Source organism: Bacillus cereus group sp. BfR-BA-01355 (assembly GCF_022663675.1).
Classification (GTDB): Bacteria; Bacillota; Bacilli; order Bacillales; family Bacillaceae_G; genus Bacillus_A; species Bacillus_A thuringiensis_S.
The window spans coordinates 1-57671 of sequence record NZ_JAKUFY010000019.1 but is presented as its reverse complement, the minus strand read 5'-3'; the positions used below and the strand labels follow the sequence as shown (position 1 = coordinate 57671).

The following is a 57671-nucleotide window of genomic DNA, read 5'->3' as shown; positions in this document are numbered from 1 at the left end:
GTAGAACCTTTAGAAAGACAAGCTTCTATTGCGAAAGATTATCTTGAGAATAAAGAAGAATTAGAGAAAGTAGAAGCTGCGCTTATTGTACATGAAATTGAAGAATTGCATGAGAAATGGGAAGCGCTTCGAAATCAGTTTGGGCATAATAAAGACGAAGAAGCTAAAATGTCAACGGATTTACAAAAAAGTGAAGAAGAGCTTGAGGAATTACGAGGACAATTACAAGCGGTAGATGAGTCTGTAGATTCGTTGCAAGAAGTACTTCTTCTTTCTAGTAAAGAGCTAGAAAAACTAGAAGGACAGCGCGAGTTGTTAAAAGAGAGAAAGCAAAATGCTACGACGCATTGTGCGCAACTTGAGCAGTTAATTGTTGAATTAACAGAGAAAGCTAAAAGTTACGATGGTGAAATTGCGTCAAGTACAGAAGCTTTAATGCAATTTGTGAATGAAGTAAAAGAGTTAGAGCAAAAATTGCATGATAATGAGCAACTGCTTGCTACTTTTGCTGACAATTTAGAGGAACAGATTGAGAATTTAAAAGGTGACTATATTGAACTTTTAAATCAACAAGCTAGTCATCGCAATGAATTATCTATGATTGAAGAACAATCTAAACAGCAAACGTCTAAAAACGAGCGGCTGGATGAAGAGAATGCGAAATATGTAGAAATGCGTATGGAAATTACAGCGAAAAAGACGAAACTTGTAGAAAATTACGAACAAGTGAAAGAAAAAGTAGCTGGCATCCTCTCAAACATACAGAAGACAGAGGCGGCGCTCGGGAAATGTAAGACGCAGTATAGTGAAAATGAAACAAAACTGTATCAAGCATATCAATTTGTGCAACAGGCACGTTCTCGAAAAGAAATGCTTGAAGAGATGCAAGAAGATTATTCTGGCTTCTATCAAGGTGTACGTGAAGTATTGAAAGCTAGAGAAAATAGGTTGCAAGGTATCGAGGGTGCTGTTGCGGAACTGTTAACGGTACCTAAAGAATACGAAGTTGCAATGGAAATCGCTCTAGGTGCAGCGATGCAGCACATTGTTGTACAAACAGAGGAACATGCTCGTAATGCAATTGCATTTTTAAAGCAAAATAAACATGGGCGTGCAACGTTTTTACCGCAAGCTGTTATTAAAAGCAGGTCGTTATCATTTGAGCAATTACGCATTGTAAATCAACACCCATCGTTTGTAGGTGTGGCGGCAGAACTTGTGCAGTACAATAATAAATATGAAAATGTAGTTTCAAATTTATTAGGTACTGTTATTGTTGCGAAAGATTTACGCGGAGCAAATGAGTTGGCGAAACAACTGCAATACCGTTATCGCATTGTAACAATCGAAGGTGACGTAGTGAATCCTGGCGGTTCTATGACTGGTGGAGCGGTAAAACAAGCGAAATCTTCTTTATTAGGACGCCAACGTGAACTGGAAGAGTGGACTCGCAAGTTAACTGATATGGAAGAAAAAACAACGAAGTTAGAAAACTTTGTTAAAGCAGTAAAACAAGAGATTCAAGAAAAAGAAGTGAAAATACGCGAACTAAGGCAAACTGTAGAAGCAGAGCGTGTAGATGAGCAGAAATTAAGAGAAGAGATTAATCGTTTAGAATTAGAAGAACATCGTATTAATGACCGCTTGTCTATTTATGATTTAGAGATTGAAGTTTTTTTACAAGATCGAGTAAAAACACAAGGGCGTAAAGAGGCGTTAGAAGGGATTTTAACGAATCTTCAAGCTGATATCACAGAGTTAGATAGTAAAATTGTAGCTTTAACAAAACAAAAAAGTGAGCAACATTCTTCAAAAGAAAAAGTTCAAAAAGAAATGACTGAGTTAAAAGTGCTGGTAGCTGAAAAGCAACAACGCTTATCTAATCAAAAAGAAAAAGTTGAACGATTTACGAAGGAAAAAGAAGAAACGGATGCGACACTTGTAAAAACGAAAGAGGATTTAGCTTTCTTAAAACAAGAAATGACATCTAATTCAAGTGGTGAAGAGCAAATTACGAATATGATTGAGAAGAAAGCGTATGATCGTAATCAAACTTCAGAATTAATTCGCTCTCGTCGCGAACAACGTGTCTCGTTGCAAGAGAGAGTAGAACATTTAGAGCGTAATTTGAAAGAAACGACAGGTAAACATAAATATATTATTGAAATGTTGAAAGATCAAGAAGTGAAAATAAACCGACTTGATGTAGAGTTGGAAAATAGATTACAACATTTACGTGAAACATATACGATTTCATTTGAAGCGGCAAAACTAAAATATACAATGACAATGCCTGCAGAAGATGCGCGTAAGAAAGTAAAATTAATCAAATTATCCATAGAAGAGTTAGGTACAGTGAACCTAGGGGCAATTGATGAATATGAACGCGTAGCGGAGCGTCATACATTTTTACTAGAGCAGAGAGACGACCTAGAAGAAGCGAAAACGACATTGCACCAGCTTATTACCGAAATGGATGAAGAAATGAAAAAACGCTTTTTTACTACGTTTGAAGGCATTAGAATGGAGTTTCAATCGGTATTCTCTGAGTTATTTGGAGGCGGAAGAGCGGATTTGGTAATGACTAATCCAGAGGATTTACTAAATACGGGTATTGATATTGTAGCACAACCGCCAGGGAAGAAATTGCAGAACTTAGGTTTACTTTCAGGTGGAGAGCGTGCTTTAACGGCAATTGCGCTTTTATTTGGTATTTTAAAAGTGCGCCCAGTACCGTTCTGTGTACTAGATGAGGTAGAGGCCGCCCTTGATGAAGCGAATGTAGCTCGTTTTGCACAGTATTTAAAGAAATTTAGTGATGAGACGCAGTTTATTGTAATTACACATAGAAAAGGTACAATGGAAGAGTCTGATGTGTTGTACGGTGTAACAATGCAAGAATCAGGGGTATCTAAACTTGTTTCGGTTCGTTTAGATGCCGGAGAAGAACTTATTGCAAGTGAATAGGAAGGATGGGAAAGTATGAGTTTTTTTAAAAAACTAAAAGAAAAAATTTCAAAACAAACGGATACAGTTACAGAGAAATTTAAACACGGATTAGAAAAAACTAGAAATTCATTTGCGGATAAAGTGAATGATTTAGTGTATCGTTACCGTAAAGTGGACGAAGATTTCTTCGAAGAGTTAGAAGAAATCTTAATCGGTGCAGACGTTGGCGTTGCAACGGTAATGGAATTAATTGATCAATTGAAAGAAGAAGTACAACGTCGTAACATTCAAGATCCAAAAGAAGTACAAGCTGTTATTTCAGAAAAACTAGTAGGAATTTACAAAGGTGACAGCGATTTTAGTAACGAAATTAATATGCAAGAAGACCAATTAACGGTTGTTTTATTTGTTGGTGTTAACGGTGTAGGAAAAACGACGACAATTGGTAAACTGGCGCATAAGTTTAAATCAGAAGGTAAGTCAGTCTTATTGGCGGCAGGAGACACATTCCGTGCTGGGGCGATTGAACAATTAGAAGTATGGGGCGATCGCGTTGGTGTAGAAGTGATTAAACAAGGATCTGGATCTGATCCAGCGGCGGTTATGTATGACGCTGTACAAGCTGCAAAAGCACGTAAGGTAGATGTATTACTATGTGACACAGCAGGACGCTTGCAAAATAAAGTAAACTTAATGAAAGAGTTAGAGAAGGTGAAGCGTGTAATTGAGCGTGAAGTACCAGGTGCTCCTCATGAAGTATTGCTTGTTATTGATGCAACAACAGGACAAAACGGTTTAAGCCAAGCGAAAACATTCCGTGAAGCAACGAATGTAACAGGTATTGTTTTAACGAAGTTAGATGGAACTGCTAAAGGTGGTATTGTATTAGCGATTCGTAACGAAATTGATGTACCGGTGAAGTTTGTTGGATTAGGAGAGCAAATGGATGACTTGCAGCAGTTTGATCCAGAACAATATGTGTATGGTTTATTTGCGAACTTAGTAGAAACAGAAGAAGCGTAAGCGAAAGAAGCGGTATTTCCGCTTCTTTTTCTATAAAAATATATGATGTTAAGAAAAAAACTTGACACTCTTTTGGACTCCATGTAAACTAACTTATGTAAAGGGAAATCACTTAACAAAGGATGATCCAACATGCTCGAAAAAACAACGAGAATGAACTATTTGTTTGATTTTTATCAATCGTTGTTAACGCAAAAACAAAGAAGTTATATGTCGCTTTATTATCTAGATGATTTATCTCTTGGTGAAATTGCGGAAGAATTTGATGTAAGTCGCCAAGCCGTGTATGATAACATTAAACGGACTGAAGCGATGCTTGAAGAATATGAAGAAAAATTAGTATTACTTCAAAAGTTTCAAGAGCGACAGCGACTTGTTGCAAAGCTAAAACAGCTAATCAGCGAAGAAGAGCATGTGAATGAAGAAATGAAACAAGTTGTTGAAGCTATCGAAAAATTAGATTAGGAGGGCGGCAATATGGCATTTGAAGGATTAGCCGACCGACTTCAACAGACAATGCAAAAAATCCGCGGCAAAGGAAAAGTTTCTGAAGCCGATGTGAAAGAAATGATGAGAGAAGTTCGTCTAGCTCTTTTAGAAGCAGATGTTAACTTTAAAGTAGTAAAAGATTTTGTGAAGCGTGTGTCTGAACGTGCTGTCGGACAAGATGTAATGAAAAGTTTGACACCTGGACAACAAGTAATTAAAGTTGTACAGGAAGAACTTACAGAACTTATGGGCGGAGAGCAAAGCAAAATTGCTGTTGCTAATAAGCCACCGACTGTTATTATGATGGTTGGTCTGCAAGGTGCGGGTAAAACAACGACGACAGGTAAGCTTGCGAATTTGCTTCGTAAAAAGCATAATCGTAAACCGATGCTTGTTGCAGCGGATATTTACCGTCCAGCAGCGATTAAACAGCTTGAAACATTAGGGAAGCAATTGGACATGCCTGTATTTTCTTTAGGAGATCAAGTAAGTCCTGTTGAAATTGCGAAACAAGCGATTGCAAAAGCAAAAGAAGATCATCATGATTATGTTTTAATCGATACAGCGGGTCGCCTGCATATTGATGAAGAACTAATGGATGAATTAGCGAAAGTTAAAGAAGTTGCGAAACCGGATGAAATTTTCCTTGTTGTCGATGCGATGACGGGACAAGACGCGGTAAATGTTGCACAAAGTTTCCATGAACAGTTAGGTTTAACAGGTGTTGTATTAACGAAATTAGATGGTGATACCCGCGGTGGTGCTGCATTATCTATTAAGGCTGTAACAAACACACCGATTAAATTTGCTGGTATGGGTGAAAAACTAGATGCAATTGAAGCGTTCCATCCAGAGCGTATGGCATCCCGTATTTTAGGGATGGGCGATGTCTTAACATTGATTGAAAAAGCGCAAGCTACAGTTGATGAAGAGAAAGCAAAAGAACTTGAGCAAAAAATGCGTACGCTTTCGTTTACGCTTGACGATTTCCTAGAACAACTTGGACAAGTGCGTCAACTTGGACCGCTTGATGAATTGTTAGGAATGCTTCCTGGTGCAAATAAAATTAAAGGGCTGAAAAATGCGCAAGTTGATGAAAAACAAATTGGGCATATTGAGGCAATTATTCGTTCTATGACTAAATTAGAACGAGAACAACCGGAAATAATCAATGCTAGTCGCAAAAAGCGCATTGCCAAAGGTAGCGGTACAACTGTACAAGAAATCAATCGTCTAATTAAGCAATTCGATGACATGAAAAAAATGATGAAGACGATGACGGGAATGCAAAAAGGCAAGAAAAAAGGACTAGGTGGATTGAAGTTTCCATTCATGTAAGGAAAAAAGATGGCTCTGTTAAGAAAAAATACTTTACAAAGCAATAGTCTTTTTGCTAATATAATTATCTGTGTGAAATAAATTCGGAGGTGCTTTATAAATGGCAGTTAAAATTCGTTTAAAACGTATGGGAGCTAAAAAAACTCCTTTCTATCGTGTAGTTGTTGCAGATTCTCGTTCTCCTCGTGACGGACGTTTCATTGAGGAAATCGGAACTTACAATCCAGTTGCTCAACCAGCTGAAGTTAAGATCGACGAAGAAGCAGCATTAAAATGGTTAGGAAATGGTGCTAAACCATCTGATACAGTTCGTAACTTATTCTCTAACCAAGGTATCATGGAGAAATTCCACTTATCTAAACAAGGTAAGTAATTGAGGCAATGACTATGAAGAAGTTAGTCGAGACGATTGTCAAGCCTCTTGTCGATCATCCTGAAGATGTAAAAGTTACACAGGAACTTTGCAACGGAGAGATAAAGTATCGATTAACTGTACATCCTGAGGATGTTGGAAAAGTCATTGGAAAGCAAGGGAGAGTCGCGAAAGCGATTCGAATGCTCTTGTATTCAGTGGGACATCATAATGATGAAAAAGTAACACTGGAAATTCAATAAACGTAAAAAGGGCGAGGAGTTATTCCTCTCCCTTTTTTAACATTTAAATAGAGATTGCATGTTCCATCTATGAAATGGAGATGCTTAATTTATATAGAAACCAGGGGTGACATACTATTTATGACAAAGTGGTTTAACGTAGGGAAAATTGTAAATACTCATGGAGTAAGAGGAGAAATCCGTGTGATTTCTCGTACTGATTTTCCAGAAGAGCGATATAAAGTAGGAAACACGCTATACATATCGAATGAGAAAGACACAGACTATCTTCCAGTGAAGGTAACTTCTCATCGCCAACATAAGACATTCGATTTATTAACATTTGAAGGATATAACAATGTAGATGAAGTAGAGAAGTTTAAAGGTTCTTTAATAAAAGTACCGGAAGAGCAGTTAGGTGAACTTGCTGAAGGTGAATACTACTATCACGAAATTATTGGTTGCAGCGTTGTAACGGAAGAAGGAGAAGCGCTAGGGACAATCAAAGAGATTCTCTCTCCTGGTGCAAATGATGTTTGGGTGATTAAACGTCCGAAGGGTCAAGATCTCTTAATTCCTTATATTGATGACGTTGTACTTCAAGTTAATATTGAAAATAAATTAGTAACCATTCATGTAATGGAAGGATTGCTATAATGAAAATTGATATTTTAACGTTGTTCCCAGACATGTTTACCGGTGTATTTGGATCTTCTATATTAAAGAAGGCACAAGAAAAGGAAGCGGTAAACCTTCGTGTTGTTAACTTTCGTGATTATACAACAAGTAAGCATAATAGCGTAGACGATTATCCTTACGGCGGAGGAGCTGGTATGGTGCTTACTCCTCAGCCTATTTTTGACGCTGTAGAAGATTTGACGAAAGAGACAGAGCGTAAGCCGAGAGTTGTCTTAATGTGTCCGCAGGGCGAAAGATTTACGCAGAAGAAAGCGGAAGAGCTTGCAGGGGAAGAACATTTGATCTTTGTATGTGGGCATTATGAAGGGTATGACGAACGAATTCGTGAGCATCTCGTAACGGATGAGATTTCTATTGGTGACTATGTATTAACGGGCGGAGAATTAGCTTCTATGGTTATTACTGATAGTGTTGTACGTCTCTTGCCAGGCGTGTTAGGAAATCATGCTTCACAAGTAGAGGATTCGTTTAGTACAGGTTTATTAGAGCATCCTCATTATACACGTCCGGCTGATTTTCGTGGTATGAAGGTACCGGATGTATTAATGTCAGGGAATCATAAAAATATTGACGAATGGCGACATAAGGAATCTTTGCGCCGTACGTATACGCGTAGACCTGATTTGTTAGATGATAGAGATCTATCTAAACAAGAGAAAAAATGGCTTGAGGAAATAAAGCGAGAGCAGTAATAACTTCATATATTTGCTATTGCAACAGGCCTAGTAATATGCTATTATAACATTTGTGCTACTGAAATCAGTAGCCGTATTAACGATGTTCCGCTGTAATTTATTAAGACTTTATAAGAGCATCTGTTTAAAGGAGAGAATTTAATATGCAACAATTAATCGCAGAAATTACAAAAGGCCAATTAAAAACTGACCTTCCTTCATTCCGTCCTGGTGACACTTTACGTGTACACGTAAAAGTTGTTGAGGGAACTCGTGAAAGAATTCAGCTTTTCGAAGGTGTTGTAATTAAACGTCGTGGTGGCGGAATTAGTGAAACATTCACAGTTCGTAAGATTTCTTACGGTGTAGGTGTTGAGCGTACATTCCCAGTTCACACGCCAAGAATCGCGAAAATCGAAGTACTTCGCCGTGGTAAAGTACGTCGTGCTAAGTTATACTACTTACGTAACCTTCGCGGTAAAAAAGCACGTATTAAAGAAATTCGATAAGACATGTATGGGAGCTTGTAAATGCACAAGCTCCCTTTTTCCAATCTATATGAAATTTTGGTATAATACGAACAGCTTACATAACCGTGGAGGGGAAATGCATGAAAAAAGAGAAGAGTTCACTTTGGGAATGGATTAAAGCAATTTTGATTGCTGTTGTATTAGCTGGTGTTATTAGACAGTTTTTCTTTGCGCCAATTCTCGTAGACGGGGTATCGATGGCACCTACTTTACATGATCGTGATCGAATGATTGTAAATAAAATTGGTTATCACATTGGAGATCCAAAACGCTTTGATATTATTGTATTTCGAGCAACAGAAGATAAAGATTACATTAAGCGCATTATAGGCCTACCGGGCGATGAAATAGAGTATCGTAATGATAAGCTGTATGTTAACGGAAAGGCTTATGAGGAGCCGTATTTAGACAAGCAGAAAAAGCAAATTGCTGACGGACCGCTTACATATGATTTTAATCTTGAAGAAATGACAGGCAAGAAAACCGTTCCAAAAGATCAATTATTTGTTTTAGGTGATAATCGTCGTTTTAGTAAAGATAGCCGTTCAATCGGTACGATTTCAATGGATCAAGTAATTGGTAAAGCTAATATGTTATATTGGCCGTTAGAAGACGCACGTATTGTGAAATAAATGAAAAAGAAGGTGGCAACATGGTAATTCAATGGTTTCCAGGGCATATGGCGAAGGCTAGACGCCAAGTAACGGAGAAATTAAAATTAATTGATGTTGTAATTGAACTTGTAGATGCTCGATTACCATTATCATCTCGAAACCCAATGATTGATGAAATCATTACACATAAGCCAAGGCTTGTTGTTTTAAATAAAGCGGATATGGCAGATGACCGTTTAACAAAACAATGGATCGCATATTTTAAAGAAAAAGGTCATATGGCAATTTCGATTAACGCGCAAGCTGGACAAGGTATGAAAGAAATTGCAGCAGCTTGTAAAGTGCTTGTTAAAGAAAAATTTGATAAAATGGTTGCAAAAGGTATTAGACCGAGAGCGATTCGTGCATTAATTGTAGGTATACCAAATGTTGGTAAATCTACATTAATTAATAAATTGGCAAAGAAAAATATTGCTAAAACAGGAGATCGTCCAGGTGTGACAACAGCTCAACAATGGATTAAAGTTGGGAAGGAAATGGAATTGTTAGATACGCCAGGTATTCTGTGGCCTAAATTTGAAGATCAATTAGTGGGTCTTCGCTTAGCGACGACGGGTGCAATTAAAGATTCAATTTTAAATTTACAAGATGTAGCTGTTTACGCATTACGTTTTATGGAGAAACATTATCCAGAACGCTTGAAAGAACGCTATAATTTAAATGAGATTCCAGAAGATATTGTGGAATTATTCGATGCAATTGGAAAAAATAGAGGCTGCTTAATGGGCGGCGGAATGATTGATTATGATAAGACATCTGAGCTTGTACTTCGTGAGCTTCGTGGTGGCAAACTTGGAAAAATGACGTTTGAAACACCGGAAGAGTTTGCAGAGCAAGTAGAAGATGTGGAAAAAATAGAAGAAGTATAAGACGTGCGTTTGTGCGTCTTTTCTTTTTGGATACGTTTAAAAAGGAGTTTGTATAAATGCAAAAAATGACGATAAAAGAAGCGGAAAATGTATTGAAAGAAATTATGAATGAAGAAGATGATCGCTTTCAACTGTTAATGAAAGATGAGCGAAAAGGCGTTCAAAAGCTCGTTTTGAAGTGGTATAAACAAAAAGAGTTAGAACAGAAAGAAAAAGAGAATTTTTTTGAAATGTCCAAGTATGAAAATGCTTTGCGTGAAAAAGGGGTCACATATATCGCGGGTATTGATGAAGTAGGGCGTGGCCCGTTGGCTGGGCCTGTTGTGACGGCAGCTGTCGTCCTTCCAGAGGATTTTTATATTCCAGGGTTAAATGACTCAAAAAAGCTGAGTGAAGCGAAACGTGAGCGTTTTTATGATGAAATAAAAGTACAAGCAATTGCAATTGGAGTAGGAATTGTATCACCGCAAGTTATTGATGACATTAATATTTACCAAGCAACGAAACAAGCAATGTTAGATGCAGTTGCAAATTTATCTTGTACACCCCAACATTTATTAATTGATGCGATGAAGCTTCCTACACCAATTCCGCAAACCTCAATTATTAAAGGTGATGCGAAAAGTATTTCTATTTCAGCTGCATCTATTATTGCGAAAGTAACGAGAGATCGTATGATGAAAGAACTGGGAGAAAAGTATCCTGAATACGGATTTGAGCAACATATGGGATATGGCACAAAGCAACATTTAGAGGCAATTGAAGTGCATGGAGTATTAGATGAACACCGAAAGTCATTCGCGCCAATTAAAGATATGATTCAAAAATAAGCTGTAAATATACAGCTTATTTTTTATTTTGGCATATAAACATTACTATTTTCGAAAAAGAATAAAGCGATTTCAGTTTTCTGACACTTTATTGTAGACAGCGTGCCAATCATCTTATACAATGGCAATGTAATGTTTTTTAAACATTAAAAAACTTTTCGAGTAAAACAGGAAAACAGGGGAGGATGGGACCATGAATATCCATGAGTACCAAGGTAAGGCAGTCCTTAGAAGCTATGGGGTTAGCGTTCCGAACGGGAAGGTTGCATTTACAGTAGAAGAAGCTGTAGAAGCAGCGAAAGAACTAGGAACAGATGTATGTGTAGTGAAAGCACAAATTCACGCTGGTGGACGCGGCAAAGCTGGCGGAGTAAAAGTTGCAAAAAATTTAGATGAAGTTCGTACATATGCAGAAAGCATTTTAGGAACTACACTTGTGACACATCAAACAGGTCCTGAAGGTAAGGAAGTAAAACGCTTACTTATCGAAGAAGGTTGCGATATTAAAAAAGAATATTATGTAGGTCTAGTTTTAGATCGTGCAACTTCTCAAGTTGTTTTAATGGCGTCTGAAGAAGGCGGAACAGAAATTGAAGAAGTAGCAGAAAAAACACCTGAAAAAATCTTTAAAGAATATATTGATCCAGCAGTAGGCTTACAAGGTTTCCAAGCACGCCGAATTGCATTTAACATCAATATTCCAAAAGAGCTTGTAGGACAAGCTGTGAAGTTTATGATGGGCTTATACCGTGCGTTTATCGAAAAAGATTGCTCTATCGCTGAGATTAACCCACTTGTTACAACAGGTGAAGGTAAAGTTATGGCATTAGATGCAAAATTAAACTTTGATTCTAATGCGTTATATCGCCATAAAGACATTTTAGAGCTTCGTGATCTTGATGAAGAGGATTCAAAAGAAATTGAAGCTTCAAAATACGATTTAAACTACATTCCTTTAGATGGAAATATCGGTTGTATGGTTAATGGTGCAGGTTTAGCGATGGCTACAATGGATATCATTAAACATTACCACGGTGACCCAGCTAACTTCTTAGATGTTGGTGGCGGTGCAACTGCTGAAAAAGTTACAGAAGCATTCAAAATTATCCTTTCTGACAAAAATGTAAAAGGTATCTTCGTTAACATTTTTGGTGGTATTATGAAGTGTGATGTTATTGCAGAAGGTGTTATTGAAGCAACGAAACAAGTAGGTCTTGAGTTACCTTTAGTTGTACGTCTTGAAGGTACAAACGTAGAACTAGGTAAGAAAATTTTAAATGAGTCTGGCTTAAATATTGTTGCAGCAGAATCTATGGCAGACGGTGCACAAAAAATTGTTTCACTAGTGGGCTAATAGAAAGCGGGGGAGAAAAATGAGCGTATTAGTTAATAAAGATACAAAAGTTATTGTTCAAGGTATTACAGGTTCTCAAGGTTTATTCCATACAAAACAAATGATTGAATACGGTACGAAAATTGTCGGTGGTGTAACACCAGGTAAAGGCGGCACTGATATTGAAGGTGTACCAGTATTTGATACAGTAGAAGATGCAGTGAAAGCAACAGGCGCAAACGCTTCAGTTGTATACGTTCCACCCGCTTTTGCGGCAGATGCAATTATGGAAGCAGTTGATGCAGAAATTGATTTAGTAGTATGTATTACTGAAGGAATTCCTGTATTAGATATGGTAAACGTAAAGAGATATATGGCTGGTAAACATACACGTTTACTTGGACCAAACTGCCCAGGTGTAATCACACCAGATGAATGTAAGATTGGTATTATGCCAGGATATATTCATAAAAAAGGTCATGTTGGTATCGTATCTCGCTCTGGTACATTAACGTATGAAGCTGTACATCAATTAACACAAGAAGGTATTGGCCAATCTACTGCTGTAGGTATCGGTGGAGACCCTGTTAACGGTACAGACTTTATTGATGCGTTAAAAGCATTTAATGAAGATGAAGAAACACATGCTGTAATTATGATTGGTGAAATCGGCGGTACAGCAGAAGAAGAGGCAGCTGAATGGGTAAAAGCTAATATGACAAAACCTGTTGTAGGCTTCATTGGTGGTCAAACAGCGCCTGCTGGCAAACGTATGGGCCATGCTGGTGCAATCATTTCTGGTGGTAAAGGAACTGCTGCTGAAAAGATTAAAACAATGGAAGCTTGTGGCATTAAAGTAGCTGAAACTCCAGCAGTTATGGGAGAAACGCTAATCTCTGTTTTAAAAGAAAAAGGTCTATTTGAGACTTGCAAAAACTATTAATCTGTTGAAAGACACCTTCTTACTTGAGGGTGTCTTTTTACACTTTTTTCTGTTTACATAATAAAAATTATGGGTAAGGAGAATCAAGATGAAAAGAGAGCGGTTATTACATCTTCATTACTTGCTAGCAGATTATTGGAAAGCGATGGAGAGGCTACTATATGTCGATCCAGAATTAAAGAACATATATAATTTTAACGAAAAACAAATGGAGCACTACACTGGAATATCCTCGAAAAAATCTTCAGAACTAGTGGAATTTCTTCAAAGTTCAAATCTTCCGCAATATATATCTTATTTAGAGAAAAACCGTATCTTTTATATAACGATATGGGATGAAAATTATCCACAATTATTACGTGAAATACAAGACCCTCCCTTCGTTTTATATGGAAAAGGAGAGAAAGATTTTCTAAATAAAGTAAATAAATTAGCAGTTGTTGGAACGAGAGAACCATCATTATATGGTCATGAGAGCTTGAAATTTATTTTACACCCTTTATTAGAAAGAGAGTGGCTTATTGTCAGTGGGTTTGCAAAAGGGATAGATACAATGTCTCATGAGATTACAGTAAGGCATCATTGTCCCACTATTGGGATATTAGGGCACGGATTGTCGTTTATGTATCCGAAAGAAAATAGACATTTATATGAAATGTGGAAGGAATATATATTGTTATTGACAGAGTATCCTCCGCACTATGCACCGAAAAAATGGTATTTTCCAAAAAGGAACCGGATTATTAGTGGTATAAGTAAAGGTGTTTTAGTTGTAGAAGCGAAATCGAGAAGTGGGACACTTATTACTGCAGACCTTGCGTTAGAGCAAAATAGAGAGGTGTTTGCGCTTCCTGGACCTATATTTATAGAGGGGGCATCGGGAACGAATCATCTTATTCAACAAGGAGCAAAATTAGTAAGAAATGCAGAAGATATCTTGGAAGAGATTTTAAATTAACCTTATATTTTTAAATTTTTATTAAACAATTATTGACAAATGGTAGATTGGCACTGTATGGTATATTCATTCTTGATTGACAAAAACAAGAGAAATCAATAAGATTAATGAAGACTTGAATCCACCTCTTAAGGAGGCACTAGCATGTCAGATTACCTCGTGATCGTGGAGTCGCCTTCTAAGGCGAAGACCATTGAGAAATATTTAGGGAAAAAATACAAAGTTGTCGCGTCTATGGGACATGTTCGCGATTTGCCAAAAAGTCAAATGGGGATAGAAGTAAAGAACAACTTCACCCCGAAGTATATTACCATTCGTGGTAAAGGTCCCGTCTTAAAAGATTTAAAATCAGCGGCGAAAAAAGCAAAGAAAGTCTATCTCGCGGCCGATCCAGACCGCGAAGGGGAAGCAATTGCTTGGCATTTAGCGAATACGTTAAATGTGGACGTTGAATCAGATTGTCGGGTTGTGTTTAATGAGATTACGAAAGATGCAATCAAAGAATCATTTAAACATCCTCGTGCAATTAATATGGATTTAGTAGATGCACAACAAGCAAGACGTATACTTGATCGTCTTGTTGGTTACAATATTAGTCCTTTATTATGGAAGAAAGTAAAAAAAGGATTAAGTGCAGGGCGTGTACAATCTGTAGCAGTTCGTTTAATCATCGAACGTGAAAAGGAAATTCAAAGCTTTGAACCTGAAGAATTCTGGACAATTAAAACAGAATTTGTAAAAGGAAAAGACACATTTGAAGCAAGCTTTTACGGTGTAGATGGGGAAAAGGTTCAATTAACGAATGAAACGCAAGTGAATGAAATAATTGAACAGATGAAAGACAATGCGTTTTCAGTTGAAAATGTAACGCGCAAAGAGCGAAAACGTAATCCTGCATTACCGTTTACAACATCTTCCTTGCAACAAGAAGCAGCACGTAAGTTAAACATGCGAGCAAAGAAAACGATGATGCTTGCACAGCAATTGTATGAAGGGATAGATCTTGGAAAACAAGGAACTGTAGGTCTTATTACGTATATGAGAACTGATTCAACACGTATCTCAGAAACAGCTCAAACAGAGGCTCGTACTTACATCACTGAAGCGTATGGTACGGAATACATAGGAACAGAAAAGAAGAAAGAAACGAAAAAGTCAAATGCACAAGATGCACATGAGGCAATTCGTCCTACTTCGGTAATGAGAAAGCCAGAGGAACTAAAAAGTTTCTTAAGTCGTGATCAACTTCGATTATATAAATTGATTTGGGAGCGATTTGTTGCAAGTCAAATGGCGTCTGCTATAATGGATACTGTGACAGCGAGACTCATTAATAACAATGTTCAGTTCCGTGCAAGTGGATCGGTTGTAAAGTTCCCAGGATTTATGAAAGTGTATGTAGAGTCGAAAGATGATGGTGCTGAAGAAAAGGATAAGATGTTGCCGCCTTTAGAAGTAGGGGAAACTGTATTTTCGAAGGATTTAGAACCGAAGCAACATTTTACACAACCTCCTCCGCGCTATACAGAGGCTCGTCTAGTAAGAACACTTGAAGAACTTGGAATTGGAAGACCGTCGACTTATGTACCTACACTTGAAACGATTCAAAAACGTGGATATGTAGGCTTGGATAATAAACGCTTCGTTCCGACTGAACTTGGTGAAATAGTAATTGAACTTATTTTAGAATTTTTCCCGGAAATTATTAACATTGAATTTACTGCCAATATGGAGCAAAGCCTTGATGAAGTGGAAGAAGGAAATGCCAATTGGGTGAAAATTGTTGATGATTTCTACGTAGGATTTGAACCGCGCTTAGAAAAAGCGGAAAAAGAAATGCGTGAAGTGGAAATTAAAGATGAGCCAGCTGGGGAAGACTGTGAATTATGCGGACATCCAATGGTCTTTAAAATGGGTAAATACGGGAAGTTTATGGCTTGTTCGAATTTCCCTGATTGTCGTAATACAAAACCGATTGTGAAAGAAATCGGTGTAACTTGTCCGAAATGTGAAGAAGGACAAATTATTGAGCGTCGTAGTAACAAAAAGAAACGCCTTTTCTATGGATGCGGTACGTATCCAGAATGTGACTTTGTATCTTGGGATAAGCCGATTGGTCGTAAATGTCCGAAGTGTGAAGGCATGCTTGTAGAGAAGAAGTTGAAAAAAGGCGTGCAAGTACAATGTATTTCGTGCGATTATGAAGAAGAACAACAAATGTGAGCGTAACTGCTCACATTTTTTTCGGGAAGAAAAGGAAAGGTGATATATATGACAACACAAGTAGTAAACGTCATTGGCGCAGGTCTTGCAGGAAGTGAAGCGGCTTACCAAATTGCAAAACGTGGTGTCCAAGTTAGATTATATGAAATGAGGCCGGTAAGGCAAACGCCAGCTCATCACACAGATAAATTTGCTGAATTAGTATGTAGTAACTCACTTCGTGCAAACACTTTAACAAATGCAGTTGGAGTTATTAAAGAGGAAATGCGTTTAATGGATTCTGTAATTATTCGTGCGGCAGATGAGTGCTCTGTACCAGCTGGAGGTGCGTTAGCTGTAGACCGTCATGAGTTCGCAGCTAAAGTAACAGAATACGTAAAAAACCATCCGAATGTAACGGTAGTGAACGAAGAGCTTACTGAAATTCCAGAAGGACCAACAATTATTGCAACAGGTCCACTTACATCTCCTGATCTTGCTGCACAATTAAAAGAACTAACAGGTGAAGATTATTTCTATTTCTACGATGCGGCAGCACCAATCGTAGAAAAAGACAGTATTGACATGAATAAAGTATATTTAAAATCGCGTTATGACAAAGGGGAAGCTGCATATTTAAATTGCCCAATGACAGAAGAAGAGTTTGACCGTTTTTATGAGGCTTTAATTGCTGCTGAGACAGTGCCTTTAAAAGAGTTTGAAAAAGAAATTTTCTTTGAAGGTTGTATGCCAGTAGAAGTTATGGCAAGTAGAGGGAGACAGACGCTAGTATTTGGACCTATGAAACCTGTTGGATTGGAAGATCCAAAAACAGGGAAAACGCCATATGCTGTTGTTCAGTTACGTCAAGATGATGCAGCAGGAACTTTATACAATATCGTAGGTTTCCAAACGCATTTAAAGTGGGGACCACAAAAAGAAGTGCTACAGTTAATACCGGGACTGGAAAATGCAGAGATTGTACGTTATGGTGTAATGCATCGTAATACGTTTATTAATTCACCTAATTTGCTTCGTCCAACATATCAATATAAACAACGTGATGATTTATTCTTCGCTGGTCAAATGACTGGAGTAGAGGGATATGTTGAATCAGCAGCATCAGGATTATTAGCAGGAATTAATGCTGCACGTCTTGTGCAAGGTGAAGAGCCAGTTGTATTACCGTCAGTAACTGCGATGGGCAGCATGGCAAATTACATTACGGCAACGAACGCTAAAAACTTCCAACCGATGAATGCGAACTTCGGTCTATTTGCACCGTTAGAGAAGAAGATCAAAAAGAAAGCGGAACGAAATGAAGCATACGCAACACGCGCTTTAGAGACAATTCAAAATTTTGTAAATATTTAGTTAAATTTCTTGCAAAGGCTACTAAGTTGTGATACGATTTAGTAGCCTTTATTGAGGTGAGTTGTGTGAATGTGAAGAAATTGTTACAATTATTCGTTGGATATTTACAAATTGAAAGAAATTATTCAAAATATACAATTGCAAGTTATCAAAATGATTTAGAACATTTTGTGCAATTTATGGAGCGAGAAGGCATATCCTCTTTTTTAGACGTTACATACGCGGATGTTCGTTTGTACTTAACGACGTTGCACGATGAAAAGTTAGCCCGTAAATCTGTCGCAAGAAAAGTATCAAGCTTACGAAGTTTATATCGTTTTTTGATGCGTGAAGGTTATCGGAAAGATAATCCGTTTGCACTTGCGTCACTCCCCAAAAAAGAATTGTCAATCCCAAAGTTTTTATATGCTGAAGAGTTAGAGGAATTATTTGAAGTTTCTGACACGGAAACGCCATTAGGTCAAAGGAATCAAGCTTTATTAGAGTTGATGTATGCGACTGGAATCCGTGTGAGTGAATGTGTCAATTTACAACTTACCGATATTGACTTTGCGGTGGGAACAATTTTAGTAATGGGAAAAGGAAAAAAACAAAGGTATATTCCGTTCGGAAGCTATGCGCAAGATTCTTTAATTACTTATATAGAGAATGGGAGAAAACAGTTAGTTAATAAGACTGACGAAGACTCTCGTATGGTGTTTTTAAATGCGAAAGGTACACCGCTAACAAGTCGTGGAGTGCGTTATGTTTTAAATGAACTCATTAAAAAGGCTTCACTGACAATGCGAATAAGTCCCCATATGTTAAGGCATACATTTGCTACACATATGTTAGATGAAGGGGCGGATTTACGTACTGTACAGGAGCTATTAGGTCATGAGAATTTGTCGACCACACAAATTTATACGCATGTCTCTAAAGAAAGATTGCGTTCTGTTTACATGAAGCATCACCCGCGGGCATAAATTGCTTTAAAAGCTATAAAAACAAATAAAGGAGTTTTTTCTATGGGGAATTTCCACGCTACAACGATATTTGCAGTTCATCATAATGGAGAATGTGCAATGGCTGGAGATGGTCAGGTGACAATGGGAAATGCTGTTGTAATGAAACATACAGCTCGTAAAGTTCGCAGACTTTTCCAAGGTAAAGTTTTAGCTGGTTTTGCAGGTTCAGTTGCTGATGCATTTACTCTTTTTGAAATGTTTGAAGGAAAATTAGAAGAGTATAATGGCAACTTGCAGCGTGCAGCTGTTGAAATGGCAAAACAATGGCGTGGCGATAAAATGTTACGTCAACTAGAAGCGATGCTCATTGTCATGGATAAAACAACTATGCTCCTTGTTTCAGGTACAGGAGAAGTGATTGAACCGGATGATGGTATTTTAGCAATTGGATCTGGTGGGAATTATGCACTTTCTGCAGGTCGTGCTTTAAAGCAATATGCAAGTGAACACTTAACAGCGAAACAAATTGCGAAAGCGAGTTTAGAGATTGCTGGCGATATTTGTGTTTATACGAATCACAACATAATTGTTGAAGAATTGTAGAATCGTAAGGGAGGCATTTTATATGCATTTACATTTTACTCCGCGCCAAATTGTGGAAAAATTAGATCAATACATCATCGGTCAAAAAGACGCAAAGAAAGCGGTTGCTGTAGCGTTGAGAAATCGATACCGTCGCAGTAAATTAGCTGAAAATTTACGTGATGAAATAGCACCTAAAAACATTTTGATGATTGGACCGACAGGTGTTGGGAAAACAGAGGTAGCACGACGAATGGCGAAACTCGTTGGAGCACCTTTTATTAAGGTTGAGGCTACAAAATTTACAGAAGTTGGATATGTGGGTAGAGATGTAGAGTCGATGGTACGTGACCTTGTGGAAACATCGGTTCGTATTGTAAAAGAAGAAATGGTAGTGAAAGTTCAAGATAAAGCAGAAGAGCAAGCGAATCAACGTCTTGTTGAAATTTTAGTGCCGAGTCCGGAGAAGCAATCTGGATTTAAAAATCCATTAGAGATGCTTTTTGGGGGCGCTCAAAATTCGAGTCAAACGTCTGATACACAAGAAGATGGTGAAATTGAAAAGAAACGTCAAGATGTGGAGAGAAAGCTTGCTGCAGGGCTTCTTGAAGACGAAATTGTATCGATTGAAGTGACTGAGCAACAGTCGTCAATGTTTGATATGTTACAAGGAACTGGCATGGAGCAAATGGGAATGAATTTCCAAGATGCGTTAGGGAGTTTTATGCCGAAAAAAACAAAAAAACGTAAACTTTCTGTAAAAGAAGCAAGAAAACTCTTGACAAATGAAGAGGCACAGCGCTTAATTGATATGGATGAAGTTACACAAGAGGCTGTTTATCGTGCTGAACAGCTCGGGATTATTTTTATCGATGAAATTGACAAAATTGCTGGTAAGCAGTCGAATAGCGTAGATGTATCACGTGAAGGTGTGCAACGTGACATTTTGCCAATTGTAGAAGGGTCGAATGTTGCGACAAAATACGGATCAGTAAAAACGGATTATATTTTATTCGTTGCAGCTGGAGCGTTCCATATGTCTAAACCGTCGGATTTAATTCCGGAATTGCAAGGGAGATTTCCGATTCGAGTAGAATTAACGAAATTATCGACAGACGATTTTGTTAAAATATTAATCGAGCCTGACAATGCGTTAATTAAACAATATATGGCATTATTAGCGACTGAAGGTATAGAAATTGAATTTTCAGACGAAGCTATTCGTAAGATTGCTGAGATTGCTTATCAAGTTAATCAGGATACAGATAATATTGGAGCAAGAAGACTTCATACGATTATGGAGAAGCTCCTTGAAGATTTATCGTTTGAAGCATCTGAAATTACGTTAGAGAAAATAACGATAACCCCTCAATACGTTGAGGAGAAATTAGCAACAATTGCTAAAAATAAAGATGTGAGCCAGTTTATTTTGTAATAGTGTCATCAGGTGACTCGCCCTAGTTTCCAAGTGATGAAAAAATATGTGAGTAACATGTAGGAGGAACTTTTGAAATGGAATTATTAGCAAAAACGAGAAAATTAAATGCGTTATTACAGAGCGCAGCAGGGAAGCCTGTAAACTTTAGAGAAATGTCTGACACAATGTGTGAAGTAATCGAAGCAAACGTATTCGTAGTTAGCCGTCGTGGTAAATTACTAGGTTATGCAATTCACCAACAAATCGAAAACGAACGCATGAAGCAAATGCTTGCAGAACGTCAATTCCCAGAAGAATATACACAAAGCTTATTCAACATTACAGAAACATCTTCAAACTTGGATGTGAACAGTGCTTACACAGCATTCCCAGTAGAAAACAGAGAACTATTTGGTCAAGGTTTAACTACAATCGTACCAATCGTTGGTGGTGGTGAGCGTCTAGGTACATTAGTATTAGCTCGTCTAGGTCAAGAGTTCTTAGATGACGATTTAATCCTTGCTGAGTACAGCTCAACTGTTGTAGGTATGGAAATCTTACGTGAAAAAGCAGAAGAAATCGAAGAGGAAGCACGTAGTAAAGCTGTTGTTCAAATGGCGATCAGCTCATTATCTTACAGTGAGTTAGAAGCAATTGAGCACATCTTCGAAGAATTAAATGGAACAGAAGGTTTACTTGTTGCAAGTAAAATTGCTGATCGCGTAGGAATTACTCGCTCTGTAATCGTAAATGCACTACGTAAATTAGAAAGTGCTGGTGTTATTGAGTCTCGCTCTTTAGGTATGAAAGGAACATACATTAAAGTGCTAAACGACAAGTTTCTACAGGAACTTGCTAAATTAAAAACAAACTAATTTATAAAAAACTCTCCTCGATTGAGGAGAGTTTTTTTGTGCAATGGATTGATGGTGCTTGTGAAAAGTGGCATAAGCGTGTTTTCTGGGAAAACTATTAATTGTATTTTGCTTTTTTGCTTAAAAGAAATGAAGGTTGGTAATACTAGAATTCGAGTATGAACAAAGAAAGTTTTACATTGTTCGCATTTTCGACTTGATTGTAATATTTCAGTATGATATAGTAAGCAGTGGTGTCAGTACAAAGTACACACGTTTACTGATTTAAGTGTTGGTGCTACGTTTGTAGTTTCGCTTAGAGATGAAGTAAACGGAGGATATCAAAAACCATTTAGGAGGAACTATATTATGTCAGTAATTTCTATGAAGCAATTGCTTGAAGCTGGTGTTCATTTCGGACATCAAACTCGTCGTTGGAACCCAAAAATGAAGCGTTACATTTTCACAGAGCGTAACGGTATCTACATCATCGACTTACAAAAAACTGTGAAAAAAGTTGAGGAAGCTTACAGAACGATGCGTGACATCGCTGCTGAAGGTGGAGACATTTTATTCGTAGGTACTAAAAAACAAGCACAAGAAGCTATTAAAGAAGAAGCAACTCGTGCGGGTATGTACTTCGTTAACCAACGTTGGTTAGGTGGAACTTTAACAAACTTCCAAACAATCCAAAAGCGTATCAAGCGTCTTAAAGACATCGAAAGAATGCAAGAAGATGGTACTTTCGAAGTACTACCTAAGAAAGAAGTTGTTCAACTTAAAAAAGAGTTAGAGCGTCTTGAGAAATTCTTAGGCGGTATTAAAGATATGAAAGGTCTTCCAAGTGCATTATTCGTAGTAGACCCTCGTAAAGAGCGTATTGCAGTTGCTGAAGCACGCAAATTACACATTCCAATCATCGGTATCGTTGATACAAACTGTGATCCAGACGAAATCGATCACGTTATCCCAGCAAACGATGATGCAATTCGTGCTGTAAAACTTCTTACATCTAAAATGGCAGACGCGATCCTTGAAGCAAAACAAGGTGAAGAAACTGTTACTGCGTAACAAAGTTGGAAAGGTGATAAGGGGTTCGGCCTTTTATCACCTTTTTTAAGGTATAAACACCTTTATAAAAAGTATAAATACATATTTTAGGAGGATGAAAAGTATGGCAATCACTGCTCAAATGGTAAAAGAATTACGTGAAAAAACTGGCGCAGGTATGATGGACTGCAAAAAAGCTTTAACAGAAACTAACGGCGACATGGAGAAGGCAATTGACTTCTTACGTGAAAAAGGTATTGCGAAAGCTGCTAAAAAAGCAGACCGCATTGCTGCTGAAGGTTTAACTTTCATCGAAACAAACGGTAACGACGCTTTAATCTTAGAATTAAACTCTGAAACTGATTTCGTTGCGAAAAACGAAGGTTTCCAAGCATTAATTAAAGAACTAGCTGCTCACTTATTAGCTAACAAACCTGCTAACGTTGAAGAAGCTATGACTCAAACAATTGAAGGCGGCAAAACAGTAGAAGAGCACATCAACGAAGCAATCGCTAAAATTGGTGAAAAACTTACACTTCGTCGTTTCGAAATCGTATCAAAAACTGATGCAGATGCATTCGGCGCTTACCTACACATGGGTGGACGTATTGGTGTATTAACAGTTCTTGAAGGTTCTACTGATGAAGCAGCTGCTAAAGATGTAGCAATGCACATTGCAGCAGTTAACCCTAAATACATCGACCGCGATGCTGTAACAGCTGAAGAAGTTGAGCATGAGCGTCAAGTATTAACACAACAAGCATTAAACGAAGGCAAGCCTGAAAAAATCGTTGCAAAAATGGTTGAAGGCCGTCTAGGCAAATTCTTCGAAGAGATTTGCTTACTTGACCAAGCATTCGTTAAAAACCCTGATATGAAAGTTCGTCAGTTCGTTGAGTCTAAAGGCGGAACATTAAAAGGATTCGTTCGCTACGCTGTTGGCGAAGGTATCGAAAAACGTGAAGACAACTTTGCTGAAGAAGTAATGAACCAAGTAAAAGGTAGTAACTAATACAGATTAGGGAACACATTGTGTTCCCTTTTTTAAAATAAAGATGTAAGCAATTGGAGGTTCATTATGAGTAAACCGAAATATAATCGTGTCGTTTTAAAGTTAAGTGGAGAAGCTTTAGCTGGAGAGCAAGGATTTGGAATTAATCCAACTGTTATTAAGTCAGTTGCAGAACAAGTAAAAGAAATTGCAGAACTTGATGTAGAGGTTGCTGTTGTTGTTGGTGGCGGTAACATTTGGCGTGGGAAAATTGGAAGTGAAATGGGCATGGATCGTGCAGGAGCAGATTACATGGGCATGTTAGCTACAGTTATGAATTCATTAGCTCTTCAAGATAGCTTGGAGAATATTGGAATCCAAACTCGTGTACAAACTTCAATTGAGATGCGTCAAGTGGCAGAGCCTTACATTCGCCGTAAAGCAGTTCGTCACTTAGAGAAAAAACGTGTTGTTATCTTTGCAGCAGGTACAGGTAATCCATACTTCTCTACAGATACAACAGCAGCATTACGTGCAGCGGAAATCGAAGCAGACGTTATTTTAATGGCGAAAAATAATGTGGATGGCGTATATAGCGCAGATCCATCTATTGACCCAACGGCTACGAAATACGAAACGCTTACTTACTTAGATGTATTAAAAGAAGGTTTAGGTGTAATGGATTCTACAGCTTCTTCTCTATGTATGGATAATGATATTCCATTAATTGTATTCTCAGTTATGGAAAAAGGTAATATTAAACGTGCCGTTTTAGGCGAAAATATTGGAACAGTTGTAAGGGGGAAATAAATATGGGACAACAAGTATTGAAGTCTTCAAATGAAAAAATGGAAAAAGCAGTTGCTGCTTATTCTCGTGAATTAGCAACAGTTCGCGCTGGTCGTGCAAGCTCGTCTGTATTAGATAAGGTACAAGTTGATTACTATGGTGCACCAACACCAGTTGTGCAATTAGCGAACATTACAGTTCCAGAAGCACGTTTACTTGTAATTCAACCTTATGATAAAACTTCTATCGGTGATATCGAAAAAGCAATTTTAAAAGCAGATTTAGGCTTAAACCCTTCTAATGATGGAACTGTAATTCGTATTGCATTCCCTGCATTAACAGAAGAGCGTCGTCGTGATCTTGTTAAAGTTGTGAAAAAATATGCTGAAGAAGCAAAAGTTGCTGTTCGTAACGTACGTCGTGACGGAAATGATGATCTTAAGAAGCTTGAAAAAGCTGGCGAGATTACAGAAGATGATTTAAGAGGATATACTGAAGATATCCAAAAAGAAACAGATAAATATATTGCAAAAGTTGACGAAATCGCAAAAAACAAAGAAAAAGAAATCATGGAAGTGTAATAGCGATAACTTCGCAAATATGACCCTCTTCTTAAGGGGGTCTTTTTACACTTTTAGGCATACGTCTGCTTGTTGGAGGGTATGAATGATGTTTAAAAACTTTCCTTTTTTTAAAGGTAAAAAGGACACATCGTTTGATCATCTCGTTGAAGAAGTGAAAAAAGGATATATCCCAGAACATATTGCCATCATTATGGATGGGAATGGAAGATGGGCAAAGAGGAGAGCAATGCCTCGTATTGCGGGACATCATGAAGGTATGCAAGTTGTAAAGAAAATTACAAAATTTGCAAGTAAACTTAATGTGAAAGTGTTAACTCTCTATGCTTTTTCAACTGAGAACTGGAAAAGACCGAAAAAGGAAGTTGATTATTTAATGAAGCTTCCAGAAGAATTTCTAGGTACATTTTTACCAGAATTGATTGAAGAAAACGTACAAGTCCGAGTAATAGGGCAAAAAGATCGTCTTCCTACGCATACACGCAGAGCGATGGAGAAAGCCATGGAAGATACGAAAGAGAATACGGGATTAATTCTTAATTTCGCGTTAAACTATGGAAGTCGAGATGAAATCGTTTCTGCTGTGCAACATATGATGAAAGATAAAGAGGAAGGAAAAATTCGTTCTGAAGAGGTAAGTGAAGAAATGCTTTCTTCCTACTTAATGACGAGTTCTTTACCTGATCCAGAGTTGTTAATCCGAACAAGCGGAGAGCTACGTATTAGTAATTTCATGTTATGGCAAATTGCGTATTCGGAGTTTTGGTTTACAGACGTGTATTGGCCAGACTTCAAAGAAGAACATTTGCTAAATGCAATTACTGACTTTCAACATAGAGGGCGCAGATTCGGAGGCGTGTAGAAAGAGAGGGTTTGGTAGTGAAACAGAGAATTATTACTGGAGTGGTTGCTGCCGCGCTATTCATTCCCATCGTAATATACGGTGGCGTGCCTTTTACGGTTTTAGTGTATGCACTTGCTTCTATAGGTTTATATGAATTAATTCGTATGAATAAGCTTACGCTTATTTCAGTACCGACAGTTTTAGCTGCAGTATTATTGTGGATTCTTTTAATTCCAAGTAGTGCATCAGAACTGTTTACATGGATTGGATTAGGTAAATTGGAAATCACATTTGTGATTGTTTTATTACTTTTATCATATACAGTCCTTTCTAAGAATACATTTACTTTTGATAATGCTTCATTTTTACTGATGGCAACGACATATGTGGCAATGGGATTCTTATATTTAAATGAAACGAGAATATTAGGAATTAAATATGTGTTTTGCGCATTATTTATTATATGGGCTACTGATTCAGGCGCATATTTCGTAGGAAAAGCATTAGGCAAGAGAAAATTGTGGCCAGAAATTAGTCCAAATAAAACGATTGAAGGTTCATTAGGCGGCATCGTTTGCGGAATTATCGTGGCACTTGTTTACAACGCGTTCTTCCCAGTTGAATCGAATGTAGTAATTTTAATTGTGCTGACAATTATCATTTCTATTTTTGGACAAATTGGTGATTTAGTACAATCTGCTTTTAAACGTCATTATGGCGTAAAGGATTCAGGTACAATTTTACCTGGACATGGTGGTATATTAGATCGAACAGATAGTTGGTTATTCGTTTTACCAATTCTCTACTTCTTATTACAATACAATTAATAAATGAACGAGGGGTTGGAGTCATGAAAAACATTAGTTTATTAGGTGCGAGCGGATCAATTGGTACACAAACTTTAGATGTATTACGCTCGCACCCAGACCAATTCCGTCTCGTTGCTTTTTCTGTAGGGAAAAATATTGACTACGCAGTAAAGGTAATTCAAGAATTTTCTCCGCAAATCGTCTCTGTGCAAAGAGAGGAAGATGTTTTAAAATTACAAGCTGTTTCTGGTAATACAAAAATTGTATATGGTAGTGAAGGGCTTTTAGAAGTAGCATTACATCCAGATGCGGAGATTGTAGTAAATGCTGTTGTAGGTAGCGTAGGGTTGTTACCAACACTTCGTGCAATTGAGGCGAAAAAAACAATTGGAATTGCAAATAAAGAAACGTTAGTAACTGCAGGACATCTTGTAATGGAAGCAGCACGAAAACATAATGTTTCGTTACTTCCAGTAGATAGTGAACATTCAGCTATTTTTCAATGCTTGAATGGTGAAAATGAGAAAAGAATTTCTCGTCTTATTATAACGGCTTCTGGTGGAAGTTTCCGTGATAAAACGAGGGATGAATTGCATCATGTGACCGTAGAAGATGCGCTTCGACATCCAAACTGGTCAATGGGTTCGAAAATTACAATTGATTCTGCTACAATGATGAATAAGGGACTAGAAGTAATTGAAGCACATTGGCTTTTTGGTATCCCTTACGAGCAAATCGATGTTGTTTTACATAAAGAAAGTATTATCCATTCTATGGTTGAATTTGAAGATCGTAGTGTAATGGCGCAGCTTGGTTCACCTGATATGCGAGTACCAATTCAATACGCACTTACATATCCTGATAGATTGCCTCTTTCAGACACAAAACAGTTAAACTTATGGGAAATAGGGACGTTGCATTTTGAGAAAATGGACCAAGAAAGATTCCGTTGTCTACGTTTTGCGTATGAAGCTGGAAAAGCAGGTGGAAGTATGCCAGCTGTAATGAACGCAGCGAATGAAGTAGCTGTTGAAGCCTTTTTACAAAAGAGAATTGGTTTCTTAACAGTAGAAGACCTCATTGAAAAAGCAATGAACCATCACAATGTCATTGCACGTCCGAGCTTAGAGGAAATTCTGGAAATTGATGCAGCCACAAGACGGTTTGTGATGGAACAAATTTAGCAAAGGTGGTTATGGAATTGAATACAGCGATTGCCTTTATATTAATTTTCGGTGCACTCGTATTTTTCCATGAGCTAGGACATCTATATTTCGCAAAAAGAGCAGGTATTTTATGCCGCGAGTTTGCGATTGGTTTTGGTCCGAAAATATTCTCATTTGAAAAGAATGAAACGGTGTATACGATTCGATTACTGCCCCTTGGTGGCTATGTAAGAATGGCTGGCGAGGATGCGGACACAGTTGAGTTAAAGCCTGGGAAAAAGGTTGGCCTTGTATTAAATGAAAAAGACGAAGTTGTGAAATTAGTTTTTGATGGATATGAAAAGTATCCAAATGTTCGTGTCATTGAAGTCGAACAAGCTGATTTGGAGCACAATCTAACAATTTCGGGCTATGAGGAGTACGAGGAAGAGCTTCAAACGTTCCGAGTGAATGAAAAAGCTCGTATTATTACTGCGGGGGAAGAAATTCAAATTGCTCCGTATAATAGACAATTTGGTTCAAAAAAATTAGGGCAACGCGCTTTAACAATCTTTGCGGGTCCTGCAATGAACTTCATTTTAGCATTTGTTATTTTTGTGATTCTTGGATTTGTACAAGGGGTTCCTATTGACAAACCAATGGTCGGAAAAGTGATGGATAATAGTGCAGCACAGCAAGCTGGATTGAAAGAGAATGATACAATTCAAGCGATTGATGGAAAAAACACAAGTACATGGAAAGATGTTGTTGACATTGTACGTGAAAATCCGGATAAAGAAATTACGTTACAAGTAAAGCGTGATAATGAACAGTTTAATGTGAAAGTAACGCCAACACTCGATAAAGAAGGAAAAGACGAAGTTGGTAGAATTGGTGTTTATTCCCCTGTAGAGAAAACAGTAATGGGTTCTATTAAATCAGGATTTGAACAAACATACCAATGGACGAAACTAATTTTTGAATCTCTTGTGAAATTAGTAACTGGTCAATTTTCTATTAATGAGTTGTCAGGTCCAGTAGGAATTTATAATCTAACAGATCAAGTTGTAGATTATGGATTTACGCGTGTACTAAGTTTAGCGGCAGTTTTAAGTATTAATCTTGGTTTATTCAATTTATTACCAGTTCCTGCTTTAGACGGTGGCCGTTTATTCTTCTTCTTAATTGAGGCGTTACGAGGAAAACCAATTGACCGTCAAAAAGAAGGAATGGTTCACTTTATTGGTTTTGCATTATTAATGTTATTAATGTTAGTTGTAACATGGAATGACATTCGTAAGTTTTTCTTGTAAAATAGAATGAAACTTATAATGAAATAGAGCCCGTAGAATAAAATCCCTCACCTAATTCGAGGTGAGGGGTTTTACTGCGTGTAAGAGTAAAATGAAGAGGTGCAAATAAATGAAACAAAGTATGGTATTCAGTCCTACATTACGTGAAGTTCCAGCTGATGCTGAAATTAAGAGTCATCAATTATTACTTCGCGCAGGTTTTATGCGTCAAAATGCTTCTGGTATTTATAGTTTTCTACCATTTGGGTTAAAAGTATTACACAAAGTAGAACGTATCGTTCGAGAAGAAATGGAGCGCGCAGGAGCTGTGGAATTATTGATGCCAGCTATGCAAGCTGCAGAATTATGGCAAGAATCAGGTCGTTGGTATTCTTACGGATCTGAATTAATGCGTATGAAAGATCGTAACGCTCGTGAGTTTGCTTTAGGAGCGACGCATGAAGAAGTAATTACTGATCTTGTACGTGATGAAATAAAATCATATAAAAAATTACCGTTAACATTATATCAAATTCAAACGAAATTCCGCGATGAACAAAGACCTCGTTTCGGTTTATTACGTGGAAGAGAGTTTCTAATGAAAGATGCATACTCTTTCCATGCTACACAAGAGAGCTTAGATGAAGTATACGATCGCTTATACAAAGCATATTCTAACATTTTTGCTCGTTGTGGTTTGAACTTCCGTGCAGTTATTGCTGATTCTGGAGCAATGGGCGGAAAAGATACACATGAATTCATGGTATTATCTGATGTTGGTGAAGATACAATTGCATACTCTGATACATCTGATTATGCAGCGAACATTGAAATGGCTCCTGTTGTAGCTACGTATACGAAGAGTGACGAAGCGGAAATGGCACTTGAAAAGGTTGCAACGCCAGATCAAAAAGCGATTGAAGAAGTATCTGCATTCTTAAACATTGAAGCTGACAAGTGTATTAAGTCTATGGTATTTAAAGTAGATGAGAAATTAGTAGTTGTACTTGTTCGTGGTGATCACGAAGTAAACGATGTAAAAGTGAAAAATGTATACGGCGCTTCAGTTGTTGAGCTTGCTTCTCATGAGGAAGTAAAAGAATTATTAAATTGTGAAGTTGGTTCATTAGGACCGATTGGTGTAACAGGTGATATCGAAATTATCGCTGACCATGCTGTAGCATCAATTGTCAATGGATGTTCAGGAGCGAACGAAGAAGGATTCCATTATGTAAATGTAAATCCAGAACGTGACTTTAAAGTAAGTCAGTATACAGATTTACGCTTTATTCAAGAAGGAGACCAATCTCCAGACGGAAACGGAACAATTCTTTTTGCACGTGGAATTGAAGTTGGTCATGTATTCAAATTAGGAACTCGTTATAGTGAAGCAATGAACGCAACATTCCTAGATGAAAATGGGAAAACACAACCACTTATTATGGGTTGTTACGGTATCGGTGTATCTCGTACAGTGGCAGCAATTGCAGAGCAGTTTAATGATGAGAACGGCTTAGTTTGGCCGAAAGCTGTAGCACCGTTCCATGTGCATGTAATTCCAGTAAATATGAAATCTGATGCACAACGTGAAATGGGTGAAAACATCTACAACTCATTACAAGAAAAAGGCTATGAAGTGTTATTAGACGATCGTGCAGAACGTGCAGGTGTTAAATTTGCAGATGCAGATTTATTCGGCCTTCCAGTTCGCGTTACAATTGGTAAAAAAGCAGACGAAGGTATTGTAGAAGTGAAAGTACGTGCTACAGGTGAGTCTGAAGAAGTAAAAGTAGAAGAACTTCAAACATATATTGCAAATATTTTAAAATAAGAAGAGGTACCTCGTAATGGGGTACCTTCTCTTTCTTTGTAAACGTATTTTGTAAAAGAAGAAGTGAGAAATCTTTCTTTGTAGTACGTTTCAATTTATAATAGCAAATGGAAGGAGAGTGCTTATGTCTTTAACAAATGAACAACAAGAGCGATTTCAAATTTTGCTCCAGCAGTTGCAAATACCAGACGACCTTATAAATCAATATTTACAAGGCGGTGGTATTGAAAGGCTCGTTATTGATAAAGCGAATAAAAGTTGGCATTTTGATTTACAAGTGCCACGTATTTTGCCTACAGAATTATATGAATTGCTAGAAACAAAGCTTAAGCAATCATTTTCTCATATTGCAAGAACAACATTTGCATTAGAAACAGAGAATAAACAATTTACAGAAGAAGAAGTGAGGGCGTATTGGCCGCTTTGTACGGAACGAATTACATTTTCACCTATGTTTGCTTACTTAAAGAAACAGCTTCCGCAGGTGAATGGAGTGAAGTTGCTAATAAATGTGAATAATGAGCTGGAGTCTACTGCTTTAAAGAAAAACGTTGCGAAACCAGTAGGGGATCAATACGAAGCTTTTGGATTTCCACGTTTCCAGTTAGACACACATATACAGCAAAATGCAGAAGAAATGCAAAAGTTTCGTGAGCAAACGCAGCAAGAAGACCGCGAGCGTGTTATACAAGCTATGGAAGAAATGGCGAAGAAGCAAGCTGAAGAAAGTAGCGTTGTGTATGAAGGACCGATTACACTCGGGTATCTTATTAAGCCAGATGAAGAGATTACACCGATGCGAGAAATTCAAGATGAAGAAAGAAGAAAAACGGTTCAAGGATATGTCTTCCATGTAGAGACAAAAGAGCTTCGTAGTGGACGTACGTTATTAACTTTAAAAATAACGGATTATACGGATTCTATTATGATCAAAATGTTCTCGCGTGACAAAGAAGATATTCCAATGCTGCAATCCTTGAAAAAAGGAATGTGGGTGAAAGCCCGTGGTTCAGTTCAAAACGATACATTTGTTCGAGATTTAGTAATGATTGCGAATGATATTAATGAAATAACAGGTCCGTCTCGTAAAGATAAAGCGCCAGAAGGCGAAAAGCGTGTAGAACTTCATCTTCACACTCCCATGAGCCAAATGGATGCTGTTACTCCTGTTTCTAGGCTTGTTGCCCAAGCTGGTAAATGGGGACATGAAGCTATTGCGGTTACAGACCATGCTGTGGCTCAGTCGTTCCCGGAGGCATATTCTGCGGGGAAAAAGGCTGGAGTTAAAGTTATATACGGTGTAGAAGCGAATTTAGTTAATGATGGTGTACCGATAGCGTATAACGAAGCGCATCGTTTACTTGCGGAGGAAACGTATGTTGTTTTCGACGTTGAGACGACAGGTTTATCAGCTGTATACGATACAGTCATTGAGTTGGCTGCCGTAAAAGTAAAGGGTGGCGAAATCATTGATCGTTTTGAATCTTTTGCAAACCCACATCAACCATTATCAGCGACGATTATTGAATTAACAGGTATTACAGATGATATGTTAACTGATGCACCAGAAGTGGACGAAGTGTTTAAAAAGTTTGAGGAATGGATGGGTGACCATACACTTGTTGCCCATAACGCAAGCTTCGATATGGGATTTATTAACGTAGGTTTTAAAAAGGCTGGGTTAGAAAAAACGAATAACCCTGTTATTGATACGTTAGAACTTGCACGATTCTTATTCCCAGAAATGAAAAATCACCGATTAAATACGATGTGTAAAAAACTTGATATTGAATTAACGCAACATCACCGTGCGATTTATGATACAGAAGCGACGGGATATTTACTTGTGAAAATGTTGAAAGACGTAATTGAAAAGGGATTTGAATATCACGATCAATTAAATGATAGCATGGGGCAAGGGGATGCGTATAAGCGTGGCCGTCCAAGCCATCTGACGTTACTTGCCACATCAGATGTTGGATTGAAAAATTTATATAAACTTGTTTCATATTCTCACCTTAATTACTTTTACCGTGTACCACGAGTACCGAGGTCACTATTAAAAAAATATCGTGAAGGAATTTTAGTAGGAACGGCTTGTGATAAAGGTGAAGTGTTTGAGGCAATGATGCAAAAAGCTCCTGAAGAGGTAGAAGAAATTGCACAGTTTTATGATTACATTGAAGTAATGCCTCCAGAGGTGTTGCGTCATTTAGTAGAGCGTGAACTCGTTCGAGATGAGGGACAATTAAAAACAATTATCTCTAACTTAGTAAAACTAGGCGAGACGTTAGATAAACCAGTTGTTGCTACAGGGAACGTGCATTACTTAGATCCAGAAGATGCAATGTATCGTAAAATTTTAGTCAGTTCGCAGGGCGGAGCCAATCCGTTAAATCGACATTCATTACCGCCAGTACATTTCCGTACAACTGATGAAATGCTAGAGTGCTTTTCATTTTTAGGTGAAGACAAAGCGAAAGAAGTTGTTGTGACGAATACACAAAAGGTTGCGTCATTAATTGGTGATGTTCGTCCAGTAAAAGATGATCTATATACACCGAAAATTGAGGGTGCCGATGATGAAACACGTGATATGAGTTATAAAATGGCACGCAGTATATATGGTGAAGAACTACCAGAAATTGTAGAGGCTCGTTTAGAAAAAGAATTGAAAAGTATTATTGGACATGGATTTGCCGTTATCTATTTAATCTCACATAAGCTTGTGAAAAAGTCGTTAGTCGACGGATATCTAGTAGGTTCGCGTGGTTCGGTAGGTTCGTCGTTCGTTGCAACGATGATGGAAATTACAGAAGTAAACCCATTACCACCACACTATGTCTGTCCAAAGTGCAAGCAATCTGAATTCTTTAATGATGGTTCCGTAGGCTCTGGTTTCGACTTACCAGATAAAGATTGTCCGACATGTAATGTGGCATATGTGAAAGATGGACATGATATTCCATTCGAAACGTTCCTTGGATTTAAAGGAGATAAGGTACCCGATATCGATTTGAACTTCTCCGGGGAATACCAACCACGTGCCCATAACTATACGAAAGTACTGTTCGGTGAAGACTATGTATACCGTGCTGGAACGATTGGTACAGTTGCGGAAAAAACCGCTTATGGATATGTAAAAGGTTATGCAAATGATCACAATTTAACAATTCGAAATGCAGAGATTGATCGCTTAGTAGCGGGATGTACAGGGGTAAAACGTACAACTGGACAGCATCCAGGTGGTATTATCGTTGTGCCAGATTACATGGATATCTTTGATTTCTCACCAATACAGTTTCCTGCTGATTCAATTGGTGCTGAGTGGAGAACAACGCATTTTGACTTCCACTCGATTCATGATAATTTATTGAAACTTGATATACTGGGACACGATGATCCGACCGTTATTCGTATGTTACAAGATCTAAGTGGTATTGATCCGAAAACAATCCCAACGGATGATCCAGAAGTAATGAAAATTTTCTCTGGTCCAGAAACGTTAGGGGTAACGGAAGAACAAATTAACTGTAAAACAGGTACACTTGGTATCCCGGAATTCGGTACGAAGTTCGTAAGACAGATGTTAGAAGAGACAAAACCAACGACATTCTCAGAATTGGTCCAAATTTCTGGGCTGTCACATGGTACTGACGTATGGCTTGGTAATGCAAATGAGTTAATTTATAACGGTACATGTACGCTGAGTGAAGTTATCGGTTGTCGTGATGACATCATGGTATATTTAATCTATCAAGGTTTAGATCCATCATTAGCCTTCAAAATCATGGAGTCGGTTCGTAAAGGTAAAGGTGTACCAGAAGAATGGGAAGATGACATGAAAGGTAATAATGTGCCAGGTTGGTATATTGATTCATGTAAGAAGATTAAATACATGTTCCCTAAAGCCCATGCGGCTGCTTACGTACTTATGGCTGTGCGTATCGCATACTTTAAAGTACATTTTGCACTTTTATTCTATGCGGCATATTTTACAGTCCGTGCAGATGATTTTGATGTAGAGGCGATGGCGAAAGGTTCAGCATCCATACGTGTAAAAATTGATGAAATTGCTCAAAAAGGATTGGATGCAGCGCCGAAAGAGAAGAGTTTATTAACAGTACTAGAAATGACACTGGAAATGTGTGAGCGTGGATATTCATTCCAAAAGGTCGATTTATACCGCTCGCATGCAACTGAGTTTATTATTGATGGGGATACTTTAATTCCTCCATTTAATGCAGTGCCTGGTCTTGGTACGAACGCAGCCTTAAGTATTGTGGAAGCGCGCAAAAATGGAGACTTCTTATCAAAAGAAGACTTACAGCAGCGAAGTAAGGTTTCGAAAACAATTATTGAGTATTTAGATAGCCAAGGTTGTTTAGGAGATTTGCCAGATCAAAACCAATTATCACTGTTCTAATAGGTAGGAAAAGTCTTTGCAAATCAATATTTGCTATGGTATACTATAAACCGAGATAACCATGTCATGTATATTTTGTGAAAAAGAGAGTGGGGAAACCCACTCTTTCGTGTTACTATCTACATTTTATTCATGTAGATAGTAAAGACATTTCTGTCGTATATACATATTTTGTTACAAGTTTTACTTCTTAAATTTGGTAATACTAAGACAGATATTCCCTGCTTAACGGCAGGGGCTTTTGTTAGCTAACGAGAAAGAATAAGATAGACCGTCTTTGTGAACGGGATCTTTTCTTGTAAATGGTACATGGCGGCAGGAAGGAGGCTGTTTATGGATAAGAAAGTCACAGAAGTTGTAGAAGCATTTGCGCAGCCAATCGTTGAAGAGTTAAATCTTGAACTTGTAGATGTAGAGTATGTGAAAGAAGGACAAGACTGGTTCTTACGCGTATTCATCGATTCTGAAAAGGGAGTCGACATTGAAGAATGCGGTGCGGTAAGTGAACGTTTAAGCGAAGCTTTAGATAAAGAGGATCCAATTCCTCACCTTTACTTTTTGGATGTATCATCTCCTGGAGCAGAACGCCCATTAAAGAAAGAGAAAGACTTCCAGCAAGCGGTAGGAAAACAAGTGGCAATTAAAACATATGAGCCAATTGATGGCGAAAAGATGTTTGAAGGAAAGTTACTTTCCTACGACGGTACTACAATTACACTACTATTAACAATTAAAACACGTAAAAAAGAAATCCAAATTCCAATGGATAAAGTTGCAAATGCGCGACTTGCTGTTACGTTTTAGTAAGAAGGGGGATCTTCATGAGCACTGAGTTGTTAGATGCTTTGCTCGTATTAGAGTCAGAAAAAGGTATTAGTAAAGATATTATTATTGATGCGATTGAAGCAGCATTAATCTCTGCTTATAAACGCAATTTTAACCAAGCACAAAACGTTCGTGTGAGCTTTAACCCAGAAGTGGGAACAATTCAAGTTTTAGCACGTAAGGACGTTGTTGATAATGTGTTTGATCCACGTCTTGAAATCTCTGTAGAAGAGGCAAGACAAATTAATCCAAACTACCAAGATGGCGACGTACTAGAAATTGAAGTAACGCCAAAAGATTTTGGTCGTATTGCAGCGCAAACTGCAAAACAAGTTGTAACACAACGAGTTCGTGAAGCAGAACGTGGTGTTATTTACTCAGAATTTAGTGATCGTGAAGAAGACATTATGGTTGGTATTGTACAACGCCAAGATGCTCGTTTCATCTACGTAAGCTTAGGCAAAGTAGAAGCTTTATTACCTGTAAGTGAGCAAATGCCAAATGAGCAATATAAGCCACATGATCGTATTCGCGTATTTATTACAAAAGTAGAAAAGACAACAAAAGGACCACAAATTTACGTATCACGTACACATCCTGGTCTTTTAAAACGTTTATTCGAAATGGAAGTTCCAGAAATTTATGATGGAACTGTAGAAATTCGCTCTGTAGCGCGCGAAGCAGGAGATCGTTCTAAAATCTCTGTGCATGCAGAAAACATTGATGTTGATCCAGTTGGTTCTTGCGTAGGACCGAAAGGACAACGTGTACAACGTGTTGTAGATGAACTAAAAGGTGAAAAGATTGACATCGTTCGCTGGTCAAATGACCCAGTTGAATATGTTGCAAATGCTTTAAGCCCATCACAAGTTGTTAAAGTACTTGTAGATGAAGATGAAAAAGCAACAACTGTTGTTGTTCCAGACCACCAGCTATCGTTAGCTATCGGTAAGCGTGGACAAAATGCACGTCTTGCAGCTAAATTAACAGGCTGGAAAATTGATATTAAAAGTGAGTCTGATGCGAAACAACTTGGAATTGTTACAGAAGAAGATAGCGTAATCGCATTCGGATTCGATTCAGTTGAAGACGAAATCCAATAGAGGTGATGAGTATGAGCAATCGAAAAGTTCCGTTACGAAAATGTATTGCGACGCAAGAGATGAAATCAAAACGAGAGCTGGTTCGCATTGTTCGTTCCAAAGAGGGCGAAGTGTCTATTGATTTATCTGGAAAAAAATCAGGACGAGGTGCATATTTGTCAAAAGATAAAGAATGCATTATACAAGCCCAAAAGAAAAACATTTTGGAACATCATCTAAAAGCGAAAATCGACAGTTCTCTGTACGAAGAGCTTCTTGAGCTTGTTGAGAAGGAGTCGAAATAAGTGTCCGATTGGAAATCGTTTTTAGGACTAGCAAATCGCGCTCGAAAAATCATTTCGGGTGAAGAACTCGTTTTAAAAGAAGTACGAAGTGGTAAAGCAAAGCTCGTATTGCTTTCTGAAGATGCGTCAGCGAACACTACTAAACGTATCACTGATAAAACGACGTACTACAACGTACCAATGAAAAAAGTCGAAAATCGACAACAATTAGGGCATGCGATTGGGAGAGACGAGCGAGTCGTTGTAGCTGTGTTAGATGAAGGCTTTGCGAAAAAGCTACGTAGCATGCTCGATACAAATTACCGGGGGTGAAGGTATGAGTAAAATTCGAGTACATGAATATGCAAAAAAAAATAATATCTCAAGTAAAGATCTTATGACAAAACTTAAAGAGATGAATATCGAGGTTTCGAATCATATGACAATGTTAGAAGACGAAGTAGTAAATAAATTAGATAATGAATATAACACTGGAGCGGAAAAACCTTCTGTTGCAGATGAGTTTGAAGTAGAAGAGAAAGTTGTTCGCAGTAAAAAGAACAGCAATAAGAAAAAGAAAAAAGGCAAAGGAAATGAAGACAAACGTCAAGATAACTTTGCTGGAAGACAACAAACACAAATAGTAGAAACACCAGATAAAATTACTTTCTCTGGAAGCCTTACAGTAGGTGAACTTGCTAAAAAGTTAAGCAAAGAGCCATCTGAAATTATTAAAAAGCTCTTCATGCTAGGAATTATGGCGACAATTAACCAAGATTTAGATAAAGATACAATTGAGTTAATCGCTACTGATTACGGTATTGAAGTAGAAGAAGAAATAGTGGTAAGTGAAACTGAGTTTGAAACATTCATGGATGAGCAAGATGATGAAGAAAACTTAAAAGAGCGTCCAGCTGTTGTTACGATTATGGGACACGTTGACCATGGTAAAACAACATTACTTGACTCTATTCGTAATTCAAAAGTAACTGCTGGCGAAGCTGGTGGAATTACTCAGCATATTGGTGCATACCAAGTTGAAGTAAATGATAAGAAAATTACATTCTTAGATACGCCTGGTCACGCGGCATTTACAACAATGCGTGCTCGTGGTGCGCAAGTAACTGATATTACAATCCTTGTTGTTGCAGCTGATGACGGTGTTATGCCACAAACAGTTGAAGCGATTAGCCATGCAAAAGCAGCTGGAGTACCAATTATTGTTGCTGTGAATAAAATGGATAAACCAGCGGCGAATCCTGATCGTGTAATGCAAGAATTAACAGAATATGAATTAGTTCCAGAAGCTTGGGGCGGAGACACAATTTTCGTACCAATTTCTGCAATTCAAGGCGAAGGCATTGACAACTTGCTAGAGATGATCCTTCTTGTAAGTGAAGTAGAAGAATATAAAGCAAACCCAAATCGTTATGCAACAGGTACTGTAATTGAAGCACAGCTTGATAAAGGTAAAGGAACTATCGCGACATTATTAGTTCAAAACGGTACGCTTCGAGTTGGAGATCCAATTGTTGTTGGAACTTCATTCGGACGTGTTCGTGCAATGGTAAGTGATATTGGTCGTCGTGTAAAAGTTGCTGGTCCATCAACTCCTGTTGAAATTACAGGTTTAAATGAAGTACCACAGGCTGGAGATCGTTTCATGGCATTCGCTGATGAGAAGAAAGCTCGTCAAATCGGTGAATCACGTGCACAAGAAGCGTTAGTTGCACAACGTGGTGAGAAATCTAAATTAAGCCTTGAAGATTTATTCCAACAAATCCAAGAGAGCGATGTAAAAGAAATCAACTTAATCGTAAAAGCAGACGTACAAGGTTCTGTTGAAGCGATGGCAGCATCACTTCGTAAAATTGATGTTGAAGGCGTAAAAGTTAAAATCATTCACACTGGTGTAGGTGCGATTACAGAATCTGATATTATTTTAGCTTCTGCATCTAATGCAATTGTAATTGGATTTAACGTACGTCCGGATGTGAACGCGAAGCGTACAGCTGAATTAGAGAACGTTGATGTTCGCTTACACCGCATTATCTACAAAGTAATCGAAGAAATTGAATTAGCAATGCAAGGTATGCTTGATCCAGAATTCGAAGAAAAAGTAATCGGTCAAGCGGAAGTTCGTCAAACATTCAAGGTAACAAAAGTTGGAACAATTGCAGGTTGTTACGTAATTGACGGTAAAATTACACGCGATAGTGGCGTTCGTATTATCCGCGATGGTATAGTAATTTTCGAAGGACAACTTGATACGTTAAAACGTTTCAAAGACGACGTAAAAGAAGTTGCACAAAACTATGAGTGTGGTATTACAATTGAGAGATATAATGACCTTAAAGAAGGGGACATCATTGAAGCATACGTTATGGAAGAAGTGAAGCGATGATTGTCGCTTCACTCTCATTCGAGTGTATGATTTACGATGTACATTCTTTAAAAGAGAAACGGGCAATTTTGCAACGAGTGCTAACTCGTGTGAAACAGCGCTATAATGTAGCTGTTTCTGAAGTTGGGCATCAAGATGTATGGCAACGTACAGAAATTGCGATTGTTTCCGTATCCTCAAATCGTGTTATCTGTGAAAAAGAAATGAATCGTGTACTGGAGTACATCGATTCATTTCCTGAAATTGAACGTACGATAACACAATTGGAATGGTATTGAATGAGGTGAAGAGTTATGAAATTACGTGCAAACCGTGTAGGCGAGCAAATGAAAAAAGAATTAGGCGACATCATTAGTCGTAAAATTAAAGACCCACGTATCGGATTTGTTACAGTAACAGATGTACAAGTGAGTGGTGATTTACAAATTGCCAAAGTATATATTTCTGTTTTAGGTGACGAAGAACAGAAAGAAAATACGTTAAAAGGTTTAGCGAAGGCAAAAGGCTTTATTCGTTCAGAAATTGGCCAACGTATTCGTCTTCGTAAAACACCGGAAATTACCTTTGAGTTTGATGAGTCTATCGGATATGGTCATCGAATTGATACACTTTTACATGAAATTAATAAAGACGGTAAACGTGAAGAATAATGGATAGACATTTGTCTATCCATTTTTTCAATGCAAAATAAGTTTTGGATATTTACTACGAAAGAATTATGATGAGGTGAACATATATGGAAGGTGTAGTATTATTACATAAGCCAAAAGGCATGACATCACATGATTGTGTATTTAAATTAAGAAAGGTATTGAGAGAAAAGAGAATTGGTCATACGGGAACATTAGACCCAGATGTAACAGGAGTATTACCAATTTGCGTCGGAAGAGCAACAAAAATTGCACAATTTTTAACAAGTGAAACGAAAACATATGAAGGTGAAGTAACATTAGGATTTTCAACGACAACTGAAGATGCTTCTGGTGAGGTTGTTGAAACGAAAAATGTCGATCGTGCTATTACTCGTAAGGAAATAGAAAAAGTTCTTGCTGAATTAACAGGCACGATTGAACAAATGCCACCAATGTTCTCGGCTGTAAAAGTAAACGGGAAAAAATTATACGAATATGCAAGAGCAGGACAAGATGTGGAACGTCCAGTTCGTACAATTACGATTCATGAGTTCGTATTACTTGATGATCGTGAAGTTTTTGAAGGAGAAAATATTTCATTCCGTTTCCGTGTAACGTGTAGTAAAGGAACATATGTAAGAACGTTAGCGGTAATGATCGGGGAGAAACTTGGTTTCCCATCACATATGTCTCACCTTGTAAGAACGGCATCTGGTGAATTTTTATTAGAAGATTGCATATCATTTGAAGAAATTGAAGAAAACGTGCAAAATGGAACAGTAGAGTCTATCTTCATTTCAATTGATGAAGCATTAAGTAAGTTTCCAAAAATGGTTGTAGATGAAAAGCAAGCAGAGAAAATTAAGAATGGTATGTTCTTAAAGAATGAATTAGAAATAACGGCACCATTTATTACAGTGTTTGATAAAAATGATCGGTGCTTAGCAATTTATGAACATCATCCGAAACATCCTGGCATGTTAAAGCCGATGAAAGTACTTGTGAATAATCAAGAACTAAAGCTATAATGAATTATTGGAAGGATTATTACAGAAAAAGGTGAATTCAAGCGTGAAACTTATTCATTTAACTCATCCACATGAACAAAATAAATTAGAATTACCACCTACTGTAATGGCATTAGGATTTTTTGATGGCATTCATTTAGGACATCAATGTGTAATTCGAACTGCGAAAAAAATAGCGGACGACAGAGGATATAAAAGTGCAGTTATGACATTTCATCCTCACCCATCTGTTGTTTTAGGGAAAAAGGATGCGCATGTGGAGTATATTACACCAATGCGTGATAAAGAAAAAATAGTCGAAAGCTTAGGAATCGATATATTATATGTAATTAAATTTGATGAATCATTTGCAGGGTTATTACCGCAACAATTTGTAGATGATTATATTATTGGTTTAAATGTAAAGCATGTAGTAGCAGGGTTTGATTATTCATATGGACGTTTAGGAAAAGGAAAGATGGAGACTTTACCATTTCATGCAAGAGGGGAGTTTACACAGACTGTGATTGAAAAAGTTGAATTTCAAGAAGAGAAAGTAAGTTCTACAGCATTACGAAAGTTAATTCGAAATGGCGAAATGGAACAAATTCCATCTATTTTAGGTAGAGCCTATACTGTAGCGGGAACAGTTATACACGGCGACAAACGTGGGCGTCAAATTGGTTTTCCAACAGCTAATGTAGGTTTAAGTGATGAGTATTTATTGCCACCTGTAGGTGTTTATGCAGTGAGATTAAAAGTTCACGATGAATGGTACGATGGTGTATGTAATATTGGATATAAACCGACTTTTAAAGAAGATGAGCGTCAATTATCAATTGAAGTGCACTTATTTGAATTTAACAAAGATATATACAACCAAAATGTTACAGTAGAGTGGCATATGCGTATAAGAGAAGAGAAGAAATTCAATGGCATTGATGAGTTAGTTGAACAAATCGCAAAAGATAAGAAAACAGCACAAGAATATTTTGCGAGCGAAAAGAATATACTTGCTTTTTCAAATGAAAAGTAGTATTCTATGTTATGTACTTTATGACAACCATTGCTTGGCATTGCGACTCACCGACGCTTGCTAGGTAATTGGGGGTTTAATTAATAGGAGGTGAAATAGGATGGCTTTAACACAAGAGCGTAAAAACGAAATCATTGCACAATTTAGAACTCATGAGACTGATACTGGTTCTCCAGAGGTTCAAATTGCTGTCCTAACGGAGCAAATTAACACTCTAAACGAGCACTTACGTACTCACAAGAAAGATCATCATTCACGTCGTGGTCTATTAAAGATGGTTGGTAAACGTCGTAACTTACTAACTTACCTTCGTAATAGCGATATCACACGTTACCGTGAATTAATCACAAAGCTTGGCTTACGTCGATAGTCAAAGAAGCGGGAATATTCCCGCTTTTTTGTTAGGTAAAAATATATCTTCTACGCTTTATAGCTTACTTAATTTTAGGCAATACTAGAGGTAGAATATTGTGATATACTATCCATTTACATAGAAGAATTGAATACTTTAAATTGAGAGGGGTACTTAAATGAGTCAAGAAAAGCAAGTCTTCTCGATAGATTTAGCTGGTCGCCAGCTAACAGTTGAAACTGGTCAGCTTGCCAAACAAGCGAACGGAGCAGTATTAGTAAGATATGGCGATACAGCGGTTCTATCTACAGCAACTGCATCAAAAGAAGCTAAAAATGTAGATTTTTTCCCACTTACAGTAAACTATGAAGAGCGTTTATATGCAGTCGGAAAAATTCCTGGCGGTTTTATTAAGCGTGAAGGTCGTCCAAGTGAAAAAGCAATTTTGGCAAGTCGTTTAATCGACCGTCCAATTCGTCCGCTATTCGCAGATGGTTTCCGTAACGAAGTGCAAGTTGTCAGCATTGTAATGAGTGTTGATCAAGATTGTTCTTCTGAAATGGCAGCTATGCTTGGTTCTTCATTAGCGTTATCGATTTCAGATATTCCATTTGAAGGTCCAATCGCTGGTGCGACAGTTGGTCGTATTAATGGCGAATTCGTTATTAATCCAACAGTAGAACAGCAAGAACAAAGTGATATCCACTTAGTTGTAGCTGGTACGAAAGATGCGATTAACATGGTTGAAGCAGGAGCAGATCAAGTGCCTGAAGAAACAATGTTAGAAGCAATTATGTTTGGTCATGACGAAATTAAACGTTTAATTGCATTCCAAGAAGAGATTGTACAAGCTGTAGGTAAAGAGAAATCAGAAGTGAAACTTTATGAAGTTGACGCTGATCTTAATCAAGCTGTACGTGAAATGGCTGAGAAGGATATGCATTCTGCAATTCAAGTACATGAGAAACATGCACGTGAAGATGCAATTAACGAAGTGAAAAAGCGTGTAATTGAGCATTACGAAGCTGAGGAAGCTGACGCTGATACATTAGGACAAGTAAATGAGATTTTATATAAAATTGTAAAAGAAGAAGTACGTCGTCTTATTACAGTTGAAAAAATTCGCCCAGATGGCCGTAAAGGTGACGAAATCCGTCCTTTAGCATCAGAGGTTGGTATTTTATCTCGTACACACGGTTCTGGTTTATTCACACGTGGACAAACACAAGCATTAAGTATTTGTACATTAGGTGCATTAGGCGATGTGCAAATTTTAGATGGTCTTGGTGTAGAAGAATCAAAACGCTTTATGCACCATTACAATTTCCCATCATTTAGTGTTGGTGAAACAAGACCGATGCGTGGACCAGGTCGTCGTGAAATTGGTCACGGTGCACTAGGAGAGCGCGCACTTGAGCCTGTAATTCCATCTGAAAAAGATTTCCCATACACAGTACGCCTTGTATCTGAAGTATTAGAATCAAATGGTTCTACTTCACAAGCAAGTATTTGTGGTAGTACTTTAGCAATGATGGATGCGGGTGTTCCACTTAAAGCTCCAGTTGCAGGTATTGCAATGGGTCTGGTTAAATCTGGTGAGCATTACACAATTTTATCTGATATTCAAGGTATGGAAGATCATTTAGGTGATATGGACTTTAAAGTAGCAGGTACAGCACAGGGTGTAACTGCACTGCAAATGGACATTAAAATCGATGGTTTATCACGTGAGATTTTAGAAGAGGCATTACAACAAGCGAAAATTGGTCGTGTGCACATTCTAAATCATATGTTATCTGTTATTGCAGAGCCACGTACTGAATTATCAGCTTACGCTCCAAAGATTATTACAATGACAATTAACCCAGATAAAATCCGTGACGTTATTGGACCAAGCGGTAAACAAATCAATAAAATTATTGAAGAAACTGGCGTTAAAATTGACATCGAGCAAGATGGTACAGTATTCATTTCATCAATAAATCAAGAAATGAACGACAAAGCTAAGAAGATTATCGAAGATATCGTTCGCGAAGTACAAGTAGGTGAGATCTACGAAGGAAAAGTGAAACGTGTTGAGAAATTTGGTGCTTTCGTTGAATTATTCAGCGGTAAAGATGGATTAGTTCATATTTCTGAACTTGCACTTGAGCGTGTAGGTAAAGTAGAAGACGTTGTGAAAATCGGTGATGTAATTACAGTTAAAGTTATCGAGATTGACAAGCAAGGTCGCGTAAATCTATCTAGAAAAGTATTGCTAAAAGAAGAGCAAGAAAAAGAAGCTGCTAAAGAAGAAGACAAACAAGAGCAGCAATAAGTAAAAGCCAGTTAAACTGGCTTTTTTTGTTATGTAAAAAACATGATGTTCATATATTTTTATGTCGGTATAGGTATAGTTTTCATTATAACGCTCAAATTAACAAAGATAAGAAGAAAATGTTTTTATATAGTTAATTTGGGAGGGTTTATATGAAAGTTCGTATATTGGCATACATATGTATATTTTCTTTATATGTCAGTTTAGGCTCTTATTCTGTTTTTGCACAAGATAACTTGCATGAAGAAATTCAAAAGTATGCAAAACAGTATGAGATTGCACCTCAAAATGCGATGATTGATAAAATATGGAAGGCAACACCTGGATATAATGGAAGACAAGTGGATATTGAAGCATCGTATAATAATATGAAGAAGCTAAAGGAATTTGATCAAAAATATCTTGAATTCAAAGAAGTCTCACCGAGTGTTCATTTGGAAGATTTATCACCAGCTCCAATTTATAGAGGGCATCCAAATAAAAAGATGGTAGGATTAACAATAAATGTGGCATGGGGAAATGAGTATTTGCCACGTATATTAGAGATATTGAAAAAGCATGATGTGAAGGCCACTTTCTTTTTAGAAGGACGTTGGGTGAAAGAAAATTTGCGGTTTGCAAAAATGATTGTCGATGCAAAACAAGAAGTTGGAAATCACTCATACACACACCCTAATATGAAAACGTTATCCTCAGATGAAATACGAGATCAGTTACAAAAAACAAATCGAATGATAGAAGTAGCAACGAATCAAAAAGTAAGATGGTTTGCCCCGCCGAGTGGAAGCTTTCGAGATGAAGTCGTAAAGATTGCAGATGATTTTCAAATGGGAACGATTATGTGGACTGTAGATACGATTGATTGGCAGCGACCTGAGCCAGATGTACTATTGCAGAGAGTAATGAGAAAAATACATCCAGGTGCTATCATATTAATGCATCCTACTTCGTCTACAGCAGAGGCTTTAGATATAATGATTACAAAATTGAAGGAACAAGGATATAAAGTGGGGAATATAACTGAATTACTGGATGAAAAACGTGTGGATTAAATACATTTGCATGACATTCATCCTTAAACTTGTTATCATTAAATAATAGCGTTTTATTTAGAGAAACTGGCAGTAGGAGGAAAGTTTTTGATTAAAAAATATACTTGTAAAAATGGTGTAAGAATAGTTATGGAGAATATACCAACTGTAAGATCGGTTGCAATTGGTATTTGGATCCATGCGGGATCAAGAAATGAAAATGAAAAAAATAATGGGATTTCTCACTTTTTAGAGCATATGTTCTTTAAAGGGACAGAGACACGTAGTGCACGAGAGATTGCAGAATCATTTGATAGCATTGGTGGTCAAGTGAATGCATTTACTTCAAAAGAATATACTTGTTACTATGCAAAAGTATTAGATGAGCATGCTAAATATGCTTTAGATGTTTTAGCAGATATGTTCTTTAATTCAACATTTGATGAGGAAGAACTGAAAAAAGAGAAGAATGTCGTATGTGAAGAAATTAAAATGTACGAAGATGCTCCAGATGATATTGTGCATGATATGTTAACGAAAGCAACATATGAAACGCATCCACTCGGATATCCTATTTTAGGAACAGAAGAAACGCTTAATACGTTTACAGGTGATACGTTACGTCAATATATAAAAGATCATTACACACCTGAAAATGTAGTTGTATCAATTGCAGGAAATATTGATGAAGCATTTTTACAAACAGTGGAGCAATATTTCGGTAGTTATGAAGGAACAACAAACCGTGAACAAGTACATAGCCCAATTTTCCATTTCAATAAGGTAGCCCGCAAAAAGGAAACGGAACAAGCTCATTTATGTCTAGGATATAAAGGCTTACAAATGGGACACGAAGATATTTATAACTTAATTGTATTAAATAACGTTTTAGGCGGTAGTATGAGTAGCCGTTTATTCCAAGAAGTACGTGAGCAACGTGGATTAGCTTACTCAGTATTTTCTTACCACTCTTCTTATGAAGATACAGGCATGTTAACACTTTACGGTGGAACTGGTAGCCAACAATTAGATACATTGTATGAAACAATGCAAGAAACATTAGAGACATTGAAAAATACAGGTATTACAGAAAAAGAGCTTATGAATAGTAAAGAGCAATTAAAAGGAAACTTAATGTTAAGTTTAGAAAGTACAAATAGCCGTATGAGCCGTAACGGTAAAAATGAATTGCTTCTTCGTAAGCATCGTTCACTTGATGAGATTATTGAAAGTGTAAACACTGTAACAAAAGAAAATGTGGACGGATTAATTCGCAACATGTTTACTGATGAATTCTCTGCGGCACTTATTAGTCCAGACGGAAAACTTCCAAAAGGAATAAAACTATAATCGATTTTTATAATGTATCTGATAATAACCTTCTCTCTTTTTAAATGAGAGAAGGTTATTTTTTTTATCCATATAGAATAGGTACTAATTATAGACAATGCAAATGAAAAATTCAGTAGGGGGAGTGGAGTATGTATGCGATTAAGTGAATTAAGTGGTAAAGAGGTTGTAGATATAGAAAAAGCGGAAAAAATGGGAGTCTTAGGTTATATGGATTTAGAGATTAATGAGAAAGACGGACAAATACAAACACTTATAATACCTGTAGGGAAGTGGGGAGGTTTTAAAAAGGAACCACAAGAAGTAAGGGTGGCATGGAGTCAAATAAAGAAAGTCGGACATGATATGCTTCTTTGTGATAGTATAGATCGTTCAAATTCGGAGTGAAGGATGGCCATTTTGGTCATCTTTTTTTGTATCTACATAGAAACCTGATAAAACATATATGCATTTGGATTTTCAATCACCATAAACTCGTACATTACATATGATGTGGAGGAAAAAGAAAAAGTAGGCACTTTTCTTATAAATGACAGAAAAAGAAGGTGAATTAGGGAATGTTGACTGAGATGCATATTGCTGTCATAGGAGGAGATGCAAGGCAGCTAGAAGTAATTCGTAAGCTAGTTGAATTGGATGCAAAACTTTCTTTGATAGGGTTTGATCAGTTAGATCATGGTTTCACAGGGGCAGCAAAAGAAAGTATACAAAATTTAGATTTCACTTCTGTAGACGCAATTATTTTGCCGGTTGCAGGTACAAATGCCAAAGGAGAAGTAGATACTATTTTTTCAAATGAAAAAGTTTCAATAACGAAAGAACAAATTGAAAATACACCAGAACACTTTACTATATATTCAGGTATTGGTACACCTTACTTGGAAAATCTCGTATCTACTACGAACCGAAAACTTGTTAAATTATTTGATCGTGATGATGTAGCAATATACAATTCTATTCCAACTGTAGAAGGTACATTAATGATGGTAATTCAACATACCGACTATACAATTCATGGGTCCAATGTAATGGTTCTAGGATTTGGTAGAACAGGAATGAGTGTTGCGAGAGCATTTCAATCATTAGGAGCCCATGTCAAAGTTGGAGCAAGACGATCTGAACATATTGCACGTATTACAGAAATGATGTTTTCTCCTTTTCATATGCAAGACATAGAGAAAGAAGTAGGAAATATCGATATTGTAATCAATACAATTCCGTACCTCGTTGTAACAGCGAATGTTATTGCAAAAATGCCAGCTCATACGTTAGTGATTGATTTAGCTTCTAAACCAGGCGGTACTGACTTTAGATATGCCGAAAAAAGAGGAGTCAAAGCGTTGCTAGCACCTGGATTACCAGGTATTGTTGCTCCAAAAACGGCTGGGCAAATTTTAGCAAATGTTCTTTCTCAGTTATTAGCAGCAGATGCAATTGCAAAGGAGGAGGAAAAGAAATGAGTTTGAAGGGGAAACGAATTGGTTTCGGATTTACGGGTTCACATTGTACGTATGAGGAAGTTATGCCGCACTTAGAAAAATTAATTGCTGAAGGGGCAGAAGTACGTCCCGTTGTTTCATACACTGTTCAATCAACAAATACTAGATTTGGAGAAGGAGCAGAATGGATTAAGAAGATTGAAGAAATAACAGGTTTTAAAGCAATTAATTCAATTGTTGGAGCAGAGCCACTTGGACCTAAAATTCCATTAGACTGCATGGTAATCGCTCCTTTAACAGGAAATTCTATGAGTAAATTTGCAAATGCAATGACAGACTCTCCAGTACTAATGGCAGCAAAAGCGACGTTAAGAAATGGCAAGCCTGTCGTATTGGCGGTTTCGACGAATGATGCATTAGGATTAAATGGGGTAAATCTAATTACACCAACAAGGTGACGACAAAGCATAAACGCTTATATGTCGCCATCTTGAGGGAGCTTAGGGTAAAGCACAAGTTCGAAATCATCGAGCCTTTGCCACTTTTCCTTTTTATAAACAGCCTTTTCTAAAACGGACTTTAGGAGGCTGTTTTTCTTTTTGGGATCATCTGTTTTAAAGTACAGATCAAGAACATTCTCCACTTGAGGTATTGTATCTTTCTTGACTTTTTCCTTTTTAATTTCGGTTTTAATTTCTTTCTTTAAGTTTTCCATAGTGGAAGTAATTTCAGTTATACGGTCAGAAACTACATTCGAGCGTTCTAAAAACATATCGACTGTGTAAACGCCACGTTCTAATAAATCATGTAAATTATTTTTTTGTTTTTGGACATCCACTAATTCTTTTTCAAGCTTGCGTAATGCAGCTTCATTCATTTGAATGACTTGTGTCTCTTTTAATTTGTCATCTTGCTTATGTTTTTCAAAATCAGCTTTATAATTGATGTACCATTCTTTTAATGCCTCGAGTAAACGCTTCTCGATTAATTCAGTATAACTTGATTTGTTTTCACAGCCACGGTGTTTACAATCCATCGTTTCTTTTCGATTCTTCGGATAACGTTGGACCATGCTATAACCACATTTACTACATTTAATAATGCCAGCTAGAGGATTTTTAATTCCGTTCGTATTGTAAGGAACGTGATATCTTGAGTTTAATTTTTCTTGTACTTGTTCAAATAAATTTTCAGGTATGATTGATTCATGTTTGCCATCAGCAATAATCCAATCTGATTTATCTTGTCTTGCACAGCTACGTTTCACAGCATCAGGCCGTTTTACTTCTTTTCGCTTTTGCCATGTTACTTTTCCGATGTACACATTGTTTTTTAATATATCTAAGATGCTGTAGGGGTTCCATTCATTACCTAGCTTACTTTTGTAGCCAAGATCATTTAACTTGCTTCGGATTGCGTTAGCCCCCATATCCTCATTTGCATACCAATCAAATATCATTCTTACAACAGAAGCTTCTTCGGAATTAATCGTTAAAGTACGTTCTCGCTTATTTAAACGATGGATATCATATCCGAATGGTGCATGTGTACCAAGGTAATTCCCAGCCTCTACACTGGCGACACGACCTCGTTGCATACGTCTTGTAATAATTTTTAACTCCTTACGAGCCATAAACGCTTCAAATTCGCTGTATTCTTCGTCCCACTCATCATTAAGGTCGTAAGTCTTCCTGGGTGTCATAATCTTCGTATTCGAGCGTTTAAACGTCTCTAAAATGATTCCTTGCTCTTTCATACCACCACGACCTAGACGGTCCATATCCATACAAAGAACAACATCATATTTGTTATCTTCAATTTCTTCAAGCAGCGCTAGCATCTCAGGCCGCTTCACTAAGCTTTCACCAGAAACGATTTCCTCACGGACAGCTAAAACATTTAAGTTCATTTCCTTGGCAATTTTCAGTAGGGTAGAGCGGTGCTTTGCTAACGTTTCGCCTTCGCCGCGTGCTTCAGCTTCTAGATCAGCACGGGATTTTCTTAGGTAGATTGCGGTTTTCATAGATAGCCCTCCTTAGATTAGTATTTATTATATAAAAGTTTAAGTGTAGTGAGAAGGAATTATTATAAATAAAAAAGGCCCCAGTGAATGGGGCTTTTTAAAGAGTTAGATCGCTACAAAAATTTCTTCTTGTGGAGCAATAGCTTTTATTTTATTCATGATGGATTGGATTTCTAAGTTTCGATCATATAGAATACTTTCCTTATTCAGTTCGTATATTACAGCTTTTTGTAAGTAATCTTTAGAGTCAAAAAAGTAAGTGGCTTTAATTATTTGTCCCAAGTCTTGGAATACGAGATCTACTTTAGTACCGCCTTTATGTGATGAAAAGTTTACACCATGATAGTCAGGATCTTTAACATTATCTAATAAATCATTAGGATAAAGGGGATTTAAATAAATAGTTTTCCATAATTGTTCTCTTAATTGATTAATCATTTTTTCCACCTCATATAATTGATTCAAGCATTTTGCGAAGTTGTACTATTATTTGTTCAAGGTATGCATCTGCGTGTTTGTAATCATCAATAGCCCATTCGCTTCTTTCTCCAAATCTTTGTTTACATGCATTGTTTAAGAAAACAGAAATTATAGCATCATTTTTTTCTTTTTGCAATATCCACTTCTGTTTTATAGGTAATTGAGTTAATTCATTACCTTGAGCTTCAAGCCCATAATCAAGGAGTAATGTAGCTGGTAAATCGAATTGAATTCTTTGATTAAACTCTTCACGTAATTTAATTCTGAATTTTTTTGGATTATTAATTAATGGATTGAATTCATGTTCTACGTTACCTTTATTCACAAGACGTCTTAATTCTTCATCGGTAATATGAGGAAGCTGTTCTTTTAACTTAGCAATTTCATTTTGTAAATTCTGTTCATATTCCTCATATTTTTGAGCAGCTAGGGTGTATTCATAAAAATCTTCACTAAAATAGATTTCTCCCTCTGCAGTTACTTTTCCTACATCTTTATCTTGTTTTTTTATTTCACGTTCAAGTTTTCTTTCTTGTTTCTCACTACCTGAAACACTACTTAATAGTGATGCGTAATCTTGTTCTTGTTTGTATTCTTCCCATAATTCTTGTAGGCCGAGTTCTTCATGGGCAATTACAACACCAATATTATCTGATTCGCTTTTTGTTTCAGTTTCAGGTATTCTTCTTAAAATACGTCCAATAAATTGTGAATATGGAGCTAAACTTCTATAAGGCCGGAATATAGCTGCGATTGATAAATAGGGATGATCATACCCTTCGCCTAACATCGCAACGTGAATAACAACGTCTGTTTGATGGCTTTCGATCATACGTAGTGCAGTTTCTTTGTTTTGCTTTTTTAAATCACTATGCACAATCACTGATCTAAGACCAGTTTTTTCATATAAAGCTTTTACTCTTTGAGCATGTTCTATGCTACAACAAACAGCAATGATTTTATGAGGAACATCACTTTCGGATTTCTTTTGTTTTAAATGTTCAATACTGGATTCTATAATATGTTGGTTACAAACGTCTGATAATGCTACACTACGAGTTATATAATCGGATTCTTTAATTCCTTCTTCACGTAATTGATCTAATGTATAAGTTTGTGAGGGATCATCATCTATAGTAAGCATGATTTTTTCAGGTTGTAATACAAAGTTCTTTAAACTTTTTACAATTCCATCATGCATAGCTTGTCCTAAACGATAATTCACAATCATTTTACCATGTATTTCTTTTCTATCAGCTCTAAATGGAGTGCCTGTAACTTTTAGTACTTTTGCTTCATTAAAATAATCTAATGCCTGTTGCCACGTTTTTGCTGGAGAATGGTGTGCTTCATCCACAATAATCATATCGAAAAAGTTTTTATCCACTTTATTTAAGAGGGACTTTTTGTATTGTGGTGATAATTTATGAATGTTTAAGATAACAATATTACTATTTTCTAATTCTTCGTCATGTGTATCTTTGTCATATTCCACGACTTTTGGTAGATGTTCGAACTTATCGAAAATCTTATGTTTTAACCAAAAGTTATTAATTTCTGATGGATCTAGTGAATCAACAACGTGATCTTTAATTACTAATTGAGGTGTAATTATTAAAACGCGCCCCTTCGATAAGCCGAAAGGCGAGATTGCCATGACACCAGTTTTTCCAGCACCTGTAGGTAAGACGACTACTGCATGCTCTTTAGATTTTTCTAGTAAGAAGTGTTTGGAAATTTCAACATATGCATTAACTTGGGCATTTCTTAAACACTCGTTTTCAAGAATATTCGGTTGAGCTACTGGTTTTACAAAGTAATTAATATTAAAATTCATAAAAGTATTCCTCCTAATTATTTTGGGTCAAATGCACTGTGTTTTTTATGTATTTTAAATATACATTTGAAGCGAAGTTACAGAAATAAAATTCTTCTTCAATTGATTTACCCTTCTCATATAAGATAGTTGTATTATCATTTAGGGTATGGCTATGTATTAGACTGAGCTTACTTAATGTGTCTTTGTCTAATATTTCAATGAGGTAGCTACTATTCATTTTGTTATTATAAAAGTTATGAATGTTAACAATCATCATACTTATTACGATTGGAAAACATATTATAAAATATATTAAATCTAAAGACTTATCTCCATATATGAAAGCATAGTACACAAATGGGTATAAAAACATACTACTTATAAGAGCTAAGCTTGAAAAAATTAAGTTTACCCTTCTCAATTTCATTTTGGTTTGAATAGAACATAAATTAACAATAATAGTGATTAAGATGAAAATTGAGAATAATATGAATATGCACATTAACAATAGTGCAGGCCAGCCATCAAATTTTGCAGCATCGTCTTTTGGATCATAGCTATGATAACTTACCGCTAGTATTGTAGAAGGGGATAAGTAGAAAATAAAGATATAAAGTAAACAACGAAAAACGGAATGCATAAAATTGATTTTATGTACATCTTCTTTGTTAATAAAAATTTTGTCGAAATCTGTAATGTTTTTTACTTTGAAATACATGTTATAACATAGTGCTATTAAAGGGATAATTATTGTAATGATAGGGCCAGCTACTTTTAAAGGTTCAACAATATCCAAAAGTATTATCCTCCTAGGTCTCTTTTAATGGATAGCGATTATTGTATTTTAAATTCATATTAATAACTTTTTAAACGAGCAAAACTTTCTGGAATTCCATAGATTTCAGCTATTTCTTGAATTGATAGATTTGTATCTTGATATTCTGAAATCATTTCATCAGGTAATAAGAGTTCGACTGCAAATGTATTTGCTTCGATCTCTAATCGATCTACAGAAAAAAAGGTTTTATTTCGTAAAAATGGAGTATTAGCTTTTGGGTGCAATAGAGCATGTCCTAGTTCGTGAGCACAGACAAAGCGTTGTGTGGTTTCGTCAATCCTATTATTAATATGAATGAATTTAAAACGTTTATAAGTGTTGTAAAAACCAAGAGTATTCTCAAGGTCTTCGAACAACACTATAATACTTTTTCGTTTAGCAATTTCAAAGGGGTTTGTTGTGTCGTGTTTTTTTACGATTTTGAGTACGTATTCTTTAATTTCCATTTCTCGCTCCATTTAATCTTTTTTATACTTGTTTGGAGTGAATTTTTGCTTGGCAAGTTGTTTAGCCATGCGCATAGAATTTTCCAGAGAGATACGAATCATTTCCTTTGTATGTTCATCGATAGGTTCACCGTCAAACATGAGGGCATCCTCACTATTCTCTAAATCGGCTAAAGTTTTCTCTAAGTCTTTGGCGATATCACGTTCTTCTTTAACAGATAAACTAGTTAATTCATTAGATAGCATTTCTTTTTTCTCCGTCCTATCCAATAAATAATCTGTTGAGACTTCAAAAAAATCTGCAATTTTTTTTAATGTGTCATAATCTGGTTCGCGTTGACCTTGTTCATAATTAGCTAATTTCCCTCTTGAAAAACCTAAGCGATCAGCAAGTTCATATTGACTTAATTTTTGCTTTTTCCTAAGTTCCGAAATCTTTTTTCCAAGCATAAATTCTTCCTCCTTTCTTTACTGAATAAGAATAGGTGCTTTTTTCTTAATTATAGAAACGTTTAGTTTCTAAATCCACAAAGGAAACAAAAAGTTTCTAATAAATATTGACAGAAACGATTTGTTTCTTTATATTTGGAGTATAAGGAAACAAATTGTTTCTTTAGGGGGTGGAATAGTGGATAAAAAAAGAAATAAAATGATTGAGTTTAGAAGTGGTCAATCAAGGTTAATCGTGGCAAGGAAGCTAGAAATCACGCCTCAAATGCTAGGAGCAATCGAGCGTGGTGATAGGACACCTTCATTAGAATTAGCCAAAAGAATAGCTGATTTTTATAAAACCACAATTGATTATCTTTTTTTTAATTAAAATGGAAACGAAACGTTTCCTTAAGAGGTGAGAAAATGCCATCAACTAACATGGCAGTACCAACAGAACCGTCGCATAAACATATAAAAAGCACTTCAAGAGGTGACACCATGAGCCAACAAGAAGAATATGCGGCGACTTATGAATTTGGAAAAACGAAAGTCCATGTTGTGGCTCCTGAGCCAAAATCACAAAAGGATATCGATAAAATCCGTCAAGCATATTACAAGGCTGGTTGGGCCATCATCAAAGAGATACAAGTAAAAGAAAACGTTGAGGAATAGTTCCTCTCTTTTTATACGAAAAGTAGACAAGTTACATATGTACTAAGTTCATTGTAACCATTTGAAAACTAAATATGGAGGCGAACAGATATGGGAACAAGCATATACTGCAATTCAGCAATAGGAGAATTATTACAGAATGCTAGAGAATGTTGTGACAATGTTCAGCTGAAAACAAAGAAAGGGTTATCTAAGTACCTTGGTATTACACATGAACGATTAACCCGTATTGAATCTGGACTTTCTAAACCAGAATTTGAACTTGCGATGGATTGGTGCCATGCAACAGGAGCAAAATTAAATCAACAAGCTATTAAACATATTTATGGTGTTGGGTTACCGCCTACAGATCCACGTTTAACTCAAGATGTAAATCTACAATTGATGAACTACATTAAGCAAGCTGAAGAGGGAATTGCGGCAGCTAAAGAAATTATGAATCTACAAGTTACAACAAGGTCATGGAAGCATGATGAAAAGAAGAAACATGAATATGCAGTTCATGCAAAAGAAATCTTCGATACAATCCAAGCTACTCAATGTGTAGTACAAGCCCTTGAACAAGTTCATTTTGGCATTATGGAACAAATACAAAGAAGTTGGTTACAAAAGGCTATGGCGGAGAACGTTATTATTCAATCGGTAGATAGCTTAATGAATTTAACAAAGGTGCTGTAAAGGGGGAAGGAAAATGACAGTAGATTATAAGAAACCTAGTTTAAAAGAATATAAGGAATTAATTCGATATGACGCAAAACTAACTGGTGAAATAAAAATAGCAGAATTACTTAATGAGGATGTAAAAATAGTTGAATTAAAGCAAGAGAAGAAATTGTTGGGGATTCGAATCAAAATTATAGAAGCATCATTTATTTTGAAACATAAATGGGTAAATAAAAAAGCTACCGCCTAGACAACAGTAGCTCTGAAAAATATCGTAAAGCAATTATAACATTATATAAATCATTTGGACAAGCCACTGTGCTTGTCGTTATGACCAGAAAGGGATGTTTCCTCCCATACCTCTACAATGTTCCTTTCTGGTTGTAACGATGCGTACAGCATCAATTTAATTAGAAAGGAGATGTAATCCATGAACGATAAAAACAATCATCTTCATGATCTAGTTCTTCCTGGAGATTTTTCATTTGCGAATAAGCTTCGTAACTGTATGAGTGAATGTATTTATAACATGTTTAATGCAGAATCAATCGAAGAATCAAATCACTGGGAAGAAGAGTTGAAGCGATGTATAAGGGAATTTAAAATGCTTCGTGATATAAAAGAGGAACATGAGGCATCGATGAGTTACCGTGTAGTAATTAAAGATTTAAGAGCAAGAGGAGTTAACGCTTCGTTAGTAACACGAAGAAAATAAAAAGATCTATCACTTGGCAGAGTGATAGACAAACGGTCTTGCAAAAGATCTTGGGATTAATTATATCAAATTAGCATTCGTATAACAACGGAGTGTGCTACATGCTTTTAGACAAATCGTTACATAGAGTGTTGCTGAACCCTAAAGTGTTTCAACAAGCAACATCAGAACAACACCTAATTTACTTAGTAAAACAATATCTCAAAATAGGATACAAGAATTATCGCTTATTACGTGTAGAGGGCGGATTCGCGATATGTAAACGGGAGGATGAATAATATGGCAGTTTATAGACCAGTACACGTTTCATTTTGGCAGGATTCATTTGTTTTAGACCTTACACCGGAGGAGAAGTATTTCTACTTATATTTGATGACAAACAGCAAGACGTCTCAATCAGGAATCTATGAGCTTCCACTTCGTATCATTGAAACTGATACAGGATATAATCGTGAAACTGTTATGAAGCTATTAGAACGTTTTGCTGAGTACGGAAAAATTAATTACAACCAAAAAACAAAAGAGTTGTTCTTAATTAACTGGTTAAAATTCAATCCAATTAAAAATGTAAACATTGAAAAGTGTGTTTTAAAAGAGATTCAATCTGTGAAGGACCAGGATTTTTTAGTTGATTTCTATGAAACTTGTTTGCAATTAGAAAAAGAGCAAGATTTTAAAATCCCTCGTATTAAGGAGTATTTATCAGTCCGTTTGGAGGGGCTTATAAGGGGCTTCCAAGACCCTAGCAAGGAAGAAGAAAAAGAAAAAGAAAAAGAAAAAGAACAAC

General features: G+C 36.8%; 57 protein-coding genes and 2 pseudogenes (1 of these 59 running past the window's edge). 53 read left to right on the top strand and 6 right to left on the bottom strand.

Going from position 1 to position 57671, the window contains the following annotated elements; translation table 11 throughout:
• The 47 genes and pseudogenes from smc to dpaB all read left to right on the top strand — a co-directional run.
• Positions 1 to 2967, top strand: partial view of a chromosome segregation protein SMC gene (smc, locus tag MR167_RS09045; RefSeq protein ID WP_242314410.1) — the 3' portion only. It extends 603 nt beyond the left edge of the window; the window shows 2967 of its 3570 coding nt (coding positions 604–3570); its start codon lies off the left edge, out of view; its stop codon occupies positions 2965 to 2967.
• A 15-nt stretch (positions 2968 to 2982) separates the two neighbouring features.
• The gene (ftsY, locus tag MR167_RS09040) at positions 2983 to 3972 is read left to right on the top strand and encodes a signal recognition particle-docking protein FtsY (protein WP_000007640.1); all 990 of its coding nucleotides are present in this window, start codon (positions 2983 to 2985) and stop codon (positions 3970 to 3972) included.
• A 132-nt stretch (positions 3973 to 4104) separates the two neighbouring features.
• Positions 4105 to 4437 carry a putative DNA-binding protein gene (locus tag MR167_RS09035; RefSeq protein WP_000891062.1) on the top strand — a complete coding sequence of 111 codons (333 nt, stop codon included), beginning with the start codon at positions 4105 to 4107 and terminating at the stop codon, positions 4435 to 4437.
• Positions 4438 to 4449: 12 nt separating this feature from the next.
• On the top strand, positions 4450 to 5799 hold the full coding sequence (gene ffh, locus MR167_RS09030) for a signal recognition particle protein (protein WP_000863460.1): 1350 nt from the start codon (positions 4450 to 4452) through the stop codon (positions 5797 to 5799).
• A 100-nt stretch (positions 5800 to 5899) separates the two neighbouring features.
• A complete protein-coding gene (gene rpsP, locus MR167_RS09025; RefSeq protein WP_000268748.1) occupies positions 5900 to 6172 on the top strand; it encodes a 30S ribosomal protein S16 in 273 nt (90 codons plus the stop codon).
• 14 nt (positions 6173 to 6186) lie between these two features.
• The gene (locus MR167_RS09020) at positions 6187 to 6414 is read left to right on the top strand and encodes a KH domain-containing protein (protein ID WP_000737393.1); all 228 of its coding nucleotides are present in this window, start codon (positions 6187 to 6189) and stop codon (positions 6412 to 6414) included.
• Positions 6415 to 6534: 120 nt separating this feature from the next.
• Positions 6535 to 7050 (top strand): ribosome maturation factor RimM, encoded by a 516-nt coding sequence (rimM, locus tag MR167_RS09015; RefSeq protein ID WP_000170272.1) that lies wholly within the window; start codon positions 6535 to 6537, stop codon positions 7048 to 7050.
• Positions 7050 to 7784 (top strand): tRNA (guanosine(37)-N1)-methyltransferase TrmD, encoded by a 735-nt coding sequence (gene trmD / locus MR167_RS09010; RefSeq protein WP_000686901.1) that lies wholly within the window; start codon positions 7050 to 7052, stop codon positions 7782 to 7784. Before rimM ends, trmD begins: the two co-directional genes overlap by 1 nt.
• A gap of 146 nt (positions 7785 to 7930) precedes the next feature.
• Entirely contained in the window at positions 7931 to 8275 is a 345-nt protein-coding gene (gene rplS, locus MR167_RS09005) for a 50S ribosomal protein L19 (RefSeq protein ID WP_001186516.1), read from the top strand.
• A gap of 101 nt (positions 8276 to 8376) precedes the next feature.
• Entirely contained in the window at positions 8377 to 8928 is a 552-nt protein-coding gene (gene lepB / locus MR167_RS09000) for a signal peptidase I (protein WP_000711853.1), read from the top strand.
• A 20-nt stretch (positions 8929 to 8948) separates the two neighbouring features.
• Positions 8949 to 9839 carry a ribosome biogenesis GTPase YlqF gene (gene ylqF, locus MR167_RS08995; RefSeq protein WP_000236702.1) on the top strand — a complete coding sequence of 297 codons (891 nt, stop codon included), beginning with the start codon at positions 8949 to 8951 and terminating at the stop codon, positions 9837 to 9839.
• A 56-nt stretch (positions 9840 to 9895) separates the two neighbouring features.
• Positions 9896 to 10669: a ribonuclease HII gene (locus tag MR167_RS08990; protein ID WP_001171121.1), complete on the top strand. Its 774-nt coding sequence runs from the start codon at positions 9896 to 9898 to the stop codon at positions 10667 to 10669.
• Positions 10670 to 10862: 193 nt separating this feature from the next.
• A complete protein-coding gene (gene sucC / locus MR167_RS08985) occupies positions 10863 to 12023 on the top strand; it encodes an ADP-forming succinate--CoA ligase subunit beta (RefSeq protein WP_001020791.1) in 1161 nt (386 codons plus the stop codon).
• A 19-nt stretch (positions 12024 to 12042) separates the two neighbouring features.
• A complete protein-coding gene (gene sucD / locus MR167_RS08980; protein ID WP_000115178.1) occupies positions 12043 to 12945 on the top strand; it encodes a succinate--CoA ligase subunit alpha in 903 nt (300 codons plus the stop codon).
• 88 nt (positions 12946 to 13033) lie between these two features.
• Positions 13034 to 13903, top strand: a complete 870-nt coding sequence (gene dprA / locus MR167_RS08975; protein ID WP_106081596.1) for a DNA-processing protein DprA — start codon at positions 13034 to 13036, stop codon at positions 13901 to 13903.
• Positions 13904 to 14047: 144 nt separating this feature from the next.
• Positions 14048 to 16126, top strand: coding sequence for a type I DNA topoisomerase (gene topA / locus MR167_RS08970; RefSeq protein WP_001286957.1), 2079 nt, complete (start codon positions 14048 to 14050; stop codon positions 16124 to 16126).
• A gap of 48 nt (positions 16127 to 16174) precedes the next feature.
• Positions 16175 to 17479 (top strand): FADH(2)-oxidizing methylenetetrahydrofolate--tRNA-(uracil(54)-C(5))-methyltransferase TrmFO, encoded by a 1305-nt coding sequence (gene trmFO, locus MR167_RS08965; protein ID WP_000213006.1) that lies wholly within the window; start codon positions 16175 to 16177, stop codon positions 17477 to 17479.
• Positions 17480 to 17544: 65 nt separating this feature from the next.
• Complete coding sequence (gene xerC / locus MR167_RS08960) at positions 17545 to 18444, top strand: tyrosine recombinase XerC (RefSeq protein WP_001101244.1); 900 nt, start codon at positions 17545 to 17547, stop codon at positions 18442 to 18444.
• A 42-nt stretch (positions 18445 to 18486) separates the two neighbouring features.
• Entirely contained in the window at positions 18487 to 19029 is a 543-nt protein-coding gene (hslV, locus tag MR167_RS08955; RefSeq protein WP_000526274.1) for an ATP-dependent protease proteolytic subunit HslV, read from the top strand.
• 22 nt (positions 19030 to 19051) lie between these two features.
• Positions 19052 to 20443 carry an ATP-dependent protease ATPase subunit HslU gene (gene hslU, locus MR167_RS08950; RefSeq protein ID WP_000550084.1) on the top strand — a complete coding sequence of 464 codons (1392 nt, stop codon included), beginning with the start codon at positions 19052 to 19054 and terminating at the stop codon, positions 20441 to 20443.
• 77 nt (positions 20444 to 20520) lie between these two features.
• The gene (gene codY, locus MR167_RS08945) at positions 20521 to 21300 is read left to right on the top strand and encodes a GTP-sensing pleiotropic transcriptional regulator CodY (protein WP_000421290.1); all 780 of its coding nucleotides are present in this window, start codon (positions 20521 to 20523) and stop codon (positions 21298 to 21300) included.
• A gap of 348 nt (positions 21301 to 21648) precedes the next feature.
• On the top strand, positions 21649 to 22350 hold the full coding sequence (gene rpsB, locus MR167_RS08940) for a 30S ribosomal protein S2 (protein ID WP_000111485.1): 702 nt from the start codon (positions 21649 to 21651) through the stop codon (positions 22348 to 22350).
• Positions 22351 to 22453: 103 nt separating this feature from the next.
• On the top strand, positions 22454 to 23341 hold the full coding sequence (tsf, locus tag MR167_RS08935) for a translation elongation factor Ts (RefSeq protein ID WP_001018576.1): 888 nt from the start codon (positions 22454 to 22456) through the stop codon (positions 23339 to 23341).
• 66 nt (positions 23342 to 23407) lie between these two features.
• Positions 23408 to 24130, top strand: coding sequence for a UMP kinase (gene pyrH / locus MR167_RS08930; protein ID WP_000042669.1), 723 nt, complete (start codon positions 23408 to 23410; stop codon positions 24128 to 24130).
• Between the two features lie 2 nt (positions 24131 to 24132).
• Positions 24133 to 24690: a ribosome recycling factor gene (gene frr, locus MR167_RS08925; protein ID WP_000531505.1), complete on the top strand. Its 558-nt coding sequence runs from the start codon at positions 24133 to 24135 to the stop codon at positions 24688 to 24690.
• An 85-nt stretch (positions 24691 to 24775) separates the two neighbouring features.
• Complete coding sequence (gene uppS / locus MR167_RS08920; RefSeq protein WP_242314408.1) at positions 24776 to 25552, top strand: isoprenyl transferase; 777 nt, start codon at positions 24776 to 24778, stop codon at positions 25550 to 25552.
• Between the two features lie 17 nt (positions 25553 to 25569).
• The gene (gene cdsA / locus MR167_RS08915; RefSeq protein ID WP_000813589.1) at positions 25570 to 26361 is read left to right on the top strand and encodes a phosphatidate cytidylyltransferase; all 792 of its coding nucleotides are present in this window, start codon (positions 25570 to 25572) and stop codon (positions 26359 to 26361) included.
• Between the two features lie 23 nt (positions 26362 to 26384).
• Positions 26385 to 27527, top strand: coding sequence for a 1-deoxy-D-xylulose-5-phosphate reductoisomerase (dxr, locus tag MR167_RS08910; RefSeq protein WP_000790358.1), 1143 nt, complete (start codon positions 26385 to 26387; stop codon positions 27525 to 27527).
• Positions 27528 to 27544: 17 nt separating this feature from the next.
• On the top strand, positions 27545 to 28801 hold the full coding sequence (rseP, locus tag MR167_RS08905) for an RIP metalloprotease RseP (protein ID WP_001090241.1): 1257 nt from the start codon (positions 27545 to 27547) through the stop codon (positions 28799 to 28801).
• Between the two features lie 109 nt (positions 28802 to 28910).
• Positions 28911 to 30611 carry a proline--tRNA ligase gene (locus MR167_RS08900; RefSeq protein ID WP_106081598.1) on the top strand — a complete coding sequence of 567 codons (1701 nt, stop codon included), beginning with the start codon at positions 28911 to 28913 and terminating at the stop codon, positions 30609 to 30611.
• A 124-nt stretch (positions 30612 to 30735) separates the two neighbouring features.
• The gene (locus MR167_RS08895; protein ID WP_000059996.1) at positions 30736 to 35037 is read left to right on the top strand and encodes a PolC-type DNA polymerase III; all 4302 of its coding nucleotides are present in this window, start codon (positions 30736 to 30738) and stop codon (positions 35035 to 35037) included.
• Positions 35038 to 35370: 333 nt separating this feature from the next.
• Positions 35371 to 35841: a ribosome maturation factor RimP gene (rimP, locus tag MR167_RS08890; RefSeq protein ID WP_000359095.1), complete on the top strand. Its 471-nt coding sequence runs from the start codon at positions 35371 to 35373 to the stop codon at positions 35839 to 35841.
• A gap of 17 nt (positions 35842 to 35858) precedes the next feature.
• Positions 35859 to 36965: a transcription termination factor NusA gene (nusA, locus tag MR167_RS08885; RefSeq protein WP_000102599.1), complete on the top strand. Its 1107-nt coding sequence runs from the start codon at positions 35859 to 35861 to the stop codon at positions 36963 to 36965.
• An 11-nt stretch (positions 36966 to 36976) separates the two neighbouring features.
• The gene (gene rnpM / locus MR167_RS08880) at positions 36977 to 37249 is read left to right on the top strand and encodes an RNase P modulator RnpM (RefSeq protein ID WP_000071123.1); all 273 of its coding nucleotides are present in this window, start codon (positions 36977 to 36979) and stop codon (positions 37247 to 37249) included.
• Positions 37250 to 37561 (top strand): YlxQ family RNA-binding protein, encoded by a 312-nt coding sequence (locus MR167_RS08875; protein ID WP_001286522.1) that lies wholly within the window; start codon positions 37250 to 37252, stop codon positions 37559 to 37561.
• Positions 37562 to 37565: 4 nt separating this feature from the next.
• Positions 37566 to 39632 (top strand): translation initiation factor IF-2, encoded by a 2067-nt coding sequence (gene infB / locus MR167_RS08870; RefSeq protein WP_000036346.1) that lies wholly within the window; start codon positions 37566 to 37568, stop codon positions 39630 to 39632.
• The gene (locus MR167_RS08865) at positions 39629 to 39910 is read left to right on the top strand and encodes a DUF503 domain-containing protein (RefSeq protein WP_000634349.1); all 282 of its coding nucleotides are present in this window, start codon (positions 39629 to 39631) and stop codon (positions 39908 to 39910) included. Before infB ends, MR167_RS08865 begins: the two co-directional genes overlap by 4 nt.
• A gap of 15 nt (positions 39911 to 39925) precedes the next feature.
• Positions 39926 to 40282, top strand: coding sequence for a 30S ribosome-binding factor RbfA (gene rbfA / locus MR167_RS08860; RefSeq protein ID WP_000776437.1), 357 nt, complete (start codon positions 39926 to 39928; stop codon positions 40280 to 40282).
• Between the two features lie 86 nt (positions 40283 to 40368).
• Entirely contained in the window at positions 40369 to 41292 is a 924-nt protein-coding gene (gene truB, locus MR167_RS08855) for a tRNA pseudouridine(55) synthase TruB (RefSeq protein ID WP_000399365.1), read from the top strand.
• A 43-nt stretch (positions 41293 to 41335) separates the two neighbouring features.
• Entirely contained in the window at positions 41336 to 42307 is a 972-nt protein-coding gene (gene ribF, locus MR167_RS08850; RefSeq protein WP_063675623.1) for a bifunctional riboflavin kinase/FAD synthetase, read from the top strand.
• Between the two features lie 100 nt (positions 42308 to 42407).
• Complete coding sequence (gene rpsO, locus MR167_RS08845; RefSeq protein ID WP_001229392.1) at positions 42408 to 42677, top strand: 30S ribosomal protein S15; 270 nt, start codon at positions 42408 to 42410, stop codon at positions 42675 to 42677.
• Positions 42678 to 42837: 160 nt separating this feature from the next.
• On the top strand, positions 42838 to 44976 hold the full coding sequence (gene pnp, locus MR167_RS08840; RefSeq protein ID WP_000076744.1) for a polyribonucleotide nucleotidyltransferase: 2139 nt from the start codon (positions 42838 to 42840) through the stop codon (positions 44974 to 44976).
• A 152-nt stretch (positions 44977 to 45128) separates the two neighbouring features.
• On the top strand, positions 45129 to 46028 hold the full coding sequence (locus MR167_RS08835) for a polysaccharide deacetylase family protein (RefSeq protein WP_000868231.1): 900 nt from the start codon (positions 45129 to 45131) through the stop codon (positions 46026 to 46028).
• An 87-nt stretch (positions 46029 to 46115) separates the two neighbouring features.
• A complete protein-coding gene (locus MR167_RS08830; RefSeq protein ID WP_000592996.1) occupies positions 46116 to 47357 on the top strand; it encodes a M16 family metallopeptidase in 1242 nt (413 codons plus the stop codon).
• Between the two features lie 135 nt (positions 47358 to 47492).
• The gene (locus MR167_RS08825; protein ID WP_001239759.1) at positions 47493 to 47744 is read left to right on the top strand and encodes a YlmC/YmxH family sporulation protein; all 252 of its coding nucleotides are present in this window, start codon (positions 47493 to 47495) and stop codon (positions 47742 to 47744) included.
• Positions 47745 to 47914: 170 nt separating this feature from the next.
• Complete coding sequence (gene dpaA / locus MR167_RS08820; RefSeq protein WP_000954737.1) at positions 47915 to 48817, top strand: dipicolinic acid synthetase subunit A; 903 nt, start codon at positions 47915 to 47917, stop codon at positions 48815 to 48817.
• A pseudogene (gene dpaB / locus MR167_RS08815) lies at positions 48814 to 49239 on the top strand (dipicolinate synthase subunit B); the annotation flags it as partial. The gene dpaA and the pseudogene dpaB, both read left to right, overlap by 4 nt.
• 32 nt (positions 49240 to 49271) lie before the next feature.
• Here dpaB and MR167_RS08810 read toward each other — a convergent pair.
• The 6 genes from MR167_RS08810 to MR167_RS08785 all read right to left on the bottom strand — a co-directional run bounded on the left by MR167_RS08810 (position 49272) and on the right by MR167_RS08785 (position 54852).
• On the bottom strand, positions 49272 to 50819 hold the full coding sequence (locus MR167_RS08810; RefSeq protein WP_242314406.1) for a recombinase family protein: 1548 nt from the start codon (positions 50817 to 50819) through the stop codon (positions 49272 to 49274).
• A 105-nt stretch (positions 50820 to 50924) separates the two neighbouring features.
• Positions 50925 to 51257, bottom strand: coding sequence for a hypothetical protein (locus MR167_RS08805; protein WP_074625036.1), 333 nt, complete (start codon positions 51255 to 51257; stop codon positions 50925 to 50927).
• Between the two features lie 10 nt (positions 51258 to 51267).
• The gene (locus tag MR167_RS08800; RefSeq protein WP_242314404.1) at positions 51268 to 53136 is read right to left on the bottom strand and encodes a DEAD/DEAH box helicase; all 1869 of its coding nucleotides are present in this window, start codon (positions 53134 to 53136) and stop codon (positions 51268 to 51270) included.
• Positions 53137 to 53149: 13 nt separating this feature from the next.
• Complete coding sequence (locus MR167_RS08795) at positions 53150 to 53914, bottom strand: hypothetical protein (protein WP_074625034.1); 765 nt, start codon at positions 53912 to 53914, stop codon at positions 53150 to 53152.
• A gap of 59 nt (positions 53915 to 53973) precedes the next feature.
• The gene (locus MR167_RS08790) at positions 53974 to 54402 is read right to left on the bottom strand and encodes an ImmA/IrrE family metallo-endopeptidase (RefSeq protein WP_074625033.1); all 429 of its coding nucleotides are present in this window, start codon (positions 54400 to 54402) and stop codon (positions 53974 to 53976) included.
• Positions 54403 to 54414: 12 nt separating this feature from the next.
• Complete coding sequence (locus MR167_RS08785; protein ID WP_074625032.1) at positions 54415 to 54852, bottom strand: helix-turn-helix domain-containing protein; 438 nt, start codon at positions 54850 to 54852, stop codon at positions 54415 to 54417.
• A 178-nt stretch (positions 54853 to 55030) separates the two neighbouring features.
• Here MR167_RS08785 and MR167_RS08780 point away from each other — a divergent pair, with 178 nt between their 5' ends.
• From MR167_RS08780 to MR167_RS08755, 6 genes and pseudogenes are all read left to right on the top strand, one after another.
• Positions 55031 to 55222, top strand: coding sequence for a helix-turn-helix transcriptional regulator (locus MR167_RS08780; protein WP_078419082.1), 192 nt, complete (start codon positions 55031 to 55033; stop codon positions 55220 to 55222).
• Positions 55223 to 55257: 35 nt separating this feature from the next.
• The gene (locus MR167_RS08775) at positions 55258 to 55506 is read left to right on the top strand and encodes a hypothetical protein (protein WP_002082295.1); all 249 of its coding nucleotides are present in this window, start codon (positions 55258 to 55260) and stop codon (positions 55504 to 55506) included.
• A 90-nt stretch (positions 55507 to 55596) separates the two neighbouring features.
• Positions 55597 to 56184 (top strand): hypothetical protein, encoded by a 588-nt coding sequence (locus tag MR167_RS08770; protein WP_000537277.1) that lies wholly within the window; start codon positions 55597 to 55599, stop codon positions 56182 to 56184.
• A gap of 13 nt (positions 56185 to 56197) precedes the next feature.
• A complete protein-coding gene (locus MR167_RS08765) occupies positions 56198 to 56419 on the top strand; it encodes an RNA polymerase subunit sigma (protein ID WP_242314402.1) in 222 nt (73 codons plus the stop codon).
• Between the two features lie 180 nt (positions 56420 to 56599).
• A complete protein-coding gene (locus MR167_RS08760) occupies positions 56600 to 56884 on the top strand; it encodes a hypothetical protein (protein ID WP_242314401.1) in 285 nt (94 codons plus the stop codon).
• A 279-nt stretch (positions 56885 to 57163) separates the two neighbouring features.
• A pseudogene (locus MR167_RS08755) lies at positions 57164 to 57671 on the top strand (DnaD domain-containing protein); the annotation flags it as partial.

Excerpts from the sequence above, each read along its gene's own strand:
- sucC (WP_001020791.1), top strand. The coding sequence starts at position 10,863 with ATGAATATCCATGAGTACCAAGGTAAGGCAGTCCTTAGAAGCTATGGG.
- MR167_RS08800 (WP_242314404.1), bottom strand. The coding sequence starts at position 53,136 with ATGAATTTTAATATTAATTACTTTGTAAAACCAGTAGCTCAACCGAAT.
- ftsY (WP_000007640.1), top strand. The coding sequence starts at position 2,983 with ATGAGTTTTTTTAAAAAACTAAAAGAAAAAATTTCAAAACAAACGGAT.
- MR167_RS08900 (WP_106081598.1), top strand. The coding sequence starts at position 28,911 with ATGAAACAAAGTATGGTATTCAGTCCTACATTACGTGAAGTTCCAGCT.
- infB (WP_000036346.1), top strand. The coding sequence starts at position 37,566 with ATGAGTAAAATTCGAGTACATGAATATGCAAAAAAAAATAATATCTCA.
- uppS (WP_242314408.1), top strand. The coding sequence starts at position 24,776 with ATGATGTTTAAAAACTTTCCTTTTTTTAAAGGTAAAAAGGACACATCG.
- MR167_RS08790 (WP_074625033.1), bottom strand. The coding sequence starts at position 54,402 with ATGGAAATTAAAGAATACGTACTCAAAATCGTAAAAAAACACGACACA.
- codY (WP_000421290.1), top strand. The coding sequence starts at position 20,521 with ATGGAATTATTAGCAAAAACGAGAAAATTAAATGCGTTATTACAGAGC.
- rimP (WP_000359095.1), top strand. The coding sequence starts at position 35,371 with ATGGATAAGAAAGTCACAGAAGTTGTAGAAGCATTTGCGCAGCCAATC.
- nusA (WP_000102599.1), top strand. The coding sequence starts at position 35,859 with ATGAGCACTGAGTTGTTAGATGCTTTGCTCGTATTAGAGTCAGAAAAA.
- MR167_RS08775 (WP_002082295.1), top strand. The coding sequence starts at position 55,258 with ATGCCATCAACTAACATGGCAGTACCAACAGAACCGTCGCATAAACAT.
- MR167_RS08865 (WP_000634349.1), top strand. The coding sequence starts at position 39,629 with ATGATTGTCGCTTCACTCTCATTCGAGTGTATGATTTACGATGTACAT.
- trmD (WP_000686901.1), top strand. The coding sequence starts at position 7,050 with ATGAAAATTGATATTTTAACGTTGTTCCCAGACATGTTTACCGGTGTA.
- topA (WP_001286957.1), top strand. The coding sequence starts at position 14,048 with ATGTCAGATTACCTCGTGATCGTGGAGTCGCCTTCTAAGGCGAAGACC.
- MR167_RS09035 (WP_000891062.1), top strand. The coding sequence starts at position 4,105 with ATGCTCGAAAAAACAACGAGAATGAACTATTTGTTTGATTTTTATCAA.
- MR167_RS08895 (WP_000059996.1), top strand. The coding sequence starts at position 30,736 with ATGTCTTTAACAAATGAACAACAAGAGCGATTTCAAATTTTGCTCCAG.
- MR167_RS08765 (WP_242314402.1), top strand. The coding sequence starts at position 56,198 with ATGACAGTAGATTATAAGAAACCTAGTTTAAAAGAATATAAGGAATTA.
- dprA (WP_106081596.1), top strand. The coding sequence starts at position 13,034 with ATGAAAAGAGAGCGGTTATTACATCTTCATTACTTGCTAGCAGATTAT.
- MR167_RS08990 (WP_001171121.1), top strand. The coding sequence starts at position 9,896 with ATGCAAAAAATGACGATAAAAGAAGCGGAAAATGTATTGAAAGAAATT.
- pyrH (WP_000042669.1), top strand. The coding sequence starts at position 23,408 with ATGAGTAAACCGAAATATAATCGTGTCGTTTTAAAGTTAAGTGGAGAA.
- ffh (WP_000863460.1), top strand. The coding sequence starts at position 4,450 with ATGGCATTTGAAGGATTAGCCGACCGACTTCAACAGACAATGCAAAAA.
- frr (WP_000531505.1), top strand. The coding sequence starts at position 24,133 with ATGGGACAACAAGTATTGAAGTCTTCAAATGAAAAAATGGAAAAAGCA.
- lepB (WP_000711853.1), top strand. The coding sequence starts at position 8,377 with ATGAAAAAAGAGAAGAGTTCACTTTGGGAATGGATTAAAGCAATTTTG.
- MR167_RS09020 (WP_000737393.1), top strand. The coding sequence starts at position 6,187 with ATGAAGAAGTTAGTCGAGACGATTGTCAAGCCTCTTGTCGATCATCCT.
- trmFO (WP_000213006.1), top strand. The coding sequence starts at position 16,175 with ATGACAACACAAGTAGTAAACGTCATTGGCGCAGGTCTTGCAGGAAGT.
- MR167_RS08760 (WP_242314401.1), top strand. The coding sequence starts at position 56,600 with ATGAACGATAAAAACAATCATCTTCATGATCTAGTTCTTCCTGGAGAT.
- rpsB (WP_000111485.1), top strand. The coding sequence starts at position 21,649 with ATGTCAGTAATTTCTATGAAGCAATTGCTTGAAGCTGGTGTTCATTTC.
- MR167_RS08805 (WP_074625036.1), bottom strand. The coding sequence starts at position 51,257 with ATGATTAATCAATTAAGAGAACAATTATGGAAAACTATTTATTTAAAT.
- dpaA (WP_000954737.1), top strand. The coding sequence starts at position 47,915 with ATGTTGACTGAGATGCATATTGCTGTCATAGGAGGAGATGCAAGGCAG.
- sucD (WP_000115178.1), top strand. The coding sequence starts at position 12,043 with ATGAGCGTATTAGTTAATAAAGATACAAAAGTTATTGTTCAAGGTATT.
- rplS (WP_001186516.1), top strand. The coding sequence starts at position 7,931 with ATGCAACAATTAATCGCAGAAATTACAAAAGGCCAATTAAAAACTGAC.
- hslV (WP_000526274.1), top strand. The coding sequence starts at position 18,487 with ATGGGGAATTTCCACGCTACAACGATATTTGCAGTTCATCATAATGGA.
- rimM (WP_000170272.1), top strand. The coding sequence starts at position 6,535 with ATGACAAAGTGGTTTAACGTAGGGAAAATTGTAAATACTCATGGAGTA.
- MR167_RS08825 (WP_001239759.1), top strand. The coding sequence starts at position 47,493 with ATGCGATTAAGTGAATTAAGTGGTAAAGAGGTTGTAGATATAGAAAAA.
- ylqF (WP_000236702.1), top strand. The coding sequence starts at position 8,949 with ATGGTAATTCAATGGTTTCCAGGGCATATGGCGAAGGCTAGACGCCAA.
- pnp (WP_000076744.1), top strand. The coding sequence starts at position 42,838 with ATGAGTCAAGAAAAGCAAGTCTTCTCGATAGATTTAGCTGGTCGCCAG.
- dxr (WP_000790358.1), top strand. The coding sequence starts at position 26,385 with ATGAAAAACATTAGTTTATTAGGTGCGAGCGGATCAATTGGTACACAA.
- MR167_RS08785 (WP_074625032.1), bottom strand. The coding sequence starts at position 54,852 with ATGCTTGGAAAAAAGATTTCGGAACTTAGGAAAAAGCAAAAATTAAGT.
- truB (WP_000399365.1), top strand. The coding sequence starts at position 40,369 with ATGGAAGGTGTAGTATTATTACATAAGCCAAAAGGCATGACATCACAT.
- MR167_RS08770 (WP_000537277.1), top strand. The coding sequence starts at position 55,597 with ATGGGAACAAGCATATACTGCAATTCAGCAATAGGAGAATTATTACAG.
- MR167_RS08835 (WP_000868231.1), top strand. The coding sequence starts at position 45,129 with ATGAAAGTTCGTATATTGGCATACATATGTATATTTTCTTTATATGTC.
- tsf (WP_001018576.1), top strand. The coding sequence starts at position 22,454 with ATGGCAATCACTGCTCAAATGGTAAAAGAATTACGTGAAAAAACTGGC.
- MR167_RS08810 (WP_242314406.1), bottom strand. The coding sequence starts at position 50,819 with ATGAAAACCGCAATCTACCTAAGAAAATCCCGTGCTGATCTAGAAGCT.
- hslU (WP_000550084.1), top strand. The coding sequence starts at position 19,052 with ATGCATTTACATTTTACTCCGCGCCAAATTGTGGAAAAATTAGATCAA.
- rpsO (WP_001229392.1), top strand. The coding sequence starts at position 42,408 with ATGGCTTTAACACAAGAGCGTAAAAACGAAATCATTGCACAATTTAGA.
- rpsP (WP_000268748.1), top strand. The coding sequence starts at position 5,900 with ATGGCAGTTAAAATTCGTTTAAAACGTATGGGAGCTAAAAAAACTCCT.
- rbfA (WP_000776437.1), top strand. The coding sequence starts at position 39,926 with ATGAAATTACGTGCAAACCGTGTAGGCGAGCAAATGAAAAAAGAATTA.
- rnpM (WP_000071123.1), top strand. The coding sequence starts at position 36,977 with ATGAGCAATCGAAAAGTTCCGTTACGAAAATGTATTGCGACGCAAGAG.